The sequence below is a fragment of the Serratia sp. PL7 genome, assembly GCF_945957435.1.
The window spans coordinates 57,672-115,342 of sequence record NZ_CAMFLB010000026.1; the positions used below are offsets into that span (position 1 = coordinate 57,672).

General features: G+C 53.5%; 52 protein-coding genes and 1 pseudogene (2 of these 53 cut by a window edge). 24 read left to right on the top strand and 29 right to left on the bottom strand.

The annotated features are described in order from the left end of the window. Both N6G83_RS45200 and N6G83_RS45205 read right to left on the bottom strand, forming a co-directional pair. A protein-coding gene (locus tag N6G83_RS45200; RefSeq protein ID WP_024528449.1) for an MFS transporter crosses the window boundary here: on the bottom strand, window positions 1-1,234 show its 5' portion. Its footprint begins 2 nt before the window's first position; only the first 1,234 of its 1,236 coding nucleotides appear in the window; its start codon is at window positions 1,232-1,234; its stop codon straddles the left edge of the window (only 1 of its three bases is visible, at window position 1). Between the two features lie 11 nt (window positions 1,235-1,245). After that, window positions 1,246-2,067 (bottom strand): MBL fold metallo-hydrolase, encoded by an 822-nt coding sequence (locus N6G83_RS45205; protein ID WP_074027794.1) that lies wholly within the window; start codon window positions 2,065-2,067, stop codon window positions 1,246-1,248. A gap of 367 nt (window positions 2,068-2,434) precedes the next feature. Here N6G83_RS45205 and N6G83_RS45210 point away from each other — a divergent pair, with 367 nt between their 5' ends. Then, window positions 2,435-4,612: an extracellular solute-binding protein gene (locus N6G83_RS45210; RefSeq protein ID WP_211136366.1), complete on the top strand. Its 2,178-nt coding sequence runs from the start codon at window positions 2,435-2,437 to the stop codon at window positions 4,610-4,612. Window positions 4,613-4,672: 60 nt separating this feature from the next. On the opposite strand, the gene cysS is transcribed toward N6G83_RS45210, so the two are convergent. After that, a complete protein-coding gene (gene cysS / locus N6G83_RS45215; RefSeq protein WP_024528446.1) occupies window positions 4,673-6,058 on the bottom strand; it encodes a cysteine--tRNA ligase in 1,386 nt (461 codons plus the stop codon). A 285-nt stretch (window positions 6,059-6,343) separates the two neighbouring features. Between cysS and ppiB the strand changes: the two genes are divergently transcribed. The 4 genes from ppiB to purK all read left to right on the top strand — a co-directional run bounded on the left by ppiB (window position 6,344) and on the right by purK (window position 9,291). Continuing rightward, entirely contained in the window at window positions 6,344-6,838 is a 495-nt protein-coding gene (gene ppiB / locus N6G83_RS45220) for a peptidylprolyl isomerase B (RefSeq protein ID WP_024486088.1), read from the top strand. 10 nt (window positions 6,839-6,848) lie between these two features. Then, window positions 6,849-7,571 carry a UDP-2,3-diacylglucosamine diphosphatase gene (locus tag N6G83_RS45225; RefSeq protein ID WP_024528445.1) on the top strand — a complete coding sequence of 241 codons (723 nt, stop codon included), beginning with the start codon at window positions 6,849-6,851 and terminating at the stop codon, window positions 7,569-7,571. A 131-nt stretch (window positions 7,572-7,702) separates the two neighbouring features. Then, window positions 7,703-8,227 carry a 5-(carboxyamino)imidazole ribonucleotide mutase gene (gene purE / locus N6G83_RS45230; RefSeq protein WP_024486090.1) on the top strand — a complete coding sequence of 175 codons (525 nt, stop codon included), beginning with the start codon at window positions 7,703-7,705 and terminating at the stop codon, window positions 8,225-8,227. After that, on the top strand, window positions 8,224-9,291 hold the full coding sequence (gene purK, locus N6G83_RS45235) for a 5-(carboxyamino)imidazole ribonucleotide synthase (protein WP_098928368.1): 1,068 nt from the start codon (window positions 8,224-8,226) through the stop codon (window positions 9,289-9,291). Before purE ends, purK begins: the two co-directional genes overlap by 4 nt. Window positions 9,292-9,936: 645 nt before the next feature. On the opposite strand, the gene ybbP is transcribed toward purK, so the two are convergent. Both ybbP and ybbA read right to left on the bottom strand, forming a co-directional pair. Continuing rightward, window positions 9,937-12,369, bottom strand: a complete 2,433-nt coding sequence (gene ybbP, locus N6G83_RS45240; protein WP_211134881.1) for a putative ABC transporter permease subunit YbbP — start codon at window positions 12,367-12,369, stop codon at window positions 9,937-9,939. Continuing rightward, entirely contained in the window at window positions 12,366-13,052 is a 687-nt protein-coding gene (gene ybbA, locus N6G83_RS45245) for a putative ABC transporter ATP-binding protein YbbA (protein WP_024486093.1), read from the bottom strand. Before ybbA ends, ybbP begins: the two co-directional genes overlap by 4 nt. On the opposite strand from ybbA, the gene tesA reads away from it, so the two are divergent. The 3 genes from tesA to N6G83_RS45260 all read left to right on the top strand — a co-directional run bounded on the left by tesA (window position 13,023) and on the right by N6G83_RS45260 (window position 15,403). Then, window positions 13,023-13,661, top strand: coding sequence for a multifunctional acyl-CoA thioesterase I/protease I/lysophospholipase L1 (tesA, locus tag N6G83_RS45250; protein WP_161629483.1), 639 nt, complete (start codon window positions 13,023-13,025; stop codon window positions 13,659-13,661). The two genes, ybbA and tesA, sit on opposite strands and share 30 nt — an antisense overlap. A 25-nt stretch (window positions 13,662-13,686) precedes the next feature. Continuing rightward, a complete protein-coding gene (locus N6G83_RS45255) occupies window positions 13,687-14,463 on the top strand; it encodes an SDR family oxidoreductase (RefSeq protein ID WP_021180073.1) in 777 nt (258 codons plus the stop codon). Window positions 14,464-14,548: 85 nt separating this feature from the next. Next, window positions 14,549-15,403, top strand: a complete 855-nt coding sequence (locus tag N6G83_RS45260; protein ID WP_211134880.1) for a co-chaperone YbbN — start codon at window positions 14,549-14,551, stop codon at window positions 15,401-15,403. Window positions 15,404-15,446: 43 nt separating this feature from the next. On the opposite strand, the gene N6G83_RS45265 is transcribed toward N6G83_RS45260, so the two are convergent. From N6G83_RS45265 to N6G83_RS45285, 5 genes are all read right to left on the bottom strand, one after another. After that, window positions 15,447-16,673 carry an MFS transporter gene (locus N6G83_RS45265; protein WP_029711056.1) on the bottom strand — a complete coding sequence of 409 codons (1,227 nt, stop codon included), beginning with the start codon at window positions 16,671-16,673 and terminating at the stop codon, window positions 15,447-15,449. 43 nt (window positions 16,674-16,716) lie between these two features. After that, complete coding sequence (locus N6G83_RS45270; RefSeq protein ID WP_024528439.1) at window positions 16,717-17,619, bottom strand: carbamate kinase; 903 nt, start codon at window positions 17,617-17,619, stop codon at window positions 16,717-16,719. A 70-nt stretch (window positions 17,620-17,689) separates the two neighbouring features. Next, on the bottom strand, window positions 17,690-18,508 hold the full coding sequence (locus N6G83_RS45275; protein ID WP_211134879.1) for a DUF2877 domain-containing protein: 819 nt from the start codon (window positions 18,506-18,508) through the stop codon (window positions 17,690-17,692). A gap of 43 nt (window positions 18,509-18,551) precedes the next feature. Continuing rightward, complete coding sequence (locus N6G83_RS45280) at window positions 18,552-19,817, bottom strand: DUF1116 domain-containing protein (RefSeq protein WP_024528437.1); 1,266 nt, start codon at window positions 19,815-19,817, stop codon at window positions 18,552-18,554. A 9-nt stretch (window positions 19,818-19,826) separates the two neighbouring features. Beyond that, window positions 19,827-21,494 carry an acyl-CoA synthetase FdrA gene (locus tag N6G83_RS45285; RefSeq protein WP_211134878.1) on the bottom strand — a complete coding sequence of 556 codons (1,668 nt, stop codon included), beginning with the start codon at window positions 21,492-21,494 and terminating at the stop codon, window positions 19,827-19,829. 408 nt (window positions 21,495-21,902) lie between these two features. Between N6G83_RS45285 and allD the strand changes: the two genes are divergently transcribed. From allD to allE, 4 genes are all read left to right on the top strand, one after another. Next, window positions 21,903-22,952, top strand: a complete 1,050-nt coding sequence (gene allD / locus N6G83_RS45290) for an ureidoglycolate dehydrogenase (RefSeq protein ID WP_024486472.1) — start codon at window positions 21,903-21,905, stop codon at window positions 22,950-22,952. Between the two features lie 120 nt (window positions 22,953-23,072). After that, on the top strand, window positions 23,073-24,320 hold the full coding sequence (gene allC / locus N6G83_RS45295) for an allantoate deiminase (RefSeq protein ID WP_065686307.1): 1,248 nt from the start codon (window positions 23,073-23,075) through the stop codon (window positions 24,318-24,320). After that, the gene (locus N6G83_RS45300) at window positions 24,317-25,594 is read left to right on the top strand and encodes an MFS transporter (RefSeq protein WP_065686306.1); all 1,278 of its coding nucleotides are present in this window, start codon (window positions 24,317-24,319) and stop codon (window positions 25,592-25,594) included. Before allC ends, N6G83_RS45300 begins: the two co-directional genes overlap by 4 nt. A 44-nt stretch (window positions 25,595-25,638) precedes the next feature. Continuing rightward, window positions 25,639-26,424 (top strand): (S)-ureidoglycine aminohydrolase, encoded by a 786-nt coding sequence (gene allE, locus N6G83_RS45305; protein WP_065686305.1) that lies wholly within the window; start codon window positions 25,639-25,641, stop codon window positions 26,422-26,424. A 420-nt stretch (window positions 26,425-26,844) separates the two neighbouring features. On the opposite strand, the gene N6G83_RS45310 is transcribed toward allE, so the two are convergent. The 9 genes from N6G83_RS45310 to N6G83_RS45350 form a co-directional block, all read right to left on the bottom strand. Beyond that, entirely contained in the window at window positions 26,845-28,191 is a 1,347-nt protein-coding gene (locus N6G83_RS45310; RefSeq protein ID WP_024528432.1) for an MFS transporter, read from the bottom strand. Between the two features lie 127 nt (window positions 28,192-28,318). Further along, window positions 28,319-29,626, bottom strand: coding sequence for a uracil/xanthine transporter (locus N6G83_RS45315; protein ID WP_161739605.1), 1,308 nt, complete (start codon window positions 29,624-29,626; stop codon window positions 28,319-28,321). A 71-nt stretch (window positions 29,627-29,697) separates the two neighbouring features. After that, window positions 29,698-31,059 carry an allantoinase AllB gene (gene allB / locus N6G83_RS45320; RefSeq protein ID WP_074027779.1) on the bottom strand — a complete coding sequence of 454 codons (1,362 nt, stop codon included), beginning with the start codon at window positions 31,057-31,059 and terminating at the stop codon, window positions 29,698-29,700. 74 nt (window positions 31,060-31,133) lie between these two features. Beyond that, window positions 31,134-32,588: an allantoin transporter gene (locus N6G83_RS45325; protein ID WP_024528430.1), complete on the bottom strand. Its 1,455-nt coding sequence runs from the start codon at window positions 32,586-32,588 to the stop codon at window positions 31,134-31,136. Between the two features lie 204 nt (window positions 32,589-32,792). After that, window positions 32,793-33,674, bottom strand: coding sequence for a 2-hydroxy-3-oxopropionate reductase (glxR, locus tag N6G83_RS45330; RefSeq protein ID WP_211134877.1), 882 nt, complete (start codon window positions 33,672-33,674; stop codon window positions 32,793-32,795). Window positions 33,675-33,684: 10 nt separating this feature from the next. Continuing rightward, window positions 33,685-34,464, bottom strand: a complete 780-nt coding sequence (gene hyi / locus N6G83_RS45335; RefSeq protein WP_065686302.1) for a hydroxypyruvate isomerase — start codon at window positions 34,462-34,464, stop codon at window positions 33,685-33,687. Between the two features lie 11 nt (window positions 34,465-34,475). Further along, a complete protein-coding gene (gene gcl / locus N6G83_RS45340; RefSeq protein ID WP_024528427.1) occupies window positions 34,476-36,257 on the bottom strand; it encodes a glyoxylate carboligase in 1,782 nt (593 codons plus the stop codon). 134 nt (window positions 36,258-36,391) lie between these two features. Beyond that, window positions 36,392-37,207, bottom strand: a complete 816-nt coding sequence (allR, locus tag N6G83_RS45345) for an HTH-type transcriptional repressor AllR (protein ID WP_024528426.1) — start codon at window positions 37,205-37,207, stop codon at window positions 36,392-36,394. 68 nt (window positions 37,208-37,275) lie between these two features. Then, the gene (locus tag N6G83_RS45350) at window positions 37,276-37,767 is read right to left on the bottom strand and encodes an ureidoglycolate lyase (protein ID WP_037375311.1); all 492 of its coding nucleotides are present in this window, start codon (window positions 37,765-37,767) and stop codon (window positions 37,276-37,278) included. Window positions 37,768-38,118: 351 nt separating this feature from the next. Between N6G83_RS45350 and allS the strand changes: the two genes are divergently transcribed. Beyond that, window positions 38,119-39,042 carry an HTH-type transcriptional activator AllS gene (gene allS, locus N6G83_RS45355; protein ID WP_024528424.1) on the top strand — a complete coding sequence of 308 codons (924 nt, stop codon included), beginning with the start codon at window positions 38,119-38,121 and terminating at the stop codon, window positions 39,040-39,042. 9 nt (window positions 39,043-39,051) lie between these two features. Here allS and N6G83_RS45360 read toward each other — a convergent pair whose 3' ends face one another. Continuing rightward, on the bottom strand, window positions 39,052-39,393 hold the full coding sequence (locus tag N6G83_RS45360) for a hypothetical protein (RefSeq protein ID WP_024528423.1): 342 nt from the start codon (window positions 39,391-39,393) through the stop codon (window positions 39,052-39,054). A 350-nt stretch (window positions 39,394-39,743) separates the two neighbouring features. On the opposite strand from N6G83_RS45360, the gene N6G83_RS45365 reads away from it, so the two are divergent. The 4 genes from N6G83_RS45365 to N6G83_RS45380 all read left to right on the top strand — a co-directional run bounded on the left by N6G83_RS45365 (window position 39,744) and on the right by N6G83_RS45380 (window position 41,896). Next, on the top strand, window positions 39,744-40,169 hold the full coding sequence (locus N6G83_RS45365) for a hypothetical protein (RefSeq protein ID WP_074032030.1): 426 nt from the start codon (window positions 39,744-39,746) through the stop codon (window positions 40,167-40,169). 5 nt (window positions 40,170-40,174) lie between these two features. Beyond that, on the top strand, window positions 40,175-40,390 hold the full coding sequence (locus N6G83_RS45370) for a hypothetical protein (RefSeq protein WP_024528421.1): 216 nt from the start codon (window positions 40,175-40,177) through the stop codon (window positions 40,388-40,390). A gap of 139 nt (window positions 40,391-40,529) precedes the next feature. Then, on the top strand, window positions 40,530-41,435 hold the full coding sequence (locus N6G83_RS45375; protein WP_024528420.1) for an SPFH domain-containing protein: 906 nt from the start codon (window positions 40,530-40,532) through the stop codon (window positions 41,433-41,435). Window positions 41,436-41,437: 2 nt separating this feature from the next. Beyond that, window positions 41,438-41,896, top strand: a complete 459-nt coding sequence (locus N6G83_RS45380) for an NfeD family protein (RefSeq protein ID WP_024528419.1) — start codon at window positions 41,438-41,440, stop codon at window positions 41,894-41,896. On the opposite strand, the gene cueR is transcribed toward N6G83_RS45380, so the two are convergent. Next, complete coding sequence (cueR, locus tag N6G83_RS45385) at window positions 41,893-42,294, bottom strand: Cu(I)-responsive transcriptional regulator (protein ID WP_024528418.1); 402 nt, start codon at window positions 42,292-42,294, stop codon at window positions 41,893-41,895. The two genes, N6G83_RS45380 and cueR, sit on opposite strands and share 4 nt — an antisense overlap. Before the next feature lie 99 nt (window positions 42,295-42,393). Here cueR and copA point away from each other — a divergent pair, with 99 nt between their 5' ends. From copA to ybaK, 3 genes are all read left to right on the top strand, one after another. Continuing rightward, a complete protein-coding gene (gene copA, locus N6G83_RS45390; protein ID WP_211134876.1) occupies window positions 42,394-45,105 on the top strand; it encodes a copper-exporting P-type ATPase CopA in 2,712 nt (903 codons plus the stop codon). 149 nt (window positions 45,106-45,254) lie between these two features. Then, the gene (locus N6G83_RS45395) at window positions 45,255-46,058 is read left to right on the top strand and encodes a TraB/GumN family protein (protein WP_211134875.1); all 804 of its coding nucleotides are present in this window, start codon (window positions 45,255-45,257) and stop codon (window positions 46,056-46,058) included. 221 nt (window positions 46,059-46,279) lie between these two features. After that, window positions 46,280-46,759, top strand: a complete 480-nt coding sequence (gene ybaK, locus N6G83_RS45400; RefSeq protein ID WP_211134874.1) for a Cys-tRNA(Pro)/Cys-tRNA(Cys) deacylase YbaK — start codon at window positions 46,280-46,282, stop codon at window positions 46,757-46,759. Window positions 46,760-46,801: 42 nt separating this feature from the next. Here the strand turns inward: ybaK and N6G83_RS54980 are convergent. Further along, a pseudogene (locus N6G83_RS54980) lies at window positions 46,802-46,882 on the bottom strand (bifunctional metallophosphatase/5'-nucleotidase); the annotation flags it as partial. 185 nt (window positions 46,883-47,067) lie between these two features. Here N6G83_RS54980 and N6G83_RS45405 point away from each other — a divergent pair. From N6G83_RS45405 to N6G83_RS45420, 4 genes are all read left to right on the top strand, one after another. Further along, complete coding sequence (locus N6G83_RS45405) at window positions 47,068-47,331, top strand: hypothetical protein (RefSeq protein WP_161739607.1); 264 nt, start codon at window positions 47,068-47,070, stop codon at window positions 47,329-47,331. A 13-nt stretch (window positions 47,332-47,344) separates the two neighbouring features. After that, window positions 47,345-47,584 (top strand): DinI-like family protein, encoded by a 240-nt coding sequence (locus N6G83_RS45410; protein WP_260524200.1) that lies wholly within the window; start codon window positions 47,345-47,347, stop codon window positions 47,582-47,584. A 403-nt stretch (window positions 47,585-47,987) separates the two neighbouring features. After that, window positions 47,988-48,422: a hypothetical protein gene (locus N6G83_RS45415; protein ID WP_260524185.1), complete on the top strand. Its 435-nt coding sequence runs from the start codon at window positions 47,988-47,990 to the stop codon at window positions 48,420-48,422. 1 nt (window position 48,423) lies between these two features. Next, complete coding sequence (locus tag N6G83_RS45420) at window positions 48,424-48,906, top strand: hypothetical protein (protein ID WP_260524186.1); 483 nt, start codon at window positions 48,424-48,426, stop codon at window positions 48,904-48,906. Window positions 48,907-48,992: 86 nt separating this feature from the next. Here the strand turns inward: N6G83_RS45420 and N6G83_RS45425 are convergent, their stop codons facing one another. The 7 genes from N6G83_RS45425 to N6G83_RS45455 all read right to left on the bottom strand — a co-directional run. Continuing rightward, window positions 48,993-50,525 (bottom strand): prophage tail fiber N-terminal domain-containing protein, encoded by a 1,533-nt coding sequence (locus N6G83_RS45425; protein WP_260524187.1) that lies wholly within the window; start codon window positions 50,523-50,525, stop codon window positions 48,993-48,995. 217 nt (window positions 50,526-50,742) lie between these two features. Next, the gene (locus N6G83_RS45430) at window positions 50,743-54,144 is read right to left on the bottom strand and encodes a host specificity protein J (protein ID WP_260524188.1); all 3,402 of its coding nucleotides are present in this window, start codon (window positions 54,142-54,144) and stop codon (window positions 50,743-50,745) included. 61 nt (window positions 54,145-54,205) lie between these two features. Further along, the gene (locus tag N6G83_RS45435) at window positions 54,206-54,811 is read right to left on the bottom strand and encodes a tail assembly protein (protein WP_260524189.1); all 606 of its coding nucleotides are present in this window, start codon (window positions 54,809-54,811) and stop codon (window positions 54,206-54,208) included. Between the two features lie 111 nt (window positions 54,812-54,922). Beyond that, a complete protein-coding gene (locus N6G83_RS45440; protein WP_260524190.1) occupies window positions 54,923-55,801 on the bottom strand; it encodes a tetratricopeptide repeat protein in 879 nt (292 codons plus the stop codon). A gap of 117 nt (window positions 55,802-55,918) precedes the next feature. After that, the gene (locus N6G83_RS45445) at window positions 55,919-56,623 is read right to left on the bottom strand and encodes a C40 family peptidase (protein WP_260524191.1); all 705 of its coding nucleotides are present in this window, start codon (window positions 56,621-56,623) and stop codon (window positions 55,919-55,921) included. Window positions 56,624-56,625: 2 nt separating this feature from the next. After that, window positions 56,626-57,378, bottom strand: coding sequence for a phage minor tail protein L (locus tag N6G83_RS45450; protein WP_260524192.1), 753 nt, complete (start codon window positions 57,376-57,378; stop codon window positions 56,626-56,628). A gap of 11 nt (window positions 57,379-57,389) precedes the next feature. Further along, window positions 57,390-57,671: the 3' portion of a phage tail protein gene (locus tag N6G83_RS45455; protein ID WP_260524193.1), read on the bottom strand. It continues 72 nt past the right edge of the window; the window shows 282 of its 354 coding nt (coding positions 73-354); its start codon lies beyond the right edge, outside the window — the gene reads right to left on this strand; its stop codon occupies window positions 57,390-57,392.

Genomic DNA, 57,671 nt, shown 5'->3' on the forward strand with positions numbered 1-57,671 from the left:
ATTGCTTCGCGGGTTTCATTGCCGCCGGTGTTTTCTGTTTAGAAAGATCGTCCTTGAAGAAAATAAAGAAGAAGACCGAAACAACACCGGCGATAATCGCCGAGAACAGCCAGAAGCTTTCCCACTGCGGTAACGCCTGTGGCCCCTGCTCCGTCACCGTGCTGTTGAAGATCTGGCCGCAAATGGTGGACGCGAACAGCAAGCCAAAACCATTGGAGACGATAAAGCGCAGACTCTGGGCCTGGGCTTTGATTTCGGGCCGTGCTTTACGGTCAACATAGATATCCCCCACCGTAAAGAAGAAGTCCCAGCAGAAGCCTTGCAGCATCAGGCCAATCAGGACAAACGTCATGTTGGCGTCAAGCGCAGCCTGAGAGAACAGCACCGAGCGGATGATCCAGCACACCGCGCCCATCATCAACGTCACCTTGAAGCCCGCTTTCAGTAGGAAGAACGAAAGCAGGAACATAAACACCACTTCGCAGGCGATCCCTACCTGCATCATGGAGGCGGCGTTATCAAACCCGAGCGCTTTGAGGAATACCGGAATATAGGCGGAATAGGCCGTTTTGGGGATCATCAACACAAAGATGCTCAGCATCAGAATGGAGAAGTTACGATCTTTAAATAGCGACAGCGCATCCAGGCACAGCAGATCGCGCAGGGTGAAGGTGCTGCCCTTGGCCTTCGGCGGTGTATCCGGCAAAGTAAAGCAGTACAGCCCCAATGCCACCCCAGCGGCCGAAGCAATGTACCAGGTCATGGTATCGCCGGAATATCCCATCTGCCCGATGATGAAACCTATCGCCATAAAACCGAAGGTGCCAAACACGCGGATCACCGGGAAATACTTCACGCCGTTGATATGGCTAAAGCTGATGCTGTTGGCCAGCGCGGTAGTCGGATAGAACAGCAACCCGACCAGGAAGATCATCACCAGCGTCATGGTGGTGTCCTGCGCCTCGATAAACTGTGGCACACAAAGGATCACCCCGGCGTTGATCAGGTGCAGGATCGCCATGACTTTCTGCGAAGCAAAGAAGCGGTCTGCGACCATGCCGATAAACAGCGGCGAGAGTATGGTTGCCAATCCCAGCAGCGCATAAGATGAACCGATAATGGCGGCCATGCCGTAGGTGCTCAGCACCAGGCCCATCGTCATATTCCAGGCACCCTGCATGAAATACTGCACAAACATCATGATCAGCAGGCGAGGAGTCTTGTTAAAGTCCATGAGTTCTCCCCCTATGCCACGTTAACGGTCAGGCCGTCATACGCAACGGTGATGTTTTTATCACGGCAGGCTGCCACCAGCTCCTCATGCAGCAACTTGCCGCTGTGAGAAATATGCGACACCACGATCTGGCTGCCGGCATGCAGGCACTCCATCGCACGCAGTTTCTCTTGCGCGGCAAACACGGTTTCCAGGCTCATATGGTTATCGGTGCGATCGTCGCCGTTGAAACCGTAAGTGCATTCCAGCACCACCAAATCCAACGCTTTGCCCTGTAGCCACTGCCAGGTGAGTTCCGGGAACCAGCCCGAATCATGGCCATAGAAAATCGTCTGCCCGTCTTTTTCGATCACATACACGTAGCAAAGCTCCCACTTGGCGTGGTTGGCCAGCAGCGGTGTGATCTTGTAGCCATGGCTTTCTACGGTGACAAAAGGCACCAGGCAGTGGAAACCAAAGCGTTGTTTGCTGTAGCCCGGCAATACCGCAGCACAGCCGTTGATCGCTCGATCGTTACCAAAAATCTCCAATGGATGGTCGATATCGAAGCCGTAACCCTCCATGCGGCTAAACAGCTCACCGACGTTGAAATGGTCTGGATGGGTGTGGGTAAACAGCAGGTCGGTGATACCACTTGCGTCCAGCCCATCACGCAACAGCTGTTGGCTGAACTCCGGGGCGACGTCGATCAACATCACATCATCAATAATCGCCGAAGAGTGGGTACGCAGATCTTTCCCCTTGAGAAAACGGGCCTGTTGGCAATGTTCACAGCGGCAAAACGGATTGGGGATCCCTTCAGAGGCAGCCGATCCCAGGAAATGTATTTTCATTTTTTATCCTTTTTATTCAGTACATTACTGACCTATTGCTCCTATCCCCTTCGTTAATGTGGTCGACGAAAGTGATTTTGGAACGTGTCAATCATAGTCCTGAGGGCAAAAAACGGTTAATACTGCAATGAATATTGGTGATCTGCTTCAAAAATTTAATTTAATATTTAGTAAAATCAAATAAATAAAAATAAACATTGGTAATTATTACGTTTTTCATCAATTTTGTGGCACTGGATTAATTAAGGACAAATAACAACCACCTAATGATGGAACGATCCAAATTTTACGCTTGAAGAGAAATCGAGATAGCGAAGCGCCCAAGCCGGTGTTAGCATCAAAACAGGCGGCTCAAAGCGGTGGGAAAATGGCAACTATCAAGGATATAGCGAAGCTGGCGGGGGTATCACACGGCACCGCTTCCAACGTGCTCAACGGGCGCGGCAATGTCAGCGTTGAAAAGATCGAGGCGGTCAAACAGGCTGCCCAGCAAATGGGTTATCAGATCAATGCCCAGGCGCAGTCGCTACGCGCCAGCAAAAGCAGTGGCGTTGCGCTGATCCTGCCCGATATCAACAGCGAGCAGTATCACCAGCTCTACCGTGGGCTTCAGCAATCATTACGATCTTCTTTCCCGGGCGATCTGGATTTGTACATCACTAACGATCTGCCCTCTGCCGAAAGGGATATCTTGCAGACGCTGGCCGCAAAATCCTACCAAACCATCGTTACGGTCTCCTGCCTTGCCGACAGCGAAAGCTATTATCAGACGCTCCGGCTGCCAGCGGAGCAGATCCTGTTTGTCTATCGCCATCCAGCGCAGGCCAAGGTCACATTCAACCTGAACTTTTGCCAGGCGGGCCAGGCCATTGCCAGCGAGATCGCCCGCGAACAACCCACGCACGTTGGCGTGCTTTGTGAGCCCCTCGCTTATACCAACGGCCAGTGTTTTGTCGAGGCATTAAAAGATACGCTGGCACAGTTAAGCCCATCGACCCAGTTAACGGTCGTTCCGTCACCGGCCAGTGAATGTCACACCGCCGCTTTTGCTTTTTTTGCTGGCCAGCCGCCACAAGTTCTGATTGCTCAAGACAGCGAAAAAGCCCGTTGCCTGACGCAGGCGGCCTATCTGGGTAGCTCAGCCCCCTGCCCGCCGATCTGGCAACTCAGCGATAACGAACCCGCCGTGCTAGCCAATCAGTACCACTATCAGATGGATTACGCCCGGCTGGGCCTGGAAATTGCCCGATATATCTGCGGATTGGCAACACTGGCCGATGAGCTGATACTGGATAGCCGTGGCTTTGCTCTGGACGTTCAACCCATGCCCGCCGTTTCTGAGCAGGGTGAAACGCTGAACATGCTGATCTTGCCTAGCCCCTCGACCGATGCGCTGAAGAAGCTGTTGCCGCATTTCTATCGCCAGACCGGTATCAAGGTGAATCTCGCGGTTTATCCTTATGATGAAGTGTTTGAGATCCTCTCGAATCTGCATCTGCATCCTTATTACGATTTGCTGCGTATCGATATGGCCTGCCTCCCCTGGTTTGCGGCAAAGGCCCTCACGCCGTTGGCAGAGATCGCGCCAGAACTACCAGAACTGCTGGAAAACTTCTCGGCAGAAGTTGGCCATCATTTCAGCCAGATTGACGGCAAAGCCTATGCGTTGCCGTTTGATGCCAGCACCCAGTTGCTGTTCTATCGCCGAGATCTGTTCGAAGACCCCACGGTCAAACGCATGTTCTATGAGAAATCGGGCAAAGAGCTGAAGATCCCGACCAGTTTCGCCGAGTTTGATGACATTACGGCCTTTTTCACGGCGACTCATCAATCCGGCAACCCGCAACGTCCGATAGGTTCATCAACGACTCTCGGGAGTTCCGGGTTAATTGCTACCGAATATCTACTGCGCTATTACGCGTTAGGTGGGCGGCTAGTGCACCAAGACAAACCGGTGCAACTGGAGGCAACCTTGGCCATCGAAGCGTTGCGGCAATATCAGCAACAGCTTACCGTCACCACCAATCTCAACAGTGAATGGTGGAATGCTGCGGTGGCCCAGTTTGAGCAGGGCCAGTTGGCAATGCTGATCATGTATATGAATCTGTTCAACGACGTCGCCCACAGCCCTCTATCACCGGCGATTGGTTACGCGCCAGTTCCTGGCAACATGCCGCAGATGGGCGGTGGCTCGTTAGGCATGTCTCGTTTCAGTGATAAGAAGGCGCAGGTAGAGCAGTTCTTCCGTTGGCTGTATTCGGCTGAAATTACCGAGCATCTGGTGCTCTTGGGCGGTAACAGCGCCCACCGCAGCATCTATCAGAACCAGCGCATTCTGCATCTCTATCCGTGGTTTAACCTGCTGCGAGATAATCCTAGTATCGGCATCCGTGAATCTCGGGGTTTACAGGGCGAGTTGTTTAACCTGCGCCATGCGGAGATCATTATCGGCCAGGGCGTGACCAACGTCGTGAACAAGATAATGGATCCGCAGCAAGCTATTGATTACATCAACCAGTGCCTGCTCAGCGAAGCCCATGCTTAAGGCATAAAAAAACCGGGAAGCCACAGCAACCCGGTTTTATTAACTTAATAAGTTCTTAGTTTACTTACGACGCCAGCTAGTCCCTTGCGGGCCATCTTCCAGCACGATATTCATCTCATTCAACCGATCGCGAGCGGCATCTGCCAGCGCCCAGTCTTTGGCGGCACGTGCGTCGTTACGCTGTTTGATCAACGCTTCAATCTCTGCCACTTCCGAGTCGTCCGCTTGCGCACCACCTTGCAGGAACTGTTCTGGCTCCTGTTGCAGCAGGCCCAATACCTTGGCCAGTTTACGCAGCTCTGCCGCCAACCCATTCGCCGCCGCCATGTCTTCGCTCTTCAGACGGTTTACTTCACGCGCTAAATCGAACAACGCGGAATAGGCTTCTGGGGTGTTGAAGTCGTCGTCCATGGCTTCACGGAAGCGAGCTTCAAACACTTCACCGCCAGCGGGTTGCGCATTGGCATCGGTGCCACGCAGTGCGGTGTACAAACGTTCCAGCGAGGCGCGCGCCTGCTTGAGGTTATCTTCGCTGTAGTTCAGTTGGCTACGGTAGTGGCCAGACATCAGGAAGTAACGCACGGTTTCGGCGTCGTAGTAGCCCAGCACGTCGCGGATGGTAAAGAAGTTGTTCAATGACTTGGACATCTTCTCTCTGTCGATCATCACCATCCCGGAGTGCATCCAGTAGTTGACGTACGGGCCATCATGCGCACAGCTGGATTGAGCAATCTCGTTCTCGTGGTGCGGGAACATCAGATCGGAACCACCGCCGTGAATGTCAAAATGGGTACCTAGCTGTTTGCAGTTCATGGCCGAGCATTCGATATGCCAGCCTGGGCGGCCTGGGCCCCACGGCGATTCCCAGCTTGGTTCGCCCGGCTTGGACATCTTCCACAGCACGAAATCCATCGGGTTGCGTTTCACGTCGTCGATTTCCACACGTGCACCGGCTTGCAACTGCTCCAGATCCTGGCGGGACAGCAGGCCATATTGCGGATCGCTATCGATGGAGAACATCACGTCGCCGTTGCTGGCCACATAGGCATGATCGCGCGCCAACAGGCGTTGGGTGATCTCGATGATTTCTTCGATATGGTGGGTGGCACGCGGCTCTTGATCCGGGCGTTCGATCAGCAGCGAATCGAAATCGGCGTGCATCTCTGCCAGCATACGCGTGGTCAGTTGATCGCAGGTTTCGCCGTTTTCTGCCGCGCGGCGGATGATTTTATCATCCACGTCGGTCACGTTACGCACGTAATTCAGCGAATAGCCGAGGTAACGCAGGTAGCGCGCTACCACGTCAAAAGCAACAAAGGTACGCCCGTGGCCGATATGACACAGGTCATAAATGGTTACCCCGCACACGTACATACCGACTTTACCGGCATGAATGGGCTTAAATTCCTCTTTTTGACGACTCAGGGTATTAAATATCTTTAGCATCAGGGCTGTCCGTGGTGTGCGTGATAACAAACATATCCGCATATTGAAACCCGAAGGCTGCTCTATTGCAAGGTCAAGCCCAAGGATTGCTGAATTGATCGGCAGAAAATTGCGTGAGATCGGAATTAACCCAATCCAGACTAAGATAACAACACGTGTATTTCTGCCCGGAACTGCCACCCTAGCCACTGCTGACTGATTAATTGAGATATGTTATAAAGTCGGTCTGATTGCTCACACGCCTTCCTATGTGACAGCTCATTTCATCTTGCTAGGACTAAAACTATGGTTACTTTCCACACCAATCACGGCGATATCGTTATCAAGACCTTTGCTGACAAGGCACCGGTTACCGTTGAAAACTTCCTGAACTACTGCCGTGAAGGCTTCTACAACAACACCATCTTCCACCGTGTCATCAACGGCTTTATGGTTCAGGGCGGTGGTTTTGAACCTGGTATGCATCAGAAAGACACCAAAGCAACCATCAAGAACGAAGCTAACAACGGCCTGAAAAATACCCGTGGCACCCTGGCAATGGCTCGTACCAACGATCCACACTCTGCCACCGCCCAGTTCTTCATCAACGTGGTGGATAACGACTTCCTGAACTTCCGTGCTGAAAACTCCCAGGGTTGGGGTTACTGCGTATTTGCCGAAGTGGCAGAAGGCATGGACGTGGTCGAGAAGATCAAAGCGGTAAAAACTGGCCGCAGCGGCATGCACCAGGATGTACCGGTTGAAGATGTCGTGATCACCAGCGTTACCGTCAGCGAGTAATCGCGGCTGCATGAGCACGCTGTTCATCGCAGACCTGCATCTATGCGCACAGGAACCGGCAATTACTGCCGGTTTTCTGCGTTTTTTGCAGCGAGAAGCCGTTCACGCCGACGCATTATACATTCTGGGCGATCTGTTCGAAGCCTGGATTGGTGATGACGACCCCGAGTCGTTGCATAGCGAAATTGCTGCCGCACTCAAGGCGTTGCACCAGGCCGGAGTACCCTGCTACTTCATTCACGGCAACCGCGATTTCCTGTTGGGTAAGCGCTTTGCCAAGCAGAGCGGTATGATCCTGCTACCTGAAGAGCGGGTCGTTGAGCTGTATGGCCGCAAGATCCTGATCCTGCATGGCGATACCCTATGCACCGACGATCAGGCCTATCAAGAATTCCGCAAGAAAGTTCATAACACCTGGATCCAACGTGCTTTTCTCGCGCTCCCTCTGCGCTGGCGCTTGAAGATCGCCGCTAAAATGCGTGCGCGCAGCCAACAAAGCAACCAATACAAATCCACCGCGATTATGGACGTCAACCCGCAGGCCGTTGAGCAAGCCATGTTGCGCCACAACGTCCACTGGATGATCCACGGCCACACCCATCGCCCGGCAATCCATCCGCTGGCATTACCAAACGGAGAAGCCCATCGTGCGGTGTTGGGAGCCTGGCATACACAAGGCTCAATGATTAAAGTCACGGCAGATGCCGTCGAACTGATCGAGTTCCCCTTCTAGGTCGTTTTCACGCTTTTGATGGCAAAAACCGTCGACGCAACCGTTTTCCTCGCCCTGTACCCATGGTATGCTCTACGCCCTCATACGGCCTGCCAGCCGACGTTTGTCCACATCACAGGAGCCATGCACTCATGGGAGCCACCGCTACTTCAGCCGCCAACGCTGGGGTTAAAATCGCAATCGTAATGGGTTCAAAAAGTGACTGGGCCACAATGCAGTCCGCGGCCGAAGTTCTGACCACGCTGGATGTCCCGTTCCATGTCGAAGTTGTCTCCGCCCACCGCACGCCGGATAAGCTGTTCAGCTTTGCCGAACATGCCAAGGCCATGGGTTTTGACGTGATCATCGCCGGTGCCGGTGGTGCTGCGCATCTGCCAGGCATGTTGGCGGCCAAAACGCTGGTTCCGGTGCTGGGTGTGCCGGTACAAAGTGCCGCATTGAGCGGTGTCGATAGCCTGTATTCCATTGTGCAAATGCCACGTGGCATTCCGGTGGGTACGCTCGCCATCGGCAAAGCCGGTGCGGCCAACGCCGGGTTGCTGGCAGCACAAATTCTGGCGCTGCATGATGCCGGGCTGGCACAGCGGTTGGCGCAATGGCGTCAGGCCCAGACCGACGAGGTGCTGAACCACCCGGACCCACGGGAGGACGCATGAAGCCGGTTTGCGTACTGGGTAACGGCCAGTTAGGACGTATGCTGCGCCAGGCCGGTGAACCACTGGGAATTGCGGTTTATCCTGTCGGCCTGGATGCCGAGCCGGAAGCGGTGCCCTATCAAAATGCGGTGATCACCGCAGAGATCGAACGCTGGCCAGAAACCGCCCTGACCCGCGAATTGGCGACGCACAATAACTTCGTCAACCGCGATATCTTCCCGCGTTTGGCCGATCGCCTCACACAGAAACAACTGCTCGATCAACTTCATCTTGCTACCGCCCCTTGGCAATTGCTGGCAAATGCTGGCGAATGGCCGCAGGTGTTTGCCACCTTGGGTGAGTTGGCGATCGTTAAACGCCGCGTGGGTGGTTATGACGGCCGTGGCCAGTGGCGTTTGCGCCCGGGCCAAGAGGCGGAGTTACCGGCGGATAACTATGGCGAATGCATCGTTGAGCAGGGGATTAATTTCTCTGGCGAAGTGTCGTTGGTGGGCGCTCGTGGTCACGATGGCCAGTCGGTATTCTATCCGCTGACTCACAACCTGCACGAAGAAGGCATTCTGCGTACTAGCGTAGCGCTGCCACAGCCCAATCCGGCGTTGCAGCAGCAGGCCGAGCAGATGTTGGCTGCGATCCTCGATGAGTTGAACTACGTAGGCGTGATGGCGATGGAGTGCTTTATCGTCGGCGACAGCCTGCTGATCAACGAGTTGGCTCCGCGTGTCCACAACAGTGGCCACTGGACGCAGAACGGCGCTTCCATCAGCCAGTTTGAGCTGCATTTACGTGCCATCCTGGGGCTGCCGCTGCCTAAGCCGGTGGTGAATACGCCTTCCGTGATGGTCAACCTGATCGGCACGGCGGTGAATCAGCAATGGCTGGGCCTGCCGCTGGTACATTTGCACTGGTATGAGAAAGAGGTGCGTGAGGGGCGTAAAGTGGGTCACCTGAATCTCAACGATCCCGACGCAGCTTCTTTGCAACAGGCGTTGCAGGCGTTAGCACCGCTGCTGCCAGCCGAGTACCAAAGTGGCTTGGCCTGGGCGCAGCAAAAGCTGGGGTGATCTTGTGGGGTGATAGGCATTTAATCTCGGTGTATTCCCCTCACCCTAACCCTCTCCCAAAGGGAGAGGGGACTTACCGTGCCACAAATTAACTACGGTATTCATCCTTTACATCAATCCGTTAAAGACTAACGCCTTCACCTGATAGCAACCCCGTACGGCTCCCAAAGAGGACTTACCGTGTCACAAATTAACTACGGTATTCACCCTCTACATCAATCCGTTAAAGACTAACGCCTTCACCTGATAGCAACCCCGTACGGCTCCTAAAAGGGACTTACCGTGCCACAAATTAACTACGGTATTCATCCTCTACATCAATCCGTTAAAGACTAACGCCTTCACCTGATAGCAACCCCGTACGGCTCCTGAAGGGGACTTAACGTGCTACAAATTAACCACGGTATTCATCCTTTACATCAATCCGTTAAAGACTAACGCCTTCACCGGATAGCAACCCCGTACGGCTCCCAAAGGGGACTTACCGTGACACAAATTAACTACGGTATTCATCCTTTACATCAACCCGTTACAGATCAACTCCTTCACCGGATAGCAACCCCGTACGGCTCCCTCTCCCTGTGGGAGAGGGTTGGGGTGAGGGGCAATTAACCTTGCTCTACCACCGCTACAGCCAGTAAAAAATTAACCTTCATAGCTGCGGAACAGCGCCCTGCCGCGCAGCAGGCGTACACCAAGCCAGCCGCCACACAGCGAGAGCAGCAAGGCACTCAGCAACGGTAACGCCCACCACAGCACCGGCGTAGGTGCCCACGGGAAGTCGAACACCTTGGTTTGCAACAGCCACAGTGCCGCTTCTGCCCCCACCGCCGCCGCGATGCCAGCCACCAGCCCCAGCAACGCAAACTCGCACCACAGCGTACCGCGCAACAGGCGTTTGCCTGCGCCTAGCGTGCGGTAAACCACCAGTTCCTGCCTACGCTGCCGCATCCCTACCTGTACCTGTGCCAGTAACAGCAGACCACCGCAGATCACCACCAGCACTACCATCACCTCCAGCGCCCTGCTCACCTGCTGCAACACGCCGCCGACCTGCTTGAGGATCGAACCGATATCCAGCAGGCTCAGCGTTGGGAACTGGCGGTTAAGCTGGGTTAGCACCTTGCCGTCGCCGTCATAGCGGAAGCTGGTCAGCCAGGTTTGTGGTTGGCCGTCCAATGCACCCGGCGGGAAGATAAAGTAAAAGTTCGGCTTCAGACTTTCCCAATCTACCTGCCGCAGGCTGGTGACTTTGGCGCTGAACGATTGGGTATCGCCGCTGAACGTCAAGGTATCGCCCAGTTTGATCTTGAGCCTGCCGGCGATCCCTTCATCCATCGAGACCTCGCCGGTTTTCGGCGGCCAGGTACCTGCCGTCAGCGGGTTGTGGTCCGGCAGCTCGCTTTGCCAGGTCAGATTCAGCTCACGGTTCACCGCCTCGCCACCGGGATCGTCTTCATGCACCCGCTCCGTCGCCACCTGCTGGTTAATTTCCGACAGGCGCACACGTACGATGGGATAGAAGGTTTCCTCATGCAGTTGATGCTGTTGCAAGAAGGCTTTCACCTGAGGAACCTGTGCCGTGGTCATATTCAGCAGGAAATAGTTCGGGCTGTCTGGCGGTAACTGCTGTTGCCAACGATCGAGCAGATCGCCACGCAAGACCAGCAACAGAGCCAACAACATAAACGACAGCGAGAATGCCGCTAGCTGGCTGATCGTCACCCAAGGCTGATGCAACAGGCGATTCACCGCCAACCGCAGCGCCAGATTTTTCAGCGTGATGCGCCGCAGCAGCAACAGGCTGCCCCAGCCAATTCCCCCTAGCAGCAAGGCCAGCACCACCATACCGGCCAGAATGGCCCACAGTAGCGTACTTGCCCCCATCAATACCGTCAGTAGCCCGACCACAATCACCGCAGTGGCTGGCAGGAAGTAACGCAGCGGCCAGACGTTGGCTACCACATCCCGGCGCAGTACGCGCAGCGGCTGAGTCGCCAGCAGTTGCCGGTACGGGCGCAGCCCAACCAGCAGCGAAATCATGACCAGAGCCCCCATCGCCCAAAGCCACGGCCAGCCCCCGGCGGCGGGGAGTTCCCCCGGCAACACTGGTGCCAGCAAGCGGATCAGCACCGCTTCAAAACCGAGACCAATCACGCTACCGCATATTCCCGCCAGCAATAACACCGCCAGCCACTGGCCAATAATCAGCTTGCTGAGCGCCTTTCTGCCAGCGCCCAGGGTTTTCAGCACCGCGATCAGATCATAACGGCTGCGGCAATAGTGGCTCATCGCCACCGCCACGGCGGCGATCGACAGCAGCAAGGTCAGCAGCGCCGAAAGCAGCAGGAACTGTTGGGAACGCTGTAGCGATTTACCCAGCGCGCTGCCGGACTCCTCTAACCCATACCAGCGCTGATCGGGTTTGAGCTGCGGTTTGAGGCGTTCTTCATAACGTTGAATATCGGTTGGCGCACCGGCAAACATATAACGGTAGGTCAGGCGACTGCCCGGCTGTACCGCTCCGGTTTTATCCACATCTGCCAGGTTGATGATAATGCCAGGTGCAGTCTGGAACGGATTGAAGCCAGAATCCGGCTCCTGCACGATTTCACCGGCGATGCGTAACGTGGTATCCCCCACCTCCAGGTTATCGCCGACCTTGATATCCAATAATGCCAACAGGCGCGGAGCCACCAACACGCTGCCCGGCACAGGTTTGAGATTGGCTGGCAGGGTTTCCAACTGCCCATACAGCGGGTAGGCCGCATCGGTAGCCTTGACGTTGGCCAGTAGTGGACGATCCCCGGCGTAGGTCATGGTGGTAAAAGAGAGCTGGCGGCTGACTTTCAGCCCCTGTTGTTGGGCATCGAGCAGCCAGCCTTCCGGCACCGGGCGCGCGGTACGTAATACCCGATCCCCGGCGATAAAGTCTCGGCTTTGCTGGCTCAGGCCTTTGTCCATGCGATCGCTGATGCTGCCCAGTGCCAACACGCAGGCGACCGACAGCGTCAGCGCCAGCCAAACGATCAGCAGCGAAGGCGAACGCCATTCACGCCAGAACCAACGCCAAATCATGCTTCCTCCCACAGCTTGCCTTCACGCAAGCGCAGCCGCCGCTGACAGCGCGCCGCCAGCGTCTCGTCATGGGTGACCAGGATCAGTGTGGTGGCAAAATCGCGGTTGAGGGAGAACAGCAGATCGGCAATGCGCTCACCGGTCTGGCGATCGAGGTTGCCGGTGGGTTCATCGGCGAACAGCACCCGTGGACGGCCACTGAACGCCCGTGCCAGCGCCACACGCTGTTGCTCCCCGCCGGAAAGTTGTGCTGGCAGATGGCTAAGACGCTTGCCTAACCCCAGCTGTTCCAGCAGTTGCACCGCTTGGTCCCGGCTTTGACGATCGCTTTCACCACGCAGCAGCGCGGGGAGTTGTACGTTTTCCAACGCGTTCAAGGTGGGGACCAGCATGAACGACTGGAACACAAAACCGACGTTTTTTGCCCGCAGCGCAGCGCGCCCTTCTTCATCCAGTGCGGTCAGCGACTCCCCCAGCAGGCTAACTTCTCCTTCGCTGCCGTCGTCCAGCCCGGCAAGGATGCCCAACAAGGTCGATTTACCTGAACCGGACTCGCCGATCAGCGCAATTGTCTGTGCGGGTTTGACAACCAGCTCGACTCCGGTAAGGATGGTAAGCTGATGCTCACCCTGACCAACGTGTTTACTAAGATGATGAACTTCAAGAACGTTTTCCGCTGGCATCTTCCCTTCCTTTTGCTGTTGGGATTATTCAGTTTACGTGCTGTCGCGGCCGATACCTTATTGATTTTAGGCGACAGTTTAAGTGCTGGCTATCGGTTGCCGGTAGCGCAAGCCTGGGCAACTCGCCTGGCCGATGAGTGGCAGAAACAACCTGGCCACCCGACCGTGGTCAATGCCAGTATCAGCGGTGACACCGCCGCTCAGGGGCTGGCACGCTTGCCCGAGCTGTTGAAACAACATCAACCCCGCTGGGTGCTGATCGAACTGGGTGCCAACGATGGTCTGCGCGGCTTCCCGGCTGCGGATATCGAGCGCGATCTCAACCAGATTATCACGCTGGTTTTGCAGGCGGGGGCCAAACCGCTGCTGATGCAAATTCATATTCCGCCAAACTATGGCCGCCGCTACACCGAGGCCTTCGGTGAGATCTATCCGGCGTTGGCCAAGCAGTTCAACATTCCGCTGCTGCCGTTTTACATGGAACAGGTGGTGATCAAACCGGAATGGATGCAGGATGACGGTTTGCACCCCAATCAGGATGCCCAGCCGTTTATCGCCACCTGGATGGCGCAACAGCTGGAACCACTAGTTAAACATGAGTCTAACTGAATAGGGTTAGCTACTAGGTAAAGTTATGCAAAAAGCGGTATTGATAACCGGCTGTTCCAGCGGGATAGGATTGATTGCAGCGCAAGATCTGCGTAACCGTGGCTATCGCGTGCTGGCCGCCTGCCGTAAGCCGGAAGACGTGGAAAACATGCGCCAGCTTGGGCTGGAAGGCATTGAACTGGATCTGGACGATAGCGCCAGCGTAGAACGCGCCGCCGCGCAGGTGATCGAGCTGACCAACGGGCGGCTGTACGGCCTGTTCAACAATGCCGGTTTCGGCGTTTACGGCCCACTCAGCTCGGTTTCACGCCAACAGCTGGAACGGCAATTCTCCGCCAACCTGTTTGGCACCCACCAGCTCACCCAGTTGCTGCTGCCAGCCATGCTGCCGCACGGTGAAGGGCGCATTATTCAGACCAGTTCAGTGATGGGGTTAATCTCCAGCGCCGGGCGTGGGGCCTATGCCGCCAGCAAATTTGCGCTGGAAGCCTGGTCGGACGCGTTGCGTATGGAACTGCACGGCAGCGGCATTCAGGTCAGCCTGATCGAGCCAGGCCCGCTGACAACCCATTTCACCCAGAACGTCAATCAGGCGCAGAGCGATAAACCGGTGCACAACCCGAGTATTGCCAAGCGTTTGACGCTGCCCGCCGAAGCGGTGTTACCGAAGCTGCGCCATGCGCTGGAAAGCCCCAAAGCCAAGCTGCGCTACCCGGTCACCCTGCTGGCGCATACCATGAGCATCCTGCGCCGCCTGTTGCCAGGCCGCGCGCTGGACTGGTTATTGCGCAGTAATGGTTAAGCAAACGGGGGCTAAGGGTTGAAGCGCGCCGCTTTGCCCCCATTTAGAATAGATTGGCTCCGCAAGATCAGATTAGAGAGAAACCATGCTAGCTCAAGCCGTTGTTGATATTAACGAAACTAACCTGCACCAAACGCTGGAACAGTCCATGTCCCAGCCGGTGCTGTTCTACTTCTGGTCGGATCGCAGCCAGCACTGTCTGCAACTCACCCCGATACTGGATAAACTGGCGGCGGAATACGCAGGTCAGTTCGTTCTGGCGAAGGTGGATTGCGATGCCGAGCAAGCGATCGCCGCCCAGTTTGGTCTGCGCTCCCTGCCAACCGTTTATCTGTTCAAGGATGGTCAGCCGGTTGATGGTTTCCAAGGGCCGCAGCCGGAAGAAATGATCCGCGAATTCCTGCAGCGTTTCCTGCCAAAAGCCGAAGACCTCAAGCTGGCAGAAGCCACCGAACTGTTGCAGGAAGACCGTGCTGCAGAGGCTCTGCCTTTGCTGAAAGACGCCTGGAGCCTCAGCAATCAGCGCAGCGATATCGGCCTGACGCTGGCGGAAACCCAGATCGCCCTGAACAAGACGGATGATGCCGAAACGGTGCTGGCGACCATCCCATTGCAGGATCGCGATACCCGTTACCTCGGCCTGGTCGCGCAGATTGAGCTGATGAAGCAGGCCGCCGATACGCCGGAAATTCAGCAGTTGCAGCAGCAGGTTCAGCAACAGCCGGAAAACGTTGAGCTGGCCGTGCAGCTAGCCTTGCAACTGCATCAGGTTGGCCGTAACGAAGAGGCGCTGGAATTGCTGATGGGTCATCTGAAAAAGGATTTGGCGGCGGCTAACGGTAGCGCCCGCAAGACCTTGATGGATATTCTGGCCGCACTGGGGACTGGCGATGCGCTGGCCGCCAAGTATCGCCGCCAGCTGTATTCACTGCTGTATTAATCGTACATGGGCGCAGCCGCACGGTTGCGCCCTGCATCAAACATCAAGCCTCCTGCGCCGGTTTCCCCTCTTTGACGAACAACATGGCGATAAAACCCACCACCGTGATCATCGCGGCAAAATAGAAGCCCGCATTCAACGTTCCCGTGCTGTCGGCAATGAAGCCGGTCACGTAAGGCGCAAAGATCGACGCCGCCATACCAAAGAAGTTATACAGCCCGAAAGCGGTACTGAGCGCGGCACGCGGTGCGTTGTCTGCTACCAGGGCGATCAGTACCGGGTTGAGGCTGATTTTGCCGATAAACCCATACAGCACCAATACGCCAATCAACGCCGCTTCACTGGTGGAATAAACGATGCCGAAGATCGCCAACAGTGAGAAAGGCAGCATAAACAGCACCACCGGTTTTCTGCGGCCTAGCTTGTCGGAGATATAGCTGCAAATCAGCGTCCCGAGCACCGAGATCCACGGTACGATAGAGGCGATGCTGGCGGCGTGCACAATATCCATGCCGCGTTCTTTTTGCAGATAATACGGCAGCCAGGTAATGATCACGAAGAAGCCATAGATCGAGCAAAAGATGGTGATGTAGGCCATCAGCAGGTTACGGTTTTTAAACAGATCCAGGAAACTGAATTCGCTCTTTGCTGCCGCCGCTACCGGAGCATCGCTGGCACTTTGCGGCGCTTTTTCCCGAATGAAAAACAGCATCAGCAGCGCCACAATCAATACCGGGACCGCCATCGCCAGGAACGGCATCTTCCACGAAGTATGAAAGTGTTCGATCATAAAGCTGGAAAGGTAATACCCCAGCGCGATACCGAACGACATCCCGCTGCCGATCACCGCACTGCCCAAGGTGATCCATTTCTTGGGGATGGCCTCGGATGAAAGCGCATACTGCGGGCCATAATAGACGCCTTGCGAAGCACCGGTCAGCATCCATAGCACGATGAAAATCAGAAAGTTGGATGAGATGCTGACGGCAGCGATAAACAGCGCAAACAGCATAAAGCCGCTGACCAGAATGCGTTTTCTGCCCAAGCGGTCACCCAATAGCCCCGCAGGCACCTGTAAAATGGTGTAGGTCAGGAAGAACAGGCTGCTGATTAAGCCCAGATGGCTTTTTGACAGCCCGAACTCGGTTTGGATCTGCGGCATGATGGGGCTAAGTACCGAACGCCCGGCATAGATAACGACCCAGCCGAGGAAGAAGATCACTACGGTTTTAATCCAATAGGGCATTCGCTCTGTTTTTATAGTTTGCATATTCATTTTCCCTTGGTTGATGGGCCGCTCGGCCCATCCAGTATTACGGCGTAATTAATGTCCCCGCGGTGCCTGCCAGTACCGACTCGATATCTTGCAGGGCACCGATATGTGCCACCTTGCCGCTGCGCTGCACAAAGCGGCTGACCGCCATGATTTTTGGCCCCATCGAACCATCGGCTACGGCCATCGGGGCCAGTTCTTTGGTGGTGGCAGAACGAATGGCTTTTTGCTGCGGGGTGCCCCAGTGCTGATACACCGCATCAGCATCAGTGAGGATCACCAGGTGATCGGCGTCCAGGGCTTCGGCCAGTAACGCAGAGGCCAGATCCTTGTCGATCACCGCTTCGCTACCGATCATTCCCTGTGCGCTGGCCACCATCGGAACACCGCCACCGCCGTTGCAAATCACGATGTGGTTTTTCGCCAGCAGCAGATTGATCGCTTCAATATCGATGATCTTTTTCGGTTCAGGGGAAGGCACCACCCGGCGCAGGTATTTCCCATCCAGCTTCATGCTCCAGCCATACTTTTTTTCCAGCTCGGCTTGCTGTTGCGGCTCATAAACCGGCCCGATAAATTTGCTGGGTTCCCGATACGCCGGATCTTCGCTGTCTACCAAGACGCGAGTCAGCAACGTGGACACCGGCTGAGCAGGATGGAATGCCCCTAGCTGCTGGGCCAGCATATAGCCGATCATGCCCTGGCTTTCTGCCACCAGAATATCCAGCGGGTAAGGGGGAACATCGCGATAGGCCAGGTTTTGCAGCGCCAGCAGCCCCACCTGTGGGCCGTTACCGTGCACGATGGCGATGCGGTATTTCTTGGCCAGCTTGCCAATGGCATCGGCAATTAGCGCAATGCTCTGGTATTGATTCTCTGCAGATAACACCGCGCCACGCTTTAACAGGGCGTTGCCCCCCAAGGCAATAACTAACGTTTCCATTCAGGTACCCATTTTTCAAGTAATAGCAGCCCATACCGAACGGCATTCGGCATGGTTTTCCGCTGATAAATTAATAAAGACGATTGATTGCCATCGCGCCCAACCAGACGCCCAATAGCGTATCCGCACCGGAAAAATGCCCGGTTGCCAACATGTCGTTGATGGCTGCGGGTAATTCTTGTGGTCTGAGTAAGGCGCGTGCCAGGAGTTGTACCGGGGTGGAGAAGATCCCCTGCTCGGCAAACTGCAAATAGTGGACGCTGACCAAGGTGGTCAACTGGCTTAAGGGTTGGCTGGCGGCAAAAAAGGACGACAACCTTGCGACATCCACGCGGCTATCAAGATGAGCCGCCAGCAACATGCCCAGCACCGTGTCATCATTGCTTGGCGTCAAGCCAGGGCCTTTGCCAAGCACGGCGCTCCAGTCCACTTTCTGCCCCAACAACCAGGCGGTAAAGTGCTGCCGTAGTTCGCGAATTTCCAGACAATGCAGCTGGTCAACGAGGTTGTCCAGGCGGCCAAACAGGCCGGTCTGGGCGTCAACATCGGCCAGCGCGGTAGCCAATGGCGGCAACGCAATTTCTCCGCTCACCTTCAGGCAGAGATCCAAGCACCTCCCCTGGCGGTAAATGGCAATATCCTCCAGTTCGATCCCCGCCGGTGAAAGCTGGCAATGCTGGGCCGCAGGCAGGCTGTCAAAGATTTCGTCGAAGTCATCGTCGCCAATTTCCCAGCCCATTGGGCTAAGCCCACGCCCTTCACGGTGCAACGTCAGTAGCCGATCGTTAGGCGAGAGAAAGTTGATGGCATTGTTGAAACGCCCCACGCAGCGTAACGGGCCGTAATCTTGCGTGGCATAGCGGCTAATGGCTAACGCGGTGATGTCCATAACTTGCTCCCTAGCCCGGAGTCTCCTCCGGGCGAACCGGTTGTTACGCGCTGATACCCAGCTTTTCTGCCAGTGCTTCGATGGCTTTTTCAAAGCAGCCCAATGGAGCACGCACGGTACCGGCACCAATCTGCCCAACCCCGGCTTCACGGTGGGCAATTCCGGTGTTGATCAACGGAGTAATGCCGGTTTCCACCACCCGGCGGGCATCCAGCCCCAGGCAAGCGCCCTGGAAGTCCCAGGTTGGGATTTGCAGCATCATGTTGCGTTCCAGGTAAATCTCGGCCATCTCTTCGGAGATATCGGTCGCGGCACTCATGCCACCGGCGGCACCGACAAAACGTGTCACACCAGGCGCGGCGACCATGGCCGCACCGCCAATGCCGAAGGTTTCGGTAATGGCGCTGTCGCCAATATCCGGGTTGGCGTCAGCCTGGCTATAGCCGGAGAAGAACAGGCCTTCCGGCGTATTGACCGGCGCGGTAAACCATTGGTCGCCCATGCCGCTGATCTTGACGCCAAAGTTTTTGCCGTTACGGGTCATCACCGTCACGATGGTGCCTTGCTTAATCTCGGCCCCGGCGTCCATGGCCGCCTTGCAATAGGCCATCGCCAGGTTGAGGAAGAACTGATCGGTGATGCTGAGGAATTGCATGACCTTGGCCAGCTCAACGTTGTCCCGCTCAAGCAGGCTGATTTTAGGGGCTAACAAACGCATCAGCAGCGCCGACGCCGCGATATTACGCTGGTGGAACTCATCCCCCATGGTGATGGCCTGGGCCATAACGGCGGTGAGGTCAATCCCCTCATCAAAGGTGGCCAGTACCTCTTTCAGTACCGGTGCCAGTGAGTCACGCATCCAGCGCAGGCGCGCCTGCACGTCTGGCCCATAGGCACCAAAGCGCATCACCTTACCGATCCCTTCGTTCAGGTTGCAGTAGGCATGGTTACCATGAACGGTGTTTTTCACCACCACCAGCGGCATATGCGCCGAGGTGATGCCCCCCATCGGGCCAACGGCACTGACGTTATGGCAAGGGATGAATTCAATCTCACCGTTTTCCAGCAGTGCCAGCGCCTGCTGCTCACTTTCAGCCCACTGTTCAAACAGGCATGCCCCAATGCAGGCACCGCGTACCGGGCCACTCATTTCCGCCCAAGTAACCGGCGGCCCGGCATGCAGCAGTTTTCTCCCCTGCGCCAACTGCGGGATCAGGTTTTTCGCTAAATCAACATCCTGCCAATGAGGGCGAGCTTCACGGATCCTGGCGATAACGGCAGCGTTTGCTTGTTCAATAGTTGCGGTCATATCAATCCCTTACTTTAAATTTTTCAGTATGTTAGCCAATCGTTGATTACCACCGGCCACCGGGGCCCATTGGTAATGCACCACTGAAATTTCGTTGGTTTGCAGATCGTCGGCAAAGCTACGCAAGCCTGCATTGATCACGGAAACACCGGCCAGCATGGCGGGTGCTGGTTCGTTATTACCCTGCTCTGGAGGGGCGATTAACTGGCAGGCCAGCGCGACCGCTTCAGGCAGCGAATTCATCACGGCAATGCCCGCCTCGGTGAGCGTGGCAATCTGTTTGGAGCGCTGCTGGGGGTCTTGTTCGGTGCCTGTCACCGTGGCGATAACGGCCAACGGATGGGCCGCACCACGTTTTTCGCGTACGCGTTTGACTTCGGTAGCCAAGGAACCTGCGGGATCTTCCTGCGCGCCATAGCCAATCACCACATCCAACAGCAACACGCCAATCTGCGGCTGCTGAGCAAGGCGAGCGATTTCCTGATTACGGGTAGACGGGTCGATCATCGGGTGTGGTTTGCCCTGGGTGTAGAAATCGTCCCCCATATCGATAATGCGGTGTCCGTCGGCGTTGAGCATTGAGCCATGCTGATGCTTGCTGTCGGCCTCCACGCCCAGCCGATCGGCCAGCAACATGGCGCATTCCGCCGCCAGCGTGCCACCGGCGTACAGGCCGGATATTTTACCACCGCATACCGCAGGTTGCTGTGCGGCCATTTGCTGCACGTTTGCCAACATCGCAGCCAGGCGGGCGGCTTCATCCAACGTCGCGGCAAAGGTGATGTTACCCTCTTGTTTCGCAGGCGCTTTAGCTCCCAGGAACAAAGCGACCACCGGTTTGCCAAGGGTCTTCATCTCACCGATAACCCGTTGACGTACCGCTTCGGCCGGAGGCTTGGAGACAAACGCCAACACCTGGCTTTGCGGATCGGCCGCCAACATTCGTAGTGCGCTGATAGCGCTGATACCACCGATTTCGGCGGTTAAATCACGCCCACCCAAGCCAATGGCGTGAGAGATGCCTTGCCCAGCCAGGGTAATTTGTGAGGTCAGCTCCTGGATACCGGTTCCCGAGGCGCCAATGATGCCGATCATGCCTTTGGGGGCGACGTTGGCAAAGGCCAGCGGTGCCCCGGCAATATTGGCCGTGCCACAGTCTGGCCCCATCACGATCAGGCCCTTGTCACGCGCCTTGGTTTTTAGCGCCACTTCCTGCTCAACGCTGACGTTGTCGGAAAACATCATCACGTTGCAGCCATCGTCCAGTGCCTGATCGGCCAGCTGCGCGGCATATTCCCCTGCAATGGAGATCAGCACCATATTGGCATCCGGCAACTTCTGCCGCGCCATGCGCCAACTGCGTGCCTTGAGCAGGCGTTTACCGCCCTGCTGCCCCTGGGCAATGGCTTTCAACGCCAGGTCTAACGCTTCGCCGATCTGTGTGGTGATGCTGTCATCGGCAGATTCCGCCTTGATCGCCACGCAAATATCATTGGGGGTCGCTTCACTGAATTGCGGATGCCAGAAACCGGTCGCTTCAAGTAAGGATTTATTGGCCGGCGTCCCCATCATGACCGATATTTCTTCGACGTTGGGTGATTCGCTGAGCTTACGGGAAATTAGCATCAGGCTGACGGAATCCTGAAAGCTCCCTTTTTTTATAAAAGCATGGATCATAGTGATATCCTTAAAACAGCATGTGAACTTCGCAATGGGCGTTCTCAGATATTTTTAGTAACCTATTTATTTCAGACCCCATATTCTTATTGGCCAAGCTACAAATAAAACCCATTGACGAAGGTGAGTCTCATCACACTTTGCCCATTGTTAGAAAAAATCATCAAGTCTGGCGGGGATTAATTGAATTCAATCATCAGAAAGACGGCGCTTTGTTAAAAATAATCTAACAATGGTAATGCCATTCAACGAAAATTTAAGCCAATAAAATAATAGCCGTCTGGATCACATTATTCCCTTGCTATGTTTATACAGTAGGAGACAGAGATAGTTTTAATAAACCGTATACCCGTCGTCTTTCAAGCTGCAGCTTGAAATCCATAGGGTATATCAATGGAAGGACTGTCAATGAAAGTCTCTAAGCAGCAACTGCATCAACTGATTCAAAATAAAATTCATTCTGCAGGCCTAAGCCAGGAACACGCCGGGATTGTCGCGGACGTTTTGGTCCATGCAGATGCGCGCGGGATCCATTCCCATGGCGCGGTGAGGGTGGAATATTATTCTGAACGCATCAGCAAAGGCGGCACCAATAACGACCCGCATTTCACCTTTGAAAAAACCGGCCCTTGCAGCGCAGTTTTTGATGGCGACAACGGTGCCGGGCATGTCGCAGCCAAGCTGGGTATGGACCACGCCATCGAAATGGCGAAAGAGAACGGCGTCGCGGTGGTAGGCGTTCGCCGCATCGGCCACAGTGGCGCGCTGTCTTACTTTGTGCAGCAGGCCGCCCATGCGGGCATGATTGGTATATCAGTGTGTCAGTCAGATCCGATGGTCGTCCCTTATGGCGGTGCAGAGGTCTATTACGGCACCAACCCTATCGCTTTCTCGGCGCCGGCCGAAGGCGACGACATCATGACTTTCGATATGGCTACCACGGTTCAGGCCTGGGGCAAGGTGCTGGACGCCCGCTCACGCAACGTGCCCATCCCGGATACCTGGGCGGTAGACAGCGAAGGCAATAACACCACCGATCCTTTCGCCGTCAGCGGGCTGTTGCCTATCGCCGGGCCAAAAGGTTACGGCCTGATGATGATGGTCGATATTCTATCCGGCGTGTTGCTTGGCCTGCCGTTCGGTAAACACGTCAGCTCGATGTATCACGACTTAAGTGCAGGCCGGGAATTGGGCCAGTTGCATATCGTGCTCAACCCAAGCTATTTCACCAACGAAGTGACCTTCCGCAAACATATCAGCCAGGTAATGAGAGAACTGAACGAAATCAAACCGGCACCTGGCGTGAAACAAGTGCTCTACCCTGGCCAGGGTAGCCATATGCGTGAAATAGAAAATGAAAAGAATGGCATCGATATTGTTGACGACATTTATCAATACCTGATTTCTGACGATATTTACCAGCGTTCCTACGACCATAAAGATCCGTTTGCCAGTTAATCGTCAGATTAATTAAATCAGGCGGAGAAAAGCTATTTTCGCCGCCATTTTCCTTATCAACCCTCCCGACAAAGCTGAGTTGGCGCATGTCTCAGGGACGTTACAAGCAGGCAGATAAATATGAAGAATTTCCAACAAGAAATTAGTGAAACTTCTGGCTGGTTATCCAAGATCGGGGCAGATCCCAGCGGCGGCATGACGCGCTTGCTGTATACCCCTGAGTGGGTGGAAGCCCAACAGGCGCTGAAGCAGGCTTTTGAAACCGCCGGTCTGGCGACCTCTTTTGATGCCGTCGGCAATTTATCCGGCCGCCTGCAGGGCAGCAAATATCCCGATCAGGTGATCCTTTCTGGCTCGCATATTGATACGGTCGTCAACGGCGGCAACCTTGATGGTCAGTTTGGTATCGAAGCCGCCTATCTGGCGATCAAGCATCTGAAAGAAACCTACGGCGCGCCGTTACGCACGCTGGAAGTCATCTCGCTGGCCGAGGAGGAAGGCAGCCGTTTCCCTTACGTTTTCTGGGGCAGTAAAAACATTATCGGTTCCGCTCGCCCGGAAGAAGTCAAAAGCATCTGTGATGCCAAAGGCGTGAATTTCGTTGACGCCATGCATAGCGCAGGCTTTGACTTCCGCCCGCAAGACCAGCCGCTGCGCAAAGATATCGCCGCCTTCGTTGAACTGCATATCGAGCAGGGCAAAGTGTTGGAGACCGAAGGAAAAACCATTGGTGTGGTCACCAGCATCGTCGGCCAGCGCCGCTACGATATCAAACTCAAGGGCGAGGCCAACCACGCGGGCACCACGCCAATGGGTTACCGTAAGGACACCGTTTATGCCTTCAGCCGGATCTGCTGCGAATCCATCGCCAAGGCCAAAGCGGAAGGCGACCCGCTGGTGCTGACCTTTGGCAAGGTAGAGCCCAAGCCTAACACTGTCAACGTCGTGCCTGGTTTCACTCATTTCACCCTGGATTGCCGCCACACCGACAAAGCGACGCTGCTGCGTTTTACCCAAGAGATCGAAGCCGATATTCAGCGCATCTGTGCCGAAATGGGCATTGAGGTCGAGATCGACCTGTGGATGGATGAAACGCCGATCCCCATGGACAAACAGTTACTGGCCTGCGTCAGCCACCTGTGCGAAAGCCATAAGCTGAACTACCGCATGATCCACAGCGGTGCAGGCCATGACTCACAGATTTTTGCCCCGCACGTACCGACGGTGATGATGTTTGTGCCAAGCATTGCCGGTATCAGCCATAACCCGGCGGAAAAAACCGAACTGCCCGACCTGGCCGAAGGGGTGAAAATTCTGGCGCATACCTTATACCAACTGGCCTATACCGAGCAGGGAGCCCGCCTATGAGCAACAGTAAAACCTCCTCCAACACCGGATTTGATCCGCTGTATTGGAAAAAAATCGTGGTGGTCCTGTGCCTGGGCTGGGCGGTGATCTGGATTTACCGCACGGTGCTGACACCGATCTTCCCTGAGATCCAGGCAACCATCGGCTCGCATTCCAACGCCGAGATGGGCCTGATCGCCAGCTTCTACTTCTTTGCCTATACCGGGATGCAAATCCCGGCCGGGATCCTGGTGGATAAGTTCGGCAAAAAGGTGGTGCTGATCCCAGGTTTTTGCCTGTTCATCATCGCCACCTTGCTGATCGGCAACGCCACCAGCCTGACCATGATCTACGCCGGTAGCCTGCTGGCCGGGATGGGCTGTGGCTCTTACTACGGTTCAGCCTACTCGCTGTCATCAGAAAACATTCCGTTGGAACGTCGTGGTTTGGCCACCGCCATTATCAACAGCGGCTCTGCGCTGGGGATGGCCATTGGCCTGATCGCCTCCAGCCTGCTGGTGAAAAGCATGGGGATGGACTGGCAAATCATGCTGTTTATCATCACCGGCTTGCTGGTGGTAATGACGGTGGTGTTCTTCCTGGTGATCAAAGGGGGCTCCTATACCGCCTCTCTGGCCGCCAGCCCGGCTGCCTCCGCGGCCACTCCAGTGGAAGAGACCGAGGAAGCCAGTGGGTTGTTCAGCCTGCGGATGATTTCCGCCTACGTGATGTATTTCGCCACCTGCTATGGCTACTACATGATCGTGACCTGGCTGCCTTCCTTCCTGCAACAGGAACGTGGGTTCGAAGGCGTGGCCATCGGCTTCTCCGCCGCGCTGGTTGCCTTTGCCTCCGTTCCTGGGGCGCTGTTCTTCAGCCGCATGTCTGACCGTTTCCGCGCCAAGAAAGTGCAGTTGATCATCTTCTTGCAAATCTGTGCCGCAGTGACGCTGGTCTGCACCGTGATCTCACCGGACTCCACCACCCTGCTGGTCAGCCTGATCCTTTACGGCCTGCTCGGTAAGCTGGCGGTGGATCCGATCATGATCTCCTTCGTCGCGGATAACGCTCCGAAGAAAGGCTACGGCACCAGCTTTGGCGTGTTTAACTTTTTCGGCATGTCCTCTTCGGTGATTGCTCCATTCCTCACCGGGGTGATCTCCGACAGCACCGGCTCCAAGGTGATGGGCTTCTATATCTCGGCCGCCATCCTGCTGATCGGCACCGTGATCTTCTTTACCGTCAACGTGTTGATGAAGCAGAAAAACAATCGCCAAACGGCGGCACAGGCATAATTTTTGTTGTAGGGCTACGGCCCTGACTAATCAGGAGAATTAACGTGGGTTATATCAATAATCAGATTGGCTATCCAAAAGATATCCTAGCTTCGCGCTCCATTATCAAACGCGACAACTATGCCGTGATCCCACCGGATGGCCTGGTGCGTAACATCATTCCAGGCTTTGAGAACTGCGACGTTACCATTCTTGCCACCCCGAAACTGGGCGCCACTTTTGTCGATTATCTGGTGACACTGCATGATGGCGGCCGTAACCAGCAAGGCTTTGGCGGTGAGAATATTGAAACCTTGGTCTACGTTATCGAAGGCAACATCACCGCGTCAGCCGACAGCACCGATTATCCACTCACCACGGGCGGCTATCTGTATTGCCCTGCCGGTGTGATGCTGCGCCTGGAGAACACCAACGGCGGAAAACCAAGCCAGCTGTTCCTCTATAAGCGTGTCTACAACCGCATCAAGGGCTATGAAGCCCACGTGGTGAGCAACAACGTCAACAAGCTGGAAAGAATTCACTATGAAGGCATGAGCGATGTGATCCTGCAAGATCTGCTGCCGAAGGATCTGGGGTTCGATATGAACATCCATATCCTCTCCTTCAAGCCAGGCGCCAGCCATGGCTATATCGAGACCCACGTGCAGGAACATGGCGCTTATATTCTCAGCGGTGCTGGGATGTACAACCTGGATAATGAGTGGATCCCGGTCAAGAAAGGGGATTACATCTTTATGGCTGCCTATGTTCCGCAAGCCGGCTATGCGGTGGGCCAGGAAGAGTTCAGCTATATCTACTCGAAAGACTGCAACCGCGACGTTGACTTCTAAACCCGCCTAAAGGCCACGCTCTAAGTAGTGTGGCCTAATTGATTAAAGCAGAGTCTTCTTACTCATTCAGCAATCAATATTTCCCCTCACCCCAACCCTCTCCCACAGGGAGAGGGAGCCAGTTCAGCGCAACATTCAAGTGTAGAAGCCCATCGGTAAGACAAAGACTTTAATACGCTGGATTCAATCTATGGATTCGATACGCTGATGTTAATCGGTAACACGTTGCCAATCCTTAATTAAGGATCCCGGTAAAGACATTAATACGCTGGAGTTAATACGTGGCACATTCGGTCCCCTCTTCATCATTAACCCAAAAAAACCACACCCTCAGCCAATGTAATAGATCACCACATAGGCAGAGAAAGCATGGTTTTTATCAATCGGAGCAATTATCAATAACCGAACTTCTATTGACTATTATTTATTAACCAGTTTTGCCGGAACGCTATAGGTCAATATGGCCCCCAATATCATCATACTGGATAGCACACACATCGCGACCAGATTACTCTCCGTGGTGTTTTTAAAGTAACCAATAATATAAGGAGAAATAAAACCTCCTATATTGGCAATCGAGTTAATTAGCGCTATCCCAGCAGCAGCGCAGGTACCGGTAAAGATAGCATTTGGTAAACTCCAGAACAGCGGCGAAGGAACCAGGCTGGAGGCGACAGCAATACATAATGCCACCATCACGATGACTTTATTGTCTGGGAACAGGCCGATAAAAATCAGCGAAACCGCGGCAATACAGAAAGGAACAATGATATGCCAACGCCTTTCTCGGTGTTTGTCAGAGCTGCGTGCAGCCATTAGCATAGCGACAACGGCCAGCATATACGGCAGCATGGTCAGCAAACCGATATCCATTACCGAGCTTACCCCCGTATCACGGATCATGGTTGGCACCCAGAAGGCCAATCCCCCTTGCCCCATCACCGTACAGAAACAGATCAACCACATTTTAGTGAAAGCAGAAGACTTCAGCATGGTCTTCATTGTCCACTCCTGCGCTGCACCATCAGCACCTATCTTTTTCGATGTTCCCTGCACCATATCTTGGGTGATCATCTCTTTTTCTTGTGGACTGAGCCATTTAGCACTCTGATAGGTATTATCCAGGAAGAAGAAAATGACGACCGCAATCAATAATGCACGCGGACCACTGATAAAGAATAACCATTGCCAGCCGGACAGCTCGAACATGCCATTCATGTTTTCAATAATCCAACCGCAAAGTGGCCCACCGATGATGTTACTCACCGGTATCCCACAAACAAACAGCGCCGTCATTTTTGCCCGCTGGCTTGAAGGGAACCACAGTGTCAGATAGAGGATCACCCCCGGATAAAAACCGGCTTCGGCTAACCCCAGCAGGAATCGTGCCAGATAAAACTGTGTGGGATTGGTAATGAAGATACTCAGCATTGAAATCGTGCCCCATACCAACATCAACAGGGCGATGACCTTCCGCGCACCATACTTACTCAGTAAGATATTACTTGGTACACCGGCGATAATATAACCAATAAAAAATACACCAGCACCGAGGCCATAAACCGCCTCTGCCATCGACACATTACCTTGCAGAATATCCGGCATCATCTGGAATTTTGAAAATGATATCCCAACACGATCAAGATAACCGACGATATAGCTAATCAGTAATATCGGCATAATTCGCCAGGCTATTTTACGGTAGAGTTTAGCCTTGTCGGGACTGGCCAGAATAGCTTGATCAATCGCAGCATTATTGGTCGCCATATCGGATCTCCTTGGTTGGCATCCTGCTATTTCAGATTTTATTTCAGTGTCATTGGATTAAATCGCCCTCATCATCAAAGACAGGGCGGTGAGAATTTAAACAATATTGATTGCTATATTATAAATGCTAGCGTGGTTTCACCTTATCCCACGGAATACTATTCTCAACCAACACCGCTAATAGCACGCCAATCAACAGGCCATTGCTGAATAGCGGCCTGATGGTGATCGGCACCCCCTGCCAAAAGGAGGAAGGCATACTCATCAGGAATACGCCCAAAAATAGCGGTAGCGCCAGCCGATAAATGTTGCGGCTATTCAGTTCGATCTTGTTGATAAACAGCACCGAGGAGAACAGCAGCGGCAGATAAGAGGCCAGCATAACGGCACTGCTGACCGTGAGAGGAATACTGCAGAAGAATTGCGCAAGCGGCGTCAACATCCCCACCAGCAGGAATACCACGCTACCAATAATAAACGAGCGCTGACTGCTGTCTTGTGTCTGGGTCAGCAGGCCAATGGAAGAGACAAAAGGCGAGAAAGGCACCACGCCCAGTGGAGCAGCCAGGCAGGTCAGCCCACCTGAAACCATAAAGCTGCGCCGGAACAGGCTTCTGCCCGCCGGGCCGTCCGCGTAAAAAATATCGGTGCCACGAATGGCGGCAAAGTTATTCGACACGTTGACCAAACCGGTCAGGACGGCGCTGATCACAATCCCCCAATGCAATTCCTGCGGCCACCCGAGTGGGAACAGCACCCAATCGCTGCCCGTGATCGGCGCACCGGTGGGTGCAAACCACCAGCTGTAAACGCCCCAGCCAACCAGAGTGCCGATTAACAGCGCATATTTGCCGATCGCCCGCGGTAAAAAGGCAATAATGGCAATAATCAGCAGCAACACCGTCAATGCCCAGTAAAAGGCTGGGTAGTTAATGGTCACGACGCCGGTATAAACGCCAAAAGGTAACCCCAGCATCCCTTTCATGAAGATGGTGATTAACTGCGCCCCCAGCAAAAACATAAACGTGGCCATCACCGCCGGACGGAACAGCCGTGCCAGGCGGAACCCCAAACCGCTAGCCCCAATAAGAATGGTCAAGATGCCAGAGATCAGGATCCCCACCGCAAGGCTGCCACCAATTTCTGGCAGCGGCGTGCCGTTGGCTGCTTCCGCCAGGGTCAGGGTTAAAATGGTCACCCACCACAGACCTGTTGGCCCTTCCATAATGGCTCGTCGATGGCCCAAAAACACCTGTGCCAGACAGGCCAGCGCCGTTGAGATAAAGGTATATTGGGTAATACAAAAGGTCACACCAGCAGAGAGGTTGAATGCCGATTGCAGGGTCGGTGGGATCACCACCGTATTGCAGAAAATGAAAAAGAACCACTGCAAACCCGATAACCAACTGCTACGACTGGCACATAACCCGTTCATGGGTGCTTCCTTCATATCCACTATCCCATCATTCACGCGCCCGCCCGGTGACGGGCGCTGATTAACTAGCGTTATTGCTGATGTTTAAGCACAAATTTACCGATCGGACGAACGCCAAAACCCGCCTTGAGATCGTAAATCACTTCGCCACGCAGGATGGTTTTGGCCACCCTTGCGTTGATTTTCCGCCCCACATAAGGGCTGACCTTATGGCGATACTCGAGATCGCCCGTTGCCAGTACGTAACTGCTGTTGGGCTGAATGAACACCAGGTCGGCATCTTTCCCTACAGCAATGCGCCCCTTGTGCTTCAAACCAAAAATATCGGCGGCGTTGGTCGCCATCAATTTGGCAAACACCGGCAGCGACATGCCCCTTTTCTGCACCGCTTCATCGAACATGATATCGACGCAGTTTTGTATCCCGGCGATCCCGCCCCAGGCCTGCATGATATTGCCCGCTTTCATATCCGGTGGGCATGGCGAGTGGTCGGACACCAGGCAGTCAATCTCACCGTTAAACAGCTTATCCCACAGCCCTTTTTGGTTCTGCGCATCGCGGATCGGCGGTGAACACTTGGCCAGGGTGCCTATTTCCTCAAACTGGTCGGTATCCAGCACGAAGTAGTGCGGGCAGGACTCACAGGTGACCTGTTGCCCTTCCAGACGAGCGCGAGTCACTTCCGCCACCCCTTCTGGGCTGCTTATGTGGCAAATATGCAAGCGGCAACCCGCGACCTTGGCCAGATACAGCACCCGGCGGATCGCTTCAACCTCGGTGAATACCGGGCGAGAGGCGACATAATCGTGCGCCGTTACGCGCCCTTCCGCCTTGGCCTCTTCCCCCAACGCATCGCAAATCAGGGCGTTTTCGGCGTGCACCGCCACTAACTGATCCAGCTTGGCTAAGGTCTGCAAACCTTTGAAGTATTCGAAGTCGTTCACGTCGCGGAAGTCATTGCTGACGCTGCGATCGCCGCAGGTCGCTACAAAGCATTTATAGGCCACCACGCCAATCTCATCGAGCTCATGCAGCCGATCCAGGTTGTAGGAAACCAGGCCACCAAACTGGGCCGCATCGATGGTGAGCTTGCCTTCTGCCGCCGAGAACTTCATTTCTATCGAGGCTCTGTCCACCGTGGCTGGCAGTTGGTTCAGCGGCATTTCGACCATGGTGGTGATACCGCCCTTGGCCGCAGCACGCGTACCGGTTTCATACCCTTCCCAATGGGTACGGCCCGGCTCGGACATATGCGCATGGGCATCGATCATGCCCGGTGCCACCACCATTCCGCTGGCATCAATCTCCGTTTTAGCACCGGTAAGACCATTGCCGATGGCGGCTATCTTGCCCTCTTTAACCGCAATATCAGTAATGATGGCATCATGTTCTAAAACAACCTTACCGTTCTTGATAATTAAATCGTATGACATGGTCATGCTCCTTCGTGAAATTAAAGTATCATATTATTACGCTTAGGGTTATTTACTTCTTTATCATATTCACTTCAGGTATATTCTTGCCGATTAACCACTGTTCTACTTTTGAGTAGCGCATATAAACAGAATGCGCTGATAACGCCAACAAACCAGGAAACCCGTGATAAAGGCTCGAGTATTTCAATGAACTTACCGCCCAACGATAGCAACACAGCAAACAGCGTTACAATAAATGCCACGCTGTTAAAACCGTTATCGTAGTATTTATAATTACCGGGTTCGATATATAAGGTATCAAGGTCGATCTCGCTGCGCATCACGATGAAGTAATGCGCCATCATCACGCCGATCACTGGCCCTAAAATTCCACCGATCACATCAAGGAACAGGTAGATGCTTTCCTGATTCTCCATCAGTTTCCACGGGCAGATAATCAGGCTGATGATGCTGGCAATCACCACGCCATTTTTATAGGTGAGTTTTTTCGGGGCGATAGCGGCAATCTGGTAACCCGCAGGTATGATGTTACCGGTCGCATTGGTGGAGATGGTGGTCATCAGGATCACCAGCACCGCAAACACCGAGGCGAAAATACTGTCCCATTTTTGTACGATATCCAGCACGTTCCAGGTATCAACGCCGTAATGAATGCTGGCCCCGGCCAGGATACAGACGCTGGCGACGGCAAACAGCAGATAGCCAACCACCAATCCCAGCGTTTGCCCCCAGGCCTGCTGGCGGAAACTGCTGGCGTTCTGGGTAAAGTCCGAGGCGCTGACCGCCGGAGCGGCCCATACCGCCACCACCGCATTGATCACCACCAAAAACATGAAGCCGCCATTGTTAGTCGTTATAGCATTGGCCGGAACATAAGCGATGATGTTGTCCAGGCCAGCGATGGAAATAGCCCAAATGGCCATGCCGCCAAACACCACGTAGATGCAGGGGTTGAGGATCGCGGTAAACTTGTTGAGAATGCTGCCGCCTCCCAGGCCGATGGCCACGTTAACCGCCCAGAAAATCAGGAAGGCAATCAGCCCAGGCAGGCCGATCCCCAACAGGTTGAAATCCCCGCCCAAGGTCAAAAACTGTGGCCACAGTTTGCCAATCAGGATCAGGAAGGCCAGCGAGCCTGCGTAACACTGCAAGCCAAACCACATGATGGCGGCCACGCAGCCTCTGAGGATCCCAGGAAACAACGCACCACGCACGCCATAAGAAGCACGTAGGATCATGGCAAAAGGAATACCGTATTTCGAACCGGCAGCGCCGTTCATCACCATCACAAAGGCAATAATAAAGGCGCTGAGAATAATGGCGGCCATGATGCTTAAGGTGGAAAGCCCCAGAATAAAGAAGCCTCCGACGGCTACATAGTTAGGTACGTTATGTACCGAACCCATCCACAAGGTAAAATAGTTAATTCCCTTCCAGGTTTTCTTATCCGCTTCTTTGGGTAATAGGTCCTCATGATAGCCGCGCCGTTGGTAAATCTCTCTCTGCTTATTGCTAATAGATTCCATGACAGGTCCTTCTTATATTAAATAAGAAAATAGCGTAGGGTGTTTTTGTTTATTATCATTACAACAAACTGATGTTCTAATCTTTATATTAGTCAAATACCAATACGGCCAAGACAGACAGGAATATAACCATTAAACAACTAGACGATAACCAGAATCCAAGTTGCAGGCGAAAGGCACCTGCAACTTGTTAAGCCTTACTCTTTAGCCAGCCACTTTATGGTTAGCCATAATTTCCAACGCCTGTACCAACGCGGAATGGTCAAGATCTTTGGCACCATTGGCCGCACAGAGGTTGAACAGCTCTTGGCAAGTGGCAGTATTAGGCAAACTGAGCGCCAACGACTTCGCACCCTGTAACGCCAGATTGAGATCCTTTTGATGCAGGGAGATACGGAAGCCCGGCTCAAACGTCCGTTTGATCATCCGCTCACCGTGCACTTCCAGAATGCGCGATGAGGCAAAACCGCCCATCAGCGCTTCACGGACCCGTGCCGGATCGGCACCCGCTTTGGAAGCAAATATCAGCGCTTCGGATACCGCTTCGATCGTCAGGGCTACAATAATCTGGTTGGCGACCTTGCAGGTCTGGCCGTCGCCATTGCCACCGACCAGCGTAATGTTTTTCCCCATCAGGGCCAGCAACGGTTTTACCCGCCCAAATACGCCTTCGTCACCGCCGACCATAATGGTCAAGCTGCCCTGCTTGGCCCCCACTTCCCCACCGGATACCGGCGCATCCAGATAATCAGCGCCCAGTTGGTTGATGCGTTTGGCAAACTCCTTTGTCTCCAGCGGCGAGATAGAACTCATATCCACCAGGATCTTGTTTTTGAGCGGTGCTTCGGCACAGCCTTTGGCCGCAAATAACACCTCTTCCACCTGCGGCGTATCGGGTACCATAATAAAAATAACGTCAGCCTGCTCGGCCACCTGCTTGGGAGTAGCACAGGCTATGGCCCCTTTCTCCACCAGCTCCGGCGGAACCTGATGCAAGGTGTTGGCATATAGCTGATGACCGCCTGCGATCAGCTTTTCAGCCATTGGTGTGCCCATGATCCCTAAACCAATAAAGCCTACTTTCATGATATGTCCCTCAATGTTGATATTGCTTAATCCATGACAGGCCGGCTGCCGTCGTGGTCGCTGGTTTGTATTCACAGCCGATCCAACCGCGATAGCCCATCTTGTCCAGCGCGCGGAACAAATAGTCGTAATTGATTTCCCCGGTTCCTGGCTCATGGCGCCCCGGATTATCGGCAACCTGGATATGCGCGATTTTCTGCAACAGCGTTTCCATGGTGTGGGCCAGTTCGCCCTCCATGCGCTGCATGTGGTAGATATCGTATTGAATAAACAGGTTAGGGCTCGCAACCCAATCCATCAGCTCCAACGCCTGACGAGTGGTTTGCAGATAGAAAGCGGGCATATCGTATTTATTGATCGGTTCAACCAACAGACGGATATTGGCCTTGGCCAACTCCCTTGCCGCATAGCTCAGGTTAGCGACCACAATCTCATCGGTCTTATGTTGGGCGACGGATTTATCCGGGTTCCCGATCAGGCAGTTGATCTGCGCACAGCCCAGCGCACGGGCATATTCCACCGCCAGACCTACGCCATCACGAAACTCGGCCTCGCGCCCAGGCAGGCAAGCGATACCCCGCTCACCCGCAGCCCAATCCCCGGCAGGCAGGTTTTGTAATACCTGCGTGAGTTGATTCTCTTCCAGTGCGCCCCTCAACGCCTGCACGGAATAATCGTAGGGAAACATATATTCAATCGCCGTGAATCCCTGCTCTTTGGCACAGCGAAAACGCTGCATAAAATCGACTTCATTAAACAACATCGATAAGTTGGCTGAAAACTTCGGCATGAGCCTGCTCCTTACTGATAGTTGAAGTAGCTGACCGAGGTCGGCGCATCTTCTGGCGACTCGGCAACGGGTTCGAATTCAGTGACGTTATCCAGCTCTGTCCCCATCGAGATATTGGTGACCCGCTCGAGGATAATCTCCACCACCACCGGAACCTGATGCAGACGCATCAACTCTTGCGCCTGCTGGAAGGCCGGAGCGATATCCTCAGGCTTAACGACGCGGATCGCTTTACATCCCAGCCCTTCGACCACCTTGACGTGATCGACACCGTATTCGCCCCCTTCCGGGTTGTTGATGTTTTCATAGGACAGCTGGACGCAGTAATCCATATCGAAACCGCGCTGAGACTGGCGGATCAGCCCCAGGTAAGCGTTGTTGACCACCACGTGGATATACGGCAGCTTGAACTGCGCGCCAACGGCCAACTCTTCGATCATGAACTGGAAGTCGTAGTCACCCGACAGCGCGATCACTTTGCGCTGCGGATCGGCGGCACAGACGCCCAAAGCAGAAGGAAGAGTCCAACCTAATGGGCCCGCCTGCCCGGCATTAATCCAATGGCGCGGTTTGAACACGTGCAGCATCTGCGCCGCCGCGATCTGCGAAAGCCCGATGGTGGTGACGTAGCAGGCATCACGCCCGAACGCCCGGTTCATCTCTTCGTAAACGCGCTGAGGTTTGATGGGCACGTTGTCGAAATGGGTTTTACGCAGCAGAGTTTGTTTGCGCTGGAGGCAGGTTTCCACCCACTGTGAACGATCCGGCAGCAGCCCTTGATCCGCACGTTCACGAGCTCTTGCCACTAACATTTGCAGGGCGATTTTGGCATCGGAAACAATACCCAGATCCGGGCAGATCACTCGGCCAAGCTGAGTCGGTTCGATATCAATGTGGATCACCTTACGCCCGGCGGTATATTTATCTACCGAACCGGTATGGCGGTTAGCCCAGCGGTTGCCGATGCCAAACACCAGATCCGAATCCAGCAGGTTGGCGTTACCGTAACGGTGTGAGGTTTGTAATCCGGCCATCCCTGCCATCAGCGGATGATCGTCCGGGATACAGCCCCAGCCCATCAGCGTTGGGATCACCGGTACGTTGCAGGTCTCCGCCAGCTCTTGCAACAGGTCCGCCGCATCCGCGTTGAAGATCCCGCCACCGGCGATGAACAACGGTTTGCTTGCGGCACACAGCATGTCCAGGGCTTTGTCGATCTGCGCTTCAGTGGCCGCCGGTTTGTAAGCCCCCAGCGAGGAGTAGGTGTCCGGATCAAACTCAATCTCGGCCATCTGTACGTCATAAGGCAAATCGATCAGCACCGGGCCAGGGCGGCCAGAGCGCATCAAGTGGAAAGCCTGCTGCAACACGCGGGGCACCAGCGCCGGTTCCATGACCGTCACTGCCATTTTGGTCACCGGCTTGGCGATCGATTCAATATCTACCGCCTGAAAATCTTCCTTATGCAAACGCGCACGGGGAGCCTGGCCAGTGATGCATAAAATGGGAATGGAATCGGCAGAGGCGGAGTAAAGCGCGGTGATCATGTCCGTTCCCGCTGGCCCCGAAGTCCCGAGACACACCCCGATATTGCCGGGTTTGGCCCTGGTGTAACCTTCCGCCATGTGGGAAGCGCCTTCAACATGACGCGCCAGATAGTGTTTGATGCCGCCGTGTTGACGCATCGCGTTATAGAAAGGGTTGATCGCCGCGCCAGGCACGCCGAAAGCGGTGTTCACGCCTTCCTTTGCCAACACGTACATTGCCGCATCTACTGCTCGCATAATTGCCATCTAAACGTTCTCCTAAATTTTGGAAAAATTTTCCAAATTTAAAATGGGTTCAAAAAAACCCGTTCAGGTGATAAACGGGGAGGGAACCTCATCCTGCAGCCGCGATCGCGACCACAGGCTTGACTTTAAACGTACTATTTCTTGCTGCGCGACTCACCTAGCGCGGTACTGATGTCGTTGGCCACGTCACGCACCAATTCCCCCAGATCCTTGAAACGATCGCTGCTAACGCGCGAACTGGGTCCTGAAATGGAGATGGCCGCAATGACGTTGTTGTTGCGGTCAAAGATCGCCGAAGCCAGGCAATTCAGGCCAAGGGCATGTTCTTCAGCATCAACGGTATAGCCCTGCGCCTGCGATTGCGCTAAATCCTTGCGTAATAAATTTACGCTGGTCAGGGTCTTCGGAGTAAACGAGTGCAGCCCCGAACGTACGCACAAATCCAGCATCTCCTCTTCCGCCAGCGGATACAGCAGCGCTTTCCCTGCCCCGGATGCGTGCAGCGGTAAGCGGCTGCCAAGTGGCGCACACATACGCACCATGGCCTGGCACTCACATTGACGGATCAGCACCGCGTCAAAGTTATTCCTGATGGCCAGGTTGGCGGTTTCGCCTGATAGCAACATCAGCCGCCGCATATAAGGGCCCGCAACCGAAACCACGTCCCTGTCATTCATATAAGCCGCACCGACGGTAAACGACTGGATGCCGATATGCCACCAGCCAAGCTGGGGATCCTGAAAAACGAATTCCGATTTTTCTAATACTTTCAATAATCTGAAAGTCGTTGATAGCGGTAACTCCAACTTCTCGGACAGCACGGAAACGGATGAGCTTCCTCCGGCATTGGCCAGAAATTGCAGGATCTCCAACCCACGATCCAACGCCTGCGCGCCTTTCGTCGCCCCTGCTTCTGTCGTTGGTCTTCCCTTTCTGCGTACTTCGTTCATTCAGGCTTTCCTTATTTAGCTCAAGGTTTCTCCGCTATAATAAACAGCCTATGCGCTTGGGGACAGCGCTATCCAAGCACAACCCGGTAAGTCTCTGGCAATGTTTTGACGATACAGTTGTCGGCACCGCCACGATCGACCGTGAAAAAGTCGGTGATCGCACCGTAGGCAAACAGCGGGTGGTGCCAAACGTTGCGGTGGTAATTCACCCCTTGCTTACCGTTGGTGATAAAGGCGCGCAAAGTATGTAACGGAATTTCGTCCCCTTCCCCGGCTTCAGCAACAATCACCACGAAGCGTTCCCCCTTCATAGGCATAAAAGCCTGTGAAGACAAAGGATGTTTCTCCAACACTGAGAATTCCAACGGAAGATCGCAAGGCTCAGATCGGTTGATGCTGACCAGCACCCGATGATCGTCGGCCACTTCTACTTTGGCAAGATCGTGATATCGCTCTGTTTTTCCACCATTAATATGGAAAAAGGGTGCCCCCTCGATCTGCAATACATTCCCATAGGGTGCAAAAGCTTCAGGTGTTAACTCAACGGCAATCAGGTCCATCAGTTTCTCCAGGATCGTTTCAAAAAGGAACATTACTGAATGGGTTCACTCTAGACAGGTCGCCTTAAATTTAAAAGTTAATATTGGAAAAATTTTCCACAACAAGATCTACTGCACATTTTCTGTGCCACACTAAAAATATCTCATTAAAAATCAAAACATTAAAAAAACACCGCAGCAACACAGTTCGTTAACAGAGTTGTCACTTTCAGCAATATTCAGCAGAGGAAGGGTAATAAAACGTGAGCGCGATCACGGGAAGCGGCTTTATGACTAACCCAAGGCAACTAAGGTAAGTAAATTCTTTTGCAACACTAGGAGAATGATGGCCGCACCGGTTAAGGAATCGATATGCTGGATCACGAAACAATTCGATCGTTTATCAAAGTCGCGGAATGCCAGAGCTTTTCCCGCGCCGCCGAATTACTGCACAAAACCACTGCCACCATCAGTTACCGCATCAAAACGTTGGAAGAAAGCATCGGCACCCAACTGTTTATCCGCACCACCCGCAGCGTCAACCTGACACCTGCAGGTGAATACCTGCTGGAACGTTGCCGCCAATGGCACAACTGGCTCGACTCCATGCCCGATGAGCTACGCCAGATCAATGACGGCGTGGAGCATCAGGTCAATATCGTGATCAACAACCTGCTGTACAACCCGCTAAGCGTCGCCCGGCTGTTGGCCTACCTACAACAGCGTTATCCCTTCACGCAGTTTCATATCTCGCGTCAGGTGTATATGGGAGTATGGGATTCGTTGCTGCACGGGGATTTTCAGCTGGCCATTGGCACCACCGGGTCTGAATCACTGGCTAATGACGTCAGCGTATTGAAATTGGGGGGGATCAGTTGGGCTTTTGTGGTCACGCCAGATCATCCGCTCGCGGCCTGCCAGGACAAGGCACTGCATGAAGATCGGCTGCGTAGCTACCCGGCGATCAACGTGGAAGATACTTCGCGCAACCTGACCAAACGCGTTGCCTGGCTGCTGCCCGGCCAAAAAGAGATCAAGGTGCCAGATCTGCGCAGTAAACTCGAATGCCATTTGCAGGGGCTAGGCGTAGGGTTCTTGCCGAAAAATCTTTGCCAACCCTATCTGGATAGCGGCCAGTTGATCACCCGTGAAGTGGTCAATCAGCGGCAACCGTCACCGCTCTCCCTGGCCTGGCGTAACGACTGTGGTAAAGCCGTGGAAGAAATTGTCACGCTGTTCCAACGGCGCGATGAACGCATCACCGGCTTTGTGCAAAGTATTGATTTACCCGTTTAACACGCGATGTTATCGCTTCTGGGCCGCCACCTGGGCCCGGAGTTTCTTAATCGGCGGTGACGGCTCACGCTTCAGGACGTGCAGGAATTCATACGCCTTGTCATTGGTCGCATACTCTGCCGGCACGCCAAAGTCCTGGATCATCATCCAGCGCTGGAACAACTCCGGATCGGACTCTTTGATAAACCACAGCATTTTGACCGCGGTCGTGGCGATGGCCGGAATTGCGGTTACCGTGCCATTCACCCATTTATTCAGGGTGCTGCGCTGCACCCCCAAGAGTATGCACAGTGCAGGCTGCTCAATGCCTAATCGTTCCAGATAGCTTTTAAACTCTGCTTGATTATCCACCCTGCGATTTCCTCTTACTCTCTACAGACATGCCGCAGTTTAGCACATAAATTCCGTCCCCCACAGCTACGCAAATTCCGACACAGAGTTAATTTAACTCAAATTAAGGAGCTAATAGCTACGTGTAAATGATTTTTGAGATCTGTTCTCAGTAGCTGACAAAAATTGACATTGGTCAACATAATGGTTAAAACGTGATGCTTGTCTAAGAATATTCTGTAGCATCAGTTCGGTAAATCAACAAACCAGGCTAAATATCGCTTTATTTAGTAGCTAATAGCTTCTAAAAAAATGCATAAATAAACGCAGGAACACTCCGGTGTCATCCTGACTAACTCGAAGAACTAAAAATGATAATTAGGACACTGTCTACCGTGGTGATTGCCATCTTGCTGGCTGGCTGCACTTCTACGGCGTCGCGCATGGCTGAATGTGAAGCACAGGGCGTTTCCAAGGATACCTGCTATCTAGCCGAACAAAACCGTCAGACCGCCATTTACGCTGCGGCAGAGAAGCAGGCGTTGGAAAATGCGGCAAAACAGTATGCGCAATCGACGAAGAGCAAGACACTGCAGGCACGCATTGCCGGGATAGACATCAAGATCTCGCCGGATATCAAGCAGGGCTACATTGAGCAAACGGCAGCCGCGTTGACCGAAGAAAACCAGTATGCGCAGGTTTATCAGAAAGGTGTTTACACCGCCATCTGGTACCGGCAGAAACACAAGATTGTGTTGCTGCGTGATGGCCAAATCGTCGGCAGCGCCAAAGGATAGCCCTCTTGAAAAAATCCCAAACCGACAGATTCAAACATTTGCCCGAGATGCAGCAATTCGTTTGTCTTAAAGCGCTTCAACATATCGAGCAGACCGATCTGCAGTCCGGCGTGATCGGCATGGCGGTCAGCGTGTTGCTGACCGACGGCCACACGGTGACGCTGAGCAAATTCGACGCGGATCCTGAAGAAGTCTCCATTATCACTTCATGGCAACGTTAGGCAAACCCGGTTAAAACTGCCCATTCGCGGTGACATGCTGGCGTTTTCTGCAAAAAATGGCCTTATACTGGTGATACATTAGGCATTCCCCCTGTCGCTGGCGTAATATCTAGCAATATGTCTGACAGGAGGTTGTGCCATGTTTACCATTATTCCTATCGTGATCGTTGTCGCGCTGATTATCGTCTTCTCGAGCATCAAAATTGTCCCGCAGGGCTTCCAATGGACGGTAGAGCGCTTCGGCCGTTATACCAAAACGCTGATGCCGGGTTTAAACCTGGTAGTGCCTTTTATGGATCGTATTGGCCGCAAGATCAATATGATGGAGCAGGTGCTGGATATTCCTTCCCAGGAGATTATCTCACGCGATAACGCCAACGTGGCAATCGATGCCGTGTGCTTTATCCAAGTGGTCGATCCGGCTCGTGCCGCCTATGAGGTCAGTAACCTTGAGCAGGCGATCGTTAACCTGACCATGACCAACTTCCGTACCGTGCTTGGTTCCATGGAGCTCGACGAAATGCTGTCACAGCGCGATAGCATCAACAGCCGCCTACTGCATATCGTCGATGAGGCCACCAACCCTTGGGGCGTCAAAATTACCCGTATCGAAATCCGTGATGTGCGTCCACCGGCCGAACTGATTGTGGCGATGAATGCCCAGATGAAGGCCGAACGAACCAAACGTGCCGACATCCTGGAAGCGGAAGGGGTACGTCAAGCCGCGATCCTGCGCGCCGAAGGGGATAAGCAATCACAGATCCTGAAAGCCGAAGGCGAACGCCAGTCGGCGTTCTTGCAGGCAGAAGCGCGTGAACGTGCCGCCGAAGCAGAAGCACGGGCAACCCAGCTGGTATCTGACGCCATCGCCACCGGTAATATCCAGGCGATTAACTACTTCGTAGCCCAGAAATACACCGACGCATTGCAGAAGATTGGTTCTGCCAATAACAGCAAAGTGATCATGATGCCGCTGGATGCCAGCAGCCTGCTGGGCTCTATCGGCGGTATTACCGAATTGCTGAAAGACAGCAAAGGTAAGTAATTATGCTGGAACAGATCGCAGCAAACCCACAATGGTTCTGGATCTCGTTAGGCGGGCTGCTGTTGGCCGCGGAAATGCTCGGTGCCAGCGGCTATCTGCTGTGGAGCGGCGTTTCTGCGGTGATTGTCGGGGTAATTATCTGGCTGATACCGGAGTTGAGTTGGGAGTGGCAGGGTTCCCTGTTTGCCGTGATGACCATTGCAGTAGCCTACCTGTGGTGGTACTGGCTGCGCAAGCGGCCAACGGCAACCAGTAGTTCTCCGGTGCTCAACCAGCGTAACCGCCAGTTGATCGGCACCCGCGCCACACTGACCGAAGCGATGCATAACGGCCATGGCCGCATCAATATCGCCGACAGCAGTTGGCGCGCGCAAGCCAACGAGGATCTGCCGATCGGCACCGAAGTTGAAGTGGTGGCGGTCGAAGGCACCACCTTGGTGATCCGCGCCATTATCCGCTAGCCTTGGCGGCAGCAGCCTGCCAGATTATTAATGATCGGGCAGTCTGCGCCTTCATCTCCAGGGCATTGATCCGCCAGCGCCAGCAGGCGTTGACGCATTTCCCCCAGTTCGCTGATGTGCTTTTCGATATCGGCGACTTTCTGCAGCGTGCGGGCTTTGACATCGGCACTGTGCCGCGCCGGATCGTTGAACAACGCGACCAGTTCACGGCATTCGTCAAGGTTGAACCCCACCTGGCGAGCCTGGCGCAATAACGTCAGTTCTTCAATATGCCTGGCGCTGTAGCTGCGGTAGCCGTTGTCCGTTCGGATCGGGGCGGTCACCAATCCTTTCTCTTCATAAAAACGGATGGCTTTGCTGGTCAAACCGGTTTTTTTGGCAACGTCGCTGATATTCACTTTATCCCCCTTGACCTTACCCTTGCTGGAAGGTTTAAGCTCATTCTTAATGAAAAGAACCTAGGCGGTCAACCGCCATTATTTGCGAGGAAAACCATCATGTCACAAACTACCGTGCTGGCGTTGCAGGGACTCTCCTGTATGAACTGCGCGCAAAAGGTGAAAAAAGCCTTGGAAAGTCGCGCAGATGTCGAACAGGCCAACGTCAACGTTCACTACGCCAAAGTCACCGGCGCAGCCCCGGCTGCCGAGCTGATTGACAGCATCGTTGCCGCCGGCTTCCAGGCAGAAGTCGCCCATCAGGCAGACACCGAGTTACAACTTTCCGGCCTCTCCTGCATGCATTGCGTGGGCAGCACCCGTAAAGCGCTGGAAGCGGTGCCGGGCGTGATCGCCGCCGATGTGACCATTGAGGGCGCCAAAGTCTATGGCGATGCCACTCCAGAGCAGCTCATCGCTGCGGTCGAGGATGCGGGCTATCACGCCAGCCAGGCGGGGGCCAATAGCCACCCAAAAACTGAGCCGCTGACTGAATCTGCCCCAACCTTGCCGGAAACCCAGGCAGCGGCCCCCTCCTCCCTTCCGGCAAGCGAGAGCGACGACAGCATCCAGCTGTTGCTCAACGGTATGACCTGTGCCAGCTGCGTCAATAAAGTGCAGACGGCATTACAGAACGTCCCCGGTGTTGAGTTGGCGCGGGTAAACCTGGCGGAGCGCAGCGCCCTGATCACAGGTAAGGCCACACCGCAGGCGTTGGTCGCAGCAGTAGAAAAAGCCGGTTATGGCGCGGAGATGATCCAGGACGAAACCAAGCGCCGTGAACGCCAACAGCAAACCGCACAGGCTAATATGAAACGCTTTCGCTGGCAGGCCGCATTAGGCTTGGCAGTGGGCGTCCCGTTGATGGCCTGGGGCGTGTTTGGCGGCAGTATGTCGTTGACGCCAGAAACCCAGCGGCCGTGGCTGATCGTCGGCATCATTACCCTGGCGGTGATGGTGTTTGCCGGTGGCCACTTCTACCGCAATGCCTGGCGATCGTTGATGAACGGCAGCGCCACCATGGACACGCTGGTCGCTCTGGGGACCGGTGCTGCCTGGCTGTATTCCATCAGCGTCAACCTATGGCCAGACTTCTTCCCGATGGAGGCACGGCATCTGTATTACGAAGCCAGTGCAATGATCATCGGCCTGATCAACCTTGGTCATGCCATGGAGCAGCGCGCGCGGCAGCGTTCTTCCCAGGCGCTGGAACGGCTACTGGATCTCACTCCGCCAACCGCCAGGCTAGTCACAGAACTGGGTGAGCAAAGTATCCCGCTGGCAGAGGTGCAATTGGGCATGACGTTGCGCCTGACGACTGGCGATCGCATCCCGGTTGACGGCGAAATCGTGCAGGGCGAGGTGTGGATCGATGAAGCCATGCTGACCGGCGAAGCGTTGCCGCAGCAAAAAGGCGTCGGCGATACGGTGCATGCCGGTACGGTGGTAGACGACGGCAGCGTGCTGTTTCGCGCGGCCGCCATTGGCACTCAAACCACGCTGGCACGTATTATAAAGCTGGTGCGCCAGGCGCAAAGCAGCAAACCGGAAATCGGTAAGCTGGCAGACCGCATCTCGGCGGTATTTGTGCCCACCGTGGTCGCTATCGCTCTGTTCAGCGCCGCTATCTGGTACTTCTTTGGCCCACAACCGCAGTTGGTCTACACGCTGGTGATCGCCACCACGGTGCTGATCATCGCCTGCCCTTGCGCTTTGGGGCTGGCAACGCCGATGTCAATTATCTCTGGCGTTGGCCGGGCCGCGGAGTTTGGCGTGCTGGTGCGTGACGCCGATGCGCTGCAACAGGCCAGCAATCTCGATACGCTGGTGTTCGATAAAACCGGTACGCTAACGGAAGGCCAGCCGCGCGTGGTGGAAATCATCACCTTTAACCAGGTGGATGAGCAGCAGGCCTTACGTTGGGCTGCCGCGCTGGAACAAGGGGCTAACCACCCGCTGGCGCGAGCCATCGTCGAACAGGCTAAAGGGCAGACATTGCCTACTGTAGAGCAGTTCCGTACTTTGCGCGGCTCCGGCGTCAGCGGTGAGGTTGAAGGTATGCAGCTGTTGCTGGGTAACGCCAAGCTGTTGCAAGAGAATCAGATCGCGACCGATGAGCTCACGCAGCAGATACAGCAACAGGCTGAACGCGGTATCACGCCGGTGCTGTTGGCTGCCAATGGCAAACCTGCCGCGCTGATCGCTATCCGCGATCCGTTACGCAGTGACAGCGTGAGCGCACTGCAACGCCTGCATCAGCAAGGCTATCAACTGGTGATGTTAACGGGCGATAACCCAGTGACCGCCAATGCGATTGCCAAAGAGGCCGGCATTGACCGCGTGATCGCTGGCGTGTTGCCCGATGGTAAGGCCGAAGCAATCAAGCAGTTGCAGGCACAGGGTCACCGGGTAGCGATGGTCGGTGACGGCATTAATGACGCCCCCGCGCTGGCTCAGGCCGATGTCGGGATCGCCATGGGCGGCGGCAGTGATATCGCCATTGAAACCGCGGCGATCACCCTGATGCGTCACAGCCTGAACGGCGTGGCGGACGCGCTGGCCTTGTCGAAGGCAACGCTGCGTAATATGAAGCAGAACCTGCTCGGGGCATTTATCTACAACGCACTTGGCATTCCTATTGCCGCCGGTGTGCTGTATCCGCTGACAGGTACCCTGCTCAGCCCAGTAGTCGCTGGCGCAGCCATGGCTCTCTCCTCCATTACCGTGGTCAGCAACGCCAACCGATTACTGCGTTTTAAACCCAAGCAGTAACCCTCCACCGGGGCGCAACCCATCGCGCTCCGGCCTTTTGAGATAATTCCCCTGCCCTCGGGCTTTATTGTCAGCCACTTAGCGTTTAGCATGGGGAAAAGCCAGCAGCCATCCTGCACGCTGGTGGAAAGGATCAGGAGCCACGCTGTATGGGTCAACTGTTACGCCGCATTGCTACCTTTCTCGGTATTATTTCCCCGCAGAGCTACACCTACCCGGCCCTGGACATCAGGCTTCCGGGAAATCGCCAACTGCATTTGGTCGGCAGCATTCATATGGGCACCGTCGATATGTCGCCCCTGCCTGCCCGGTTGGCCGCACGCCTGCGCCAGGCTGATGCGCTGATCGTTGAGGCCGATATCACCGGCTCCTCTTCGCCATTTGGCCACGCTGAGCCGCAACTCGAACTTGAACAACGCCTTGGTCATGAAGAATTCCAAAGGTTGCAGGTGCTATGCCAGGAGTTAGGGGCGGATGTTGAGAGCTTCTCTGCCCTTCCTGGCTGGCAGGTTGCGCTGATGATGCAAGCGCGGCAGGCACAGCGGCTGGGTTTACGCACCGAATACGGGATTGATTACCAGCTATTGCAAGCCGCTAAAGTGCAGCAGATGCCAGTGATCGAACTGGAAGGCGCCGAGGAACAGCTGAGCATGTTGGAACAACTGCCAGAAGGCGGTATGGCCCTGCTGCACGATACGTTAGAGCACTGGCACACCAACGCCCGTTTGCTGCAAACCATGGTGAGCTGGTGGCTGGACGCCAAACCGAACGCCATGTTGGAAACGCTGCCCTCCACCTTCAGTGCCGAGTTGTACGATGTATTGATGCACCGCCGCAATCGCCACTGGCAGCAAAAGCTGGAAGCGTTACCGTCGGGCAACTATGTGGTGGCGGTCGGTGCTTTGCATCTGTATGGCGAAGACAATTTACCGGCCATGCTGCAGGCACGATAAAAAAGTGGCCAATATCGCTATTGGCCAGTCAAAGAGGAATTTTTCATATTTTAGTTATACGCATTGTAACCGTGTTAACGATTACAATAGACAGGGTAGCAACCTGACGAACCTATTGGCAACTGCCTTTCATCCTCCTTGGCACAGGTTGCTCATTCGGCTCCATTTTTATCGTTTCGTTGCCACCGATGACAACGTCCCACAGTTTTGGAAAAGAGATTATGACACCCGCAGTGGTTCTGCTTGAAAAACAAAAGGTGGCCTTCACCCTCCACGCGTATCACCACGATAGCGAAGAAACCAACTTTGGCGACGAGGTGGTAAAAAAGCTGGGGCTGAACGCCGAACAGGTCTACAAAACGCTGTTGGTGTCCCTCAATGGCGATGCGAAAAATCTGGCCGTAGCGGTCACGCCGGTCGCGACCCAGTTGGATTTGAAGAAGGTGGCGAAAGCGCTAGGGGCCAAGAAAGCCGAAATGGCCGATCCGACAGTCGCTCAACGTGTGACGGGGTATCTGGTTGGTGGGATCAGCCCACTCGGGCAAAAGAAACGCTTACCCACCGTGATCGACAGCCCAGCGCAACAGTTTGCCACCATTTTCGTTTCCGGTGGCAAACGCGGGTTGGATATTGAATTGACGGCCAGCGATCTGTGCCGCTTGCTGTCCGGCACCTTCGCCGAGATCGCCAAGCGGGACTGAAAAAGTAGGCCGTTAGCTTCCTCTGCAACGGCCTAGGTCACCTTACTTGTAAACGATCTCGCCTTTAGGCTCGTACGCCGCCGCATCCAGCGGTGAGTGCTTCTCGATATACTGCTTGATTACGTGATTCAAAAGGCGATAACTAATTGTTTATGAATTAGTTATCGTCACAAAAATCGGTTAGCATCATCGAAATCTCACAAATTAAAACCACTGAAAAACAACACATTAAAAATAGTTTTGCAGAACGTTTTTTCTTTGGATTATACTGTATGCATATACAGCAATCCCTATAGGGCATCCTATCAATGAAACCTCAAGACGAACTCCAAGGTATGCGGGTGTTAACTGAATTCCAAACTGACCATAGCGCCTATGGCCGGTTTGTATTGCTCCACTCTTCATTCGCAGACACCATGGCTTCCGTCTGTCTGGCTAAGGCCACAGATTTCCCAGACCAGCAGGTGATGATCCGCCTGGATGTCGCCAAAGCCCTTATCAGTGAACTACAGAAACGTGTCGATTACATCGAGGCGGGCATTGAGCATAACGCAATCCATCTTGTAGATTGAGGATAAAACCATGCTGCATGTTGAAGTGACTATCGATAAGAAAAAGAAACTGCCGGAGGGGGCCGCCGATGCGCTGACCACTGAACTGAACAAGCGCCTACAGCGTAAGTTTACTGACGCAGTGGCAACCGTTCGGATGGGTGGCATGGATGGTCTATCAGTAGGTAGGGCGACACCGGCTGACCGTGAAGCGATCGAGGAAATATTGCAGGAGACATGGGAAAGTGCTGAAGATTGGTTCCAGTCAGAATGAACCCGATTAGCAGCACCATCATTGAAGGAGTGCGGATTTACTACCCCACGGTAGCAGAGCCAATGCCAACACCGGATCCGAAACTACCATCCTTTACTGTTCGGCCTGCAGGTGATTGGTATTGGCTCTACACTTACCGAGGCGGGGATTGGGAGCTGGCTTATCGCCAGCCACTGTCTACCCCCTCTGCCGTCATCATTGCGGCTGTACGCTATCATTAAGGCGAGAAATCCTCCCGCTCACGTCGCTTGCAACCACTGAATGAAACTCCAGCATTTGAGAAGTTGAAGATCCGCCTTATCATACAGCTATCAGAATTGGTCACCGGCCGGAAGAGACGTTTGGGTGAAGTCGAACAGAAGTGATAGCCTGGTGAAGCTACCTTAAGGATGGTTTAACTAGAATGAATGAAGAAAGATTTGAAAGAATTAGTTTTGTCATCCCATTTAATGATGAAAACGAACTAATTAAGCCGCAAACAAAATTCTCATTAGATAACTTTCCTGGTGAGATAAAGCTAATGATCCGCATAGGATTTGTTGGTCTGAAGCCATCGCATCAATATAATATGAAAATATTTGTATACCCTAGCCATATGCGCATAAAGGTGGGGGAAACCGTTCAACATCAAAATCCATTTGCAGAGTTAGCTTCACTAAACCTTGACACTAAAGGGACCATACTTGGTAGTTTTTACGTTGACGGCCAAGTAACAATTACATTAGATAATGTTATTGTTCCGGCAAAAGGAATCTATCAAATTCGATGCGAACTAACTGATACAGAAGAATCAGAGCAGAGTATTCATGAGAATTTTAGCTACTATACGGTAGAATGACATGGAAAGCAGCGAAGAGTTAGAACCAAGCATTGTTGCTGGCAAACCAACACGTACCAGGCTTTCACTGGTTGGTAGTGGTGCAGAAGATGCCATCAGTGTAAGCTTTGAAGAGAGTAACTTTGCAAATCAGAGAGAAACTGAAATGTCAGACATTTCAAGAAACGAGCTTCAGGCGCTATTGAAGGCCAATAAGGCAGAAGTTGACGCTGTAGCATCTGCGATGAAAACAGAGATGGCTAACTGGCGGGAGCAAATGCGATCCGATCTACGGGATGTGAAAAATTCGGTTGATCGCCAAACTGACAAAATGGATAGCAACTTCACCGCCCAACAGGTAAAGCTTGACGCATCGATACAAATTCAAACTGCCAAGCTTGAAAAAACCGTTTCTGATACGCGACTAGACATAATCAGATGGGTGCTAGGAGTTCCAGCATTAGCTTTCACCTTATGGAAAATATATGAAGCGCTATCAAGCTAACAAATGAACCCGGCCACCGAGCCGGGTTTTTTGTGCCTGTCGATCGTTACTCCTGCAATGGGCCGGGATTTCTCCCGGCGCTACTATCACTCCTTGGGTTCTTCGATAGCTGCAGGCGTTTCACCTGGCGCCGATTCTTCGCCACCTTCCAGCTCGGTTACCTCTGGGGTGACTTCCGGCACTTCGTCTTCCGGTACCGGCTCATACTCCGGCTCATCACTACCAGGCATCTCGACACGCAGATCTATCCAGCGACCGGCAGGGATGTCGATCGGCTGACCTTCCTTGTATCCAACTTTGACGTTCTGGGCGAACTTCGGCGCGGTAGCGTTGACCCGGTGGAAGGTCTTGATCAGCAGGTCACCGGTTTCATCTACCTCGTAATCCACCCACACCAGCGGCAACTTATTGCGGTCAGTCGGGATTTCGATACCGCCATCCACCCCGCCCCACTCTGCATCAGCATTAAAGCCGAGAGTGCCAGAAATACGATAGACGCCTTCGGAAACTCGCTCAGTTGTCACACCTTGGCTTTCGTCGTTGAGTTCGCACTGGCCATCACCGAACAGTTTGACGATCGGGGAGGCTTTCTTGATAAAGCCGTTGGCGTCTACTGTGGTGTTTGTGGTGTGCCAAATTTTGGCCCATACGGGAGACCAAGCACCAGCAGTTGCACGCACGCGTGTTGCTAGATCAAACCCAGTGCTACCCTGACTCCACGCCAACTGCCACCTCGCGTTGGTATCGTAACCACCTTGAACCCCAGCCCAAGACTGAGTTGCCCCTGGCGTTCCACTAACTCCGACTGCCCAGCGGAAAAACTGATTTGTACGATCAGCGTCTGGATCTGTTGATGGAATGGGATATGAAGTTCCAAGCCCGTAATCACCAGGTTTTAGTGGGGTGGGTAAATTCTTATCCGTCCAGATTTCAAAAGTCGTATTGTTAGCATCCGACGTTGTCGCACCCACAGTGACACTGACACCAGATCGTTCGCCGTCTCCTGCAGCTCCGGCTTGCGTAGCAGACCAAATCGAATATGTATCTTTGGCTTTCATCAACATCGATGCGCCGTACAACTTAAGACCGGACCCTGTTCGATCATTTCTAAAAATCTGGCTACCTGTTGCAGGGTTTTTAGCCCATGCTAGCGTTTCCGCTAATGTAGCATCTACCCTTACCCCACCCAGACCACCAATCCCGTAATCCCCTTTTTGAAGCGTATTTGACAATATTGCAGCGGCAGTATCAGCACTTGCCTTTGAAGCAGCAGCTGATACTGCTGTATCTGCTCGCATCTGATCTACAGTGGCCACAATCGCCGGATTTAGGTCTGTTTCACCAGGAATGGTAAGGAAGTCGTTCAGTGTTCCTGTTGATGAGTTAACCATTACCTGAATGCCGCCTATGCGCTCAGGCTGGCGACCTGCGGCAGTAATCATTACATCATACTGACCAGGCTCAACACTCAGCGTATAGCGGCCTGTGGCGTCAGTAACAGATTGAGAACGTGCCTGAATAACTACAGTTGCAGACGTTTGGACAGCGCGTAACTCGATTACTACACCCACACGCGCATCACCCATTGGGCCTTTTAATACACCGCTGATTACTGCCATATTTTTACTCTCCAATAAAAAACCCGCTACTTGAGCGGGATTGAATTATTATTTAACGGGTGATTTACTGATGACCGCCGGAACCTATGCAGTTTTTACCGGGCTGTGCATCGCCAACCCACAGCTCATGGCAGAACGGAAGTCGCTCATGGTTTGCGGAGCCACATCCAACCAAAGTAAGTGATAATGCTATCAATATATATTTCATTTTATATCCTTATTGCCATCTTCCAGATGAGTTAAATACCATTGCAATCCCATTTGTGCTATACACCGTACCATTCAAGCTATTAGTATTTAAAGTCACCAGCATTCTTGGTTTCGTGTTGGCTGGGATAATTACTGGCGGTGAAAACAAAGTACAGGTTGTAGAACGCGTCCCGCTTGTTGCGCTTGTTGTCATATCAAAACCTTGCTGACCAACAATAACACCATCCCTGTATACTTGAACGTTAAGCCCACCAGAGCCTATACCTATTCTATACAAGCTAACGTTAATCGGGCCGAATATAAAATATCTATCAAACGGCATGGACTCCAGCAACTGCTTGTTGAAAAACACGTAATTTGAGCCATCGACGTAATAATTACCAACAGTAACAGAAACAACATCACCTGTTATCTTATTTGCCCTTACCTCCCCCTCAAAGTAACCATTAGCGCCGCGAATCTCACCAGAGAAGTAACCATTATCAGCGTAAATAGAGCCCTTAAAGGACCCGCTCCACGCTTCAATATGACCACGAACAGTAATACCATTAAAAACCCCATTACCATTCTTATTAATAGACCATCCTGTTTGATAGTCCCAATTATAATTATCTGACTGGATGTACTCGCCAATTTTGGCGTTGGTAATTGTGCCATCTTTGATAAACGCCGAATTTATAAAGGTTTGCCCGCTATCTATTGCAAATGGCGTAGATACAACCCCATTCGTCATGTTCAAGAATGCAAATCTATCAGCGAGCATTAGCACTTGACTCTGCATGCCGGTAGGTGTGTTTTCTACACCAACACCGATCCCCGCAGTGTACATTTTGCCGTCTGCCGTCTTGCCGACTTTTACAGCCCACATATCCTTTAACTGACTGGCATCCTCAATTGGCCCCAGCAACTCTTTACCGAGTTGTGTTTGCGTAATCTGGCCGGTTAGGTAATCAAGTATCTCGTTGGCGTCACTGCTCGATGTGCCTTGCGTCCAAGCTGTCCACGGCCCCGCGTTACCGAGGCGGTCAACAAGACGAGCCTGGAACCAGAACTGAACACCAGCAGCTAGACCGGACATTGTGTGGCTGCGCTGTGGGTAGGCGTAATCGCCCAGGTGCATTTTGCCGCTACCGTTCGATTGGCGGCTATACCAGATCTCCGTCCTCTGTGTGTCCTCCGCACCAGGTGGAAACGCCCAATTAATGATTATCCCCATTACCTGACTGGCAGTAGTAAAGCTGGCCAGCGCTGGCGGTTCCCCTATCTTGCCCTTAAGCGTCATTTCCGGGGCGTTTGCCCACACGCTTGAGATTTCAGCCGGGTTTATCGCCCGGACGCGGGCCTGGTATCGACCGGCATAAATCCCCTGCACTTCAAAGCCCAGAGTTGAAACACGCGGGCCGGGAATCCAGTTGCCGTTATCCCTGCGCCATTCCGTTTCGTACGCAATAGCGCTCTCGGCTCTGTCCCACGTCACATAGAGCGTAGCCACCGCCAGCCCCTGAATCGTCGCAGAGTTCTCCCTGATCCGGACGTTGGCCGGTGGTGCCTGGACGCCTGGCGGAATAACGCTGATCGGGCGGTCTTCGATACGTGCGCCTGTATCGATACGGGCGTACTTATCCGGGTCGTGCTCGATGGCAGTGATATCGAACGAAACACCGTCTTCGTTTTCAGTGATGCCCGTAACACGGAATTGCTGGATAGCAAGGTCAGAGGCATCGACCGCCCAAGCCGACTCTGCCGCTGGCGGCTCGCTGTAAGTGGTCGATACTGTTACTACCTTACCGCTCACGGCGCTGATCGTGCGGGCCTGTGATTTGCCGCTGGGCAGGTTAACGATAAGACGCTCACCAACTTTTGCCGACGAGACGCGATCCAACGTGATGTTACGGCCAGACACTGCACTGATACGGCCGCCGAGTGGCCGCCCTGCCATCGCTTCATCTGCGACGCCGATGATCCAGCCCGGCAGCGGGATATTGCCATCCATCCCGACAGTGAAGGAGATCACTCGGTCTTTGTCGTTGGTCAACAGTAGCCACTTTCCACGTCGGATCGCTTCGGTTTGACGGGTGCAGCCGATAGCCGTTAAATCGGCCTGTTTGACGTTGTAGCGGCGGATTAGATTATTATCGAATACTGGCTCTACAGAGTCTTGATAGCTGTTTGCTGGGTCGCTCCAGCTCACCATTGCCACACTATAGTGTGTCTTCTCGCTGGCGCTGCTATCCGTAAACAACCCATCTTTGACGTTGGCACGGGTGTATATGTAATCGACATCGCGGGGCATGTCAGCAAGCGCATTCATACTATTGTTGGCCCAATACGTCATGCCACGGAAAATGTTTGCGAAGTCGCGCAGTACCGTCCAGGCTTCTTCCTGAGATTGAATGTAGGCATCACAGAGAAAGCGTGGCTCGGTGCCGCTGCCGCCACGACCATCGGGTACCAGCTGATCGCAATACTGCGCGATGGCATATAAATCCCATTTCGTCAGCGCCAGGTTCTCAGCCTTAACCCGGCTGCCGATGCTGTAGCGATCGTTGATCAGCAAATCGTAAAACACCCAGGCAGGGTTATTCGTCCATGCCCATTTAAAGCTGCCGTTCCAGATGCCGGTATAAGTCCGTTTTACAGGGTCGTAGGTCGTGGGGATGCGGATCACAGAGCCTTTCGGCTCGCAGGAAACCTGCGGGATATTCTGGAACTGCTTCGCGTCGAACTGGACGAATAGCAGCGCGGTTTCTGGATATCGGAGTTTCACGTCGATCAGCTCGGTAATCGACTCAATAACCATTTTATCTGCTACCCGGTTACTGGTGCTGTTTGGCGTGATCCTGCGAACCCGCACCTGCCAACCTGTTGAAGCTTTGGGCAAGTTGATTCTGTGGCTGCGCTCGTATTTTGTCGTGGTTTTGCCATCGACCGCAGTTTTCAGCACTTCCCGGTAGGCACCGCCATCAGTGGCAACGTCGAGCGCATACTCGATGCGGTAGCCCACTACATCACCGTTATCCCATTGCTCTTGAAGTTGCTGCCATGAGAAGCGAAGGCGAATGGCTGAAAGTTGGGCGTTGGTCAGCGAACGGACCCACGGGTTTAAGCTGGTAAGTTCGGTACCAACGGTGATCTCATTCTCAACGTCAGGCATGCCGGGGATATAGTCCTGATCCGGAGTACCTGGACGAAACTCCCACTTCACGCCGGGAAAGTTCTCCGAGCCGTCAGGACCGATGATCGGAGTGCCATCGAGAAAAATGTTGGTACCATCCAGACCACCGGCCAGTTCCCCCTCAGCAAGCGCAAGCAGGATTTTGGCATAAGAGGTAGATTGCAGGGAGTCGGGGGATTCGACGGGCGAGTACGCATCACTGCTACCACCTTTGCGACCTTCTATCACAAACATTGTTTTTCTCCAGGCGTAAAAAAACCAGCTCTAGGCTGGTCAGTTCGGGAATGCAGGTTGTTTACTGCTGGTCTTCTGCGAAGATCCCCGCTGAGATGATTGCGCCGCCGATCCGGCGCTTGCCGTAGAGGATCGGGACAGGATTGCCCTGGGCGATTGTGTTCACCGGCCCGCCAAAGGCATAGCTCGGTTTATTGTCCGGGCTTTCACGTCGCGCTAAACCGCCCTGCATGGGTGAGAGCATCTGCACAACACCACCGAGCATCATCGCTGCACCTGACATCATCATGCTAGATGTTAAGGGGCTAGCTGTCCCGCCGGACATCCACGTCATTACGGCCCCAGCTGCAATTAGCACCGCGCCGAGGATGGTCTGAAACACCCCTGCCTTCTTACTGCCAATAATCACCGGGGCAATTCTGATATCATCACTACCGGAAAATTCCAATTCGTCTTTACCGATATTGTTTTTCCCAACAAAAATAGAGAATGTTAGCCCCCTTTCTTTTGCTGTCTGTAAAAATCGTTCAAAGCCTGGAATGGTTACGGACAGAGCCTTGATTGCTTCTTGTGGCGTGGATACAACAAGTTCGTGAACTCGGCCAAATATTGAGCCAAGAACGCCATAGAGTCTAACCATTCGATATTCGCGTGTTGTGACTGTCATATTTTCCCCAATAAAAAACCCTCCAAAGAGGGCTTTTAGCTAATTCTATTTGTAATTATTACTTTCTATAAACCCTTCAATATGGCTCTCTGTAGGATTATCTTTCAATGGTTAACTTCTTTTTATTTTTAGAATTATTTTTGCAAAAATATATGCTGGCAGCACGATAGCGACAAATGAAAGCATCCTATAAAAAATAGAGCAGCCAACCACCTTTGCTATGCCAGGCCCTTCTTTGTAATACCATGTTATAAAAAGAGAACCCATTCTCGACTTTGACAAAACAGAGTCTCTAAACTCTCTTAGTGAATTAACGACATTGTTATTACTATCCCCCATTGTTGCCGTCACAACAAAACAAGCAGATGGCTTTGCTGCGGATGGGTTTGGTATTTGATAGTTAGGATCTAACTCTTTTAGCTTATTCCCATAGGTTAATATCATATCTCTCATAAGCTTTTCGTAATCTTCAGACAAAAAAACTGATTTTGAATTATTATTATCATAGGGATCGCTGTATGCAATACCACTAATATTATCCTCACACACCGTTATTATGTTTCTTATTATTATTTCGTTTGATTCATCATAATTATGAGCTTCTTCATATGCAGATAGGATCTCAGAGCACTGTACAATGTAATTGCTCCACATATCAGGTAGTGCTACGAACTCATTTATGTGTTTTCTACACATGCCATAGCAAGTTGTTACTATCTCATTTATCTGCTCGGCACATTCCTTCTTCAATTTAATATCATCATTTGAAAACCTAATTGCGTTTTCAAATCCAACAAGCATCTCACCAAACCTAAAAGATGCTATAGATGAAAGCCATCCTGCAGCCTGCCCCTTCCCGAACCAAGCAGTAAAATCATTTGGTTGAATTTCAAGTACTTTATTATAATACTCAATTGCCTCATTATGATTTCCAGCCATTGATGCTGATCGGGCTAGTGCCAAATAATTATCAACATTACTTTCAGCCATTTCATTCCCTCGTCTTTTATGCTTACGCATTTAACTGCTTTGGGTTTATCTTGTAAAAACACAATGCCTCTCCATCTCGATCACTTTACTACCACTTGACGATAAGATCACTATCAGTTAACTGGCATTAAAGCGCAGCGTGATAATCGTTCGATCCTGCCAGTATCCACCATGTGGCACGCGCTGGCTGAGCTGGTTATACATATGGTGGATCATCACACCGTCACCAATGTAAACACCAGCATGGTTCGGTTCCTCCGCTCGTATTTGCATAATGATTACGTCACCGATCTGCAGATCGCCGGTAGCCGGTACAAACCCGGCTTCGGCATAGTGCTGCATGTAGAGGTTTTCGCCCCGGTTCCACCATCCGTCTGAACGTTCAAAATTCGGCAGCGTTACACCTCGCTCGAGCTGATACCAATCCCGCACGATCGCATAACAGTCCCAGAAGCCATGAACGAACGGACGACCAAGTAAAGGCTTGATGCCCTCACTTGGGGTGATCATCCTAATATCGCCCTCCGGCCAGCTTGCGATGACCCACGGCAGTTGTGACAGGTCACACTGCGCAATGTCGAGCTGGCTCGGTTGCGTTGTGGCGTCTGGATGACTGTGAGCAATAGCGACGATCTCCCCGGCATCCTCTGCGGCCGCGTAGTCCTCCGGGTGCATGTTGAATTGCTCGGTGGGCTCTGGAGCGGCATTCCTGCAGCGCAGGTATTGCTGGCGGCGGCCATTTTGCACCACTAACCCACAACACTCGGCAGGATATGCCTCTTCAGCATGCGCAAGGATGGCGCTGATAATGTGCTTTCTCATGGCTACCTCTTCAGCAATGCGGAGCCGGGAAAACCGCCGAACGGCAGCGGATTACCTCTTCCCCAGCGCTGTTCGCAGCCGGTGGACAGTAGGCCAGAGCAAACATCTTTCGACGGGTCATCTACCGGGTTTCCATCGATATCAAAATACTTTGTGCCGGTGTACCCGCACGACGCCCCGCGATACTGACCACGGATGCACCATGTACACAGGCTGTGGATTTGCCGCGTGGGGATCATGATGCCTTGCAGGTCAGCGGGCGAAGACAGTGCAAACTGGATGCCGGTATTGCTGCCGCTGATCTTGCGATCGATATACCACACATCAACTTTTTGCTGTGTCGGATCGGCTTCGAGGTTTCCTTCAGGGAAGTTTCTGGCGTCCAGGTAATGCGCGTAAGTGTCGCGGATCGTGACCTTGAACATGGCCAGATTTTGATATGCAAGGCACATCGAACCAACGGTGCCATCGACGTTACCCACTGACAGCGTGGGGCTCGGTGCGGTGCCGTCGCTGGTGACTTCCAGCCCCTCGATCACTACCGGCCACGGCCTGTACTCTCGCCCGCCGAACCAGATAGATTTTGCCGGTAGCTTGGCCGGATCATCACCGGCCTTTTCCAGCTCTGCCGGAGTGAACGGGATCGGGTGGCTGTGAAAATACAACTCAGGCCCGCTAAATTGACTGCCGTCAACTTCGAAAAGGCGGATTTTGCTACCAGGTTCTAACACCTGGTGATCAGCATTGATAGACATGGTTTTACCTATTATGGTCGGAAGGCGGTCTCGAACGTGGCCGCAAGCTGGTACATCTGATCGCCGCGGTCATTCTTGCCCAGGGCGGTAACCTGATACGCTTTGCAAGTGAACAGCCCCAATTCAAAATTAGGCGTCATCCATTTAAAGGACTTATAACCGGCGTGGCGTTTGAAAAAACTCCTGATCTCAAAGGTGCGCTTCCAGTTTCCAACAAATGTTAATGACCAACTTTGGAGTTCAGCATTCAGCCCATCGCCAACCTGCTGTTTATAACCATCGCCAAATTGCAC

Bases quoted from the DNA above. Each gene is read 5' to 3' on its own strand.
- N6G83_RS45205 (WP_074027794.1), bottom strand. From the start codon at position 2,067: ATGAAAATACATTTCCTGGGATCGGCTGCCTCTGAAGGGATCCCCAAT.
- N6G83_RS45210 (WP_211136366.1), top strand. From the start codon at position 2,435: ATGGCAACTATCAAGGATATAGCGAAGCTGGCGGGGGTATCACACGGC.
- cysS (WP_024528446.1), bottom strand. From the start codon at position 6,058: ATGCTAAAGATATTTAATACCCTGAGTCGTCAAAAAGAGGAATTTAAG.
- ppiB (WP_024486088.1), top strand. From the start codon at position 6,344: ATGGTTACTTTCCACACCAATCACGGCGATATCGTTATCAAGACCTTT.
- N6G83_RS45225 (WP_024528445.1), top strand. From the start codon at position 6,849: ATGAGCACGCTGTTCATCGCAGACCTGCATCTATGCGCACAGGAACCG.
- purE (WP_024486090.1), top strand. From the start codon at position 7,703: ATGGGAGCCACCGCTACTTCAGCCGCCAACGCTGGGGTTAAAATCGCA.
- purK (WP_098928368.1), top strand. From the start codon at position 8,224: ATGAAGCCGGTTTGCGTACTGGGTAACGGCCAGTTAGGACGTATGCTG.
- ybbP (WP_211134881.1), bottom strand. From the start codon at position 12,369: ATGATTTGGCGTTGGTTCTGGCGTGAATGGCGTTCGCCTTCGCTGCTG.
- tesA (WP_161629483.1), top strand. From the start codon at position 13,023: ATGAACTTCAAGAACGTTTTCCGCTGGCATCTTCCCTTCCTTTTGCTG.
- ybbA (WP_024486093.1), bottom strand. From the start codon at position 13,052: ATGCCAGCGGAAAACGTTCTTGAAGTTCATCATCTTAGTAAACACGTT.
- N6G83_RS45255 (WP_021180073.1), top strand. From the start codon at position 13,687: ATGCAAAAAGCGGTATTGATAACCGGCTGTTCCAGCGGGATAGGATTG.
- N6G83_RS45260 (WP_211134880.1), top strand. From the start codon at position 14,549: ATGCTAGCTCAAGCCGTTGTTGATATTAACGAAACTAACCTGCACCAA.
- N6G83_RS45265 (WP_029711056.1), bottom strand. From the start codon at position 16,673: ATGCAAACTATAAAAACAGAGCGAATGCCCTATTGGATTAAAACCGTA.
- N6G83_RS45270 (WP_024528439.1), bottom strand. From the start codon at position 17,619: ATGGAAACGTTAGTTATTGCCTTGGGGGGCAACGCCCTGTTAAAGCGT.
- N6G83_RS45275 (WP_211134879.1), bottom strand. From the start codon at position 18,508: ATGGACATCACCGCGTTAGCCATTAGCCGCTATGCCACGCAAGATTAC.
- N6G83_RS45280 (WP_024528437.1), bottom strand. From the start codon at position 19,817: ATGACCGCAACTATTGAACAAGCAAACGCTGCCGTTATCGCCAGGATC.
- N6G83_RS45285 (WP_211134878.1), bottom strand. From the start codon at position 21,494: ATGATCCATGCTTTTATAAAAAAAGGGAGCTTTCAGGATTCCGTCAGC.
- allD (WP_024486472.1), top strand. From the start codon at position 21,903: ATGAAAGTCTCTAAGCAGCAACTGCATCAACTGATTCAAAATAAAATT.
- allC (WP_065686307.1), top strand. From the start codon at position 23,073: ATGAAGAATTTCCAACAAGAAATTAGTGAAACTTCTGGCTGGTTATCC.
- N6G83_RS45300 (WP_065686306.1), top strand. From the start codon at position 24,317: ATGAGCAACAGTAAAACCTCCTCCAACACCGGATTTGATCCGCTGTAT.
- N6G83_RS45310 (WP_024528432.1), bottom strand. From the start codon at position 28,191: ATGGCGACCAATAATGCTGCGATTGATCAAGCTATTCTGGCCAGTCCC.
- N6G83_RS45315 (WP_161739605.1), bottom strand. From the start codon at position 29,626: ATGAACGGGTTATGTGCCAGTCGTAGCAGTTGGTTATCGGGTTTGCAG.
- allB (WP_074027779.1), bottom strand. From the start codon at position 31,059: ATGTCATACGATTTAATTATCAAGAACGGTAAGGTTGTTTTAGAACAT.
- N6G83_RS45325 (WP_024528430.1), bottom strand. From the start codon at position 32,588: ATGGAATCTATTAGCAATAAGCAGAGAGAGATTTACCAACGGCGCGGC.
- glxR (WP_211134877.1), bottom strand. From the start codon at position 33,674: ATGAAAGTAGGCTTTATTGGTTTAGGGATCATGGGCACACCAATGGCT.
- hyi (WP_065686302.1), bottom strand. From the start codon at position 34,464: ATGCCGAAGTTTTCAGCCAACTTATCGATGTTGTTTAATGAAGTCGAT.
- gcl (WP_024528427.1), bottom strand. From the start codon at position 36,257: ATGGCAATTATGCGAGCAGTAGATGCGGCAATGTACGTGTTGGCAAAG.
- allR (WP_024528426.1), bottom strand. From the start codon at position 37,207: ATGAACGAAGTACGCAGAAAGGGAAGACCAACGACAGAAGCAGGGGCG.
- N6G83_RS45350 (WP_037375311.1), bottom strand. From the start codon at position 37,767: ATGGACCTGATTGCCGTTGAGTTAACACCTGAAGCTTTTGCACCCTAT.
- allS (WP_024528424.1), top strand. From the start codon at position 38,119: ATGCTGGATCACGAAACAATTCGATCGTTTATCAAAGTCGCGGAATGC.
- N6G83_RS45365 (WP_074032030.1), top strand. From the start codon at position 39,744: ATGATAATTAGGACACTGTCTACCGTGGTGATTGCCATCTTGCTGGCT.
- N6G83_RS45375 (WP_024528420.1), top strand. From the start codon at position 40,530: ATGTTTACCATTATTCCTATCGTGATCGTTGTCGCGCTGATTATCGTC.
- N6G83_RS45380 (WP_024528419.1), top strand. From the start codon at position 41,438: ATGCTGGAACAGATCGCAGCAAACCCACAATGGTTCTGGATCTCGTTA.
- copA (WP_211134876.1), top strand. From the start codon at position 42,394: ATGTCACAAACTACCGTGCTGGCGTTGCAGGGACTCTCCTGTATGAAC.
- N6G83_RS45395 (WP_211134875.1), top strand. From the start codon at position 45,255: ATGGGTCAACTGTTACGCCGCATTGCTACCTTTCTCGGTATTATTTCC.
- ybaK (WP_211134874.1), top strand. From the start codon at position 46,280: ATGACACCCGCAGTGGTTCTGCTTGAAAAACAAAAGGTGGCCTTCACC.
- N6G83_RS45405 (WP_161739607.1), top strand. From the start codon at position 47,068: ATGAAACCTCAAGACGAACTCCAAGGTATGCGGGTGTTAACTGAATTC.
- N6G83_RS45415 (WP_260524185.1), top strand. From the start codon at position 47,988: ATGAATGAAGAAAGATTTGAAAGAATTAGTTTTGTCATCCCATTTAAT.
- N6G83_RS45420 (WP_260524186.1), top strand. From the start codon at position 48,424: ATGGAAAGCAGCGAAGAGTTAGAACCAAGCATTGTTGCTGGCAAACCA.
- N6G83_RS45425 (WP_260524187.1), bottom strand. From the start codon at position 50,525: ATGGCAGTAATCAGCGGTGTATTAAAAGGCCCAATGGGTGATGCGCGT.
- N6G83_RS45430 (WP_260524188.1), bottom strand. From the start codon at position 54,144: ATGTTTGTGATAGAAGGTCGCAAAGGTGGTAGCAGTGATGCGTACTCG.
- N6G83_RS45435 (WP_260524189.1), bottom strand. From the start codon at position 54,811: ATGACAGTCACAACACGCGAATATCGAATGGTTAGACTCTATGGCGTT.
- N6G83_RS45440 (WP_260524190.1), bottom strand. From the start codon at position 55,801: ATGGCTGAAAGTAATGTTGATAATTATTTGGCACTAGCCCGATCAGCA.
- N6G83_RS45445 (WP_260524191.1), bottom strand. From the start codon at position 56,623: ATGAGAAAGCACATTATCAGCGCCATCCTTGCGCATGCTGAAGAGGCA.
- N6G83_RS45450 (WP_260524192.1), bottom strand. From the start codon at position 57,378: ATGTCTATCAATGCTGATCACCAGGTGTTAGAACCTGGTAGCAAAATC.